We start from the raw sequence: 55,932 nt of genomic DNA on the forward strand, positions 1-55,932 counted from the left end.
GCCCGCTCACGCAGCTCGTCGCTGTACTTCTTCGGTGCCGGCATGCTCTGCATCCTCCCTGAGATCAGAGCCTGCACAGAACCCGGGGCGCATCAAGCTTCCGCGATGCGCATAGGCCACCGGTTCTGGTCCTGAAAGCCGGAGCTGACTCGGATGACTTCCTCGGACAGTTCGCGTGCGAGCCGGTCCTCGCCGATGTGGCGGTAGCAGTCCATCGCGTAGAAATCGTACTTGGACGGGTCGACGACGAAGTGGTTGTCGATGTTCGCCGGGTATTCGAGCTTGTCAAGGGCGACGCGCCCGCGCTCAAGCGTTGAGTTCATCTCGGCGGGCATACCCATTCGGGCGTACGCCTTCGCCTGCTGCGCGATCAGCGGGACCGAGACGCTGTGTGTCCCGGAGACTAGTGCCGTATCAAGCAACGTTGGGTAGGTAATCGGGGCGGCGGATTTTGGAGTTGATGGCGAAGTGGCGTTTGGGGTGGCTGTGGCGGTTGCGCCAGCGGAGGTAGCCCGCGATGGCGGCTTCTTGGGCGGCGTGGCTGGGGTAGTCGCTGCCGTCGAGGGTGAAGTAGCGGACCGCGGTGAACTCGCACTCGATCCAGTTCAGCCAGGACGCGTTGGTGGGTGTGTAGATCAGTTCGATGTCGTTGGCCGCGCACCAGTCCCGGACCTCGGCCTTGCCGTGTGGTCCGTAGTTGTCGCTGACCAGGTAGAGCTTCCCGGTCGGGAAGCGGCGGCGCAGTTGCTTGCAGAAGTCGAGGAACTGCTGCCAGCGTTTGCGGTCGCGGAACCGGTAGAACATCTGCCCGGAGGCCAGGTCGAGCGCAGCGAACATCTGCCGGACACCCTTGGTGCGGGTGTAGGTCGCGCGCAGCCGGGCCGGGCGGCTGCGGGGAAACCAGCCGCGGCCGGGGCGGGGTTGCAGGTTCAGCGGCCCGAACTCATCGACACAGATCACTCGCCCGTCGGCGGGTGGGTGATCGTAGAGGTCGAGGATGCGGTTCTTCTTGGCCTTGTGGCTCGCCGCGGAGCAGCTGTACGAGCGTGAGCCGCTGTCGTGGGCGCGCTTCGGTGTGGTGCAGACGTGCCGGTGGTTGGCTACGGCGACGGTGCGGCCGGCCAACGGTAAGTGGCACATGGCGGACGCCCCGGTGACGCAGCGGTTCGGGTCGGCGATCGAGGAAACGATCCTGGAGGAGTCGCTGGCGGCGGCGAAGCTGCTCGGTCGTCGGCCGGTGCCGTACTGGCTGACGATGCGCCCGGGCTGGCTGGAGCAGGTGTACTGGACGTTCGAGTGGGCGTGGTGGGGCAACGGGAACCCTCCGATCAAGGTCCCCGCCCCACCATGGCCAAGCATCGCGAGCTGACCGGTCACGACGCCACCGCCGCATCGGCGTCGACCGCCGCTGCCTCGGCGGTGTCCACGGTGTGGCGGCGGTACATCTCCGCGGCCTGTGCTTCCTCGGCAGCGCGCTGAGCGTCAGCGGCTTCGCGCGCCTGAACCTCGCGCAGGGCTCGCTGTGCACGGTCGATCGTGTCGGCGGCCTCGGCCGCTGGCGGCACCCGCACCTCCTCCGAGTGCGTCGCCTTGTCTTCGCTTGCCGCGACGTCCCGCAGGTCCGGTGCGTCGGTCTCCGTCGAGTGCTCCTCGGCCGCGCTGGCGGTCGCCTCCGGGCCGCTCGCCTCCACTTCAGCCAGGTCGGCGGCGCGCTGCTCGGCGACGTCGGCGAGGTCGTGCTCGTCGGTGGCTTCTCGGTGGGCGTCCTCGATGGCCATGTGCTCGTTGTGGGCGGCGAGCCATTCAACCGTCGTGACCCGCGGTACTTCGTCGGCGGCGACGTTGCGAGAGTTCAGCTCCGACTGTGCCCGGTCGGCGGCAGCGCGAGTCTCCGCGGTGTGGGCGTACCGCATCGCCCGCGTCTCGTCCGCAGTCTCCAGTTCGGCCGCACGCCGGTCGAGCACGGTCGCGAGCGCGTCAGCCTCGGCCGCTTCCTGGAGTAGCTGGGTCCTTTTCGGCTCGTCCGCGGCGGTCTCGGCCTCGGCGCGGCGCATTGCGGCATCGCGGCGTCGGGATTCGGCGGCCTGATGAGGCACTAGCTCGCCAGCTTGCCCAGCCGCCAGCACGCCGCGATAGTCGCCGGCAGTGAGGGCGAACCACGCCGTCATCTCGTGCGCCCAGCCCATGATGCCGGCGCTGCCCACCTCCTTGCCTAGGCTCAGTGCGGCCTGTCGAGTCGCCTCAGCGGCTCGACGGTCGCCGAGGTCGTACTCAAGACAGCCGACGAGGAGGGCGAGCCAGCCGGCGAGTTCGAGGGTGTCGCGGCGCTGGCGTTTGGGGACAACGCCGCGAACCCGGACTCGTTGAACGCGTGGATCACCTCCCGCACATAGCCTTCGGTCGCGGCGAACATCGCCGCGATCTCCTTCGCGGACCGGCCTTGCGACGAGGCCAGCACAATCCCGGATCGTCGCAGCCGCACCCGATCCCGGGCGGACCTCGTGATCTTGACCAGCCGCTGGGCCTCCTCCGGCTCCAGCGACCGCGCGAACACCTCCGGCTACCGCGCGAACTCCACCTTCGATACCCCGCGCACGTTCCCCGGCGGGATCTTGTCGAAATCGCTTCCCGTCAACTCCATACCGCCGATGGTGACACCCAGCACCGACAAGAACTGCCACCGAGCAGGGGAGATGTGGACCGAAAGGGTGATGCCCTGCGGGCCGGAGAGGCGAAAAGAAAAAGATATGTCCTCGCCGGACGGGCAGGTCTCCAGGATGGTCGAGAAGAGCAGAACGGTTGCGTTCGTGTGTGCCTGTCGTCCATCCCGCCGACCTCCACAAGGGCTATCAGGCCTGTCAAGGGGGCAGACCGCAGGCACGCTCACCACAGCAGGAAGGTGCCCCCTTGACAGACCTGATCGGGCTGGCGCCAGGTCGACGGGATGGACGAAGAGGCCCCCACTTGTAGGTGGTCATAAACCACGCTCGGCGCTGATGAAATTGAGCGAGAGTAGCCGAGCTTCACGCTGACTCCGAATTTGCTGCGGACGAAACCGAAAACGTCCAGGGAACTTTGCTGACCAAAAAATGATTCGAAAGGTCTCTTTTCTATGCCTACGAATGACCGGTCCAGCGTGATGCTGACGCTTGAAGAAGTGTGCGCCGAGCTGCGAATCAACCGATCAACATTCAACGACTGGCGTGCGAAGAAGTGCGCACCGCCATGCCTGAAACTGCCCAACGGGAAGTTGCGGTTCCGGCGATCCGAGCTGGATCGCTGGCTGCACTCACGCGCGGAGGTGACTGCGTGATGGAAACAACGTTCGATGTCCGTATCTGGGACGTGCGCGTGAAAACCGGTCGCGCGCACAAGGACGGGAAGCCGGGAAAGAAGTCCTATGTCGTGCGCTGGGTTGTCGCCGGCCAGGAGTTCCCGAAGACGTACGCGACTTCAGCGCTGGCGGAGAGCTTCCGCTCCAAGCTGGTTGTGGCTCAGCGCAACGGAGAGGCGTTCCGGGTTGTCGATGGACTTCCTGTGTCGATGGCACGAGCTGAGAACGACCAGCCGTGGTTCACGTTCGCGCAAGAGTACGTGGACATGAAGTGGTCTCGCGCCGCCGCGAAGTCCCGTGCGGGCAATGCTGATGCGCTCGCGACGGCGACGTTGGCCCTCCTCGCGAGCTCACGCGGCAAGCCGGAGGACAAGGTGCTGCGCCGGGCGATGACCGGCTGGGCCTACAACTCCCACAGACGGGATACGAGCAACCCTGCCGACATTGAGGCCGCGCTCATGTGGCTGGGTTCGAACACCGTCAAGGTGTCACGGCTCGACGACCTCACGATGCTTCGGAGAGTGCTCGATCAGCTCGCGCTGAAGATGGACGGCAAGGCCGCAGCGGCGAAAACCGTCTACCGGAAGCGCGCTGTCCTGTTCAACGCACTGGAGTTCGCTGTGGAGAAGAGGCTGCTCCTGAAGAACCGGTTGCCCGAGGTGAAGTGGACCGCACCCAAACGAGTGCGGGCGATCGATACGCGCGTGGTCGTCAACACGCGGCAAGGGCCGCAGCTGCTGGCGGCGGTTGCCGAGCAGACGGTGATGCGGGTGCCGGCTGGGTCCTCCGAGCCGGTGATCGTGGCGCGGCAATCGTCGGGGCCGCGACTGGTTGCGTGCTTCGGGACGATGTACTACTCGGCGCTCCGCCCAGAGGAGGCGGCCATGCTGCGAGACGTCGACCTCAAACTGCCGCGGAAGGGCCGGGGCGAGCTGCTGCTATCCGAGACTGCGCCGATCGCGGGTGCGGCGTGGACGGACAACGGCGAGCGCCGCGACCGCCGTCAGCTCAAGCAGCGCGCGAAGGGTGAGGTGCGACCAGTGCCGTGTCCACCGCCGCTGACTGCGATGTTGCACCGCCACGTCGAGCAGTACGGCGTCGCGGAGGACGGTCGCCTGTTCCGGGGCCTCGGCGGCGGTGACATCGCGGAGTCGACGCTGGCTCGGGTCTGGGACAAGGCCCGCAAGGCGGCGCTATCCGAGGAGGAGTACCGATCGCCGCTGGCGCGTCGGCCGTACGACCTGCGGCACGCGTGTGTGTCGACATGGCTGGCGGCCGGCGTACAGTCCGCGCAGGTGGCTGCCTGGGCCGGGCACTCAGTTGCTGTACTGCACGAGGTGTACGCCAAGGTGCTGTCAGGGTTGGAAGAGGTTTCGCTGGCGAAGATCGCCACAATGCTCGGTCTGGCCGAGGACGAGTAGGGCACCATTCGTTTCCGCCGTGATAAACGTGGACCTTGAATACACCGCGCACAGTCGCACTTTGCCGATCGGTCCGCGCTACTGGACGACACAAGATCTGGCCCCTGACCGGGTACCGCCTGGTCAGGGGCCGTCTTCTGTTGGTGACGCCTGGTACCCCGGTGAGATTCGCAATCTCACCGGACGGGTTTCGGGTGTCAGCGGTCAGTGGATCTGGTCCGCGGCCGCTCGGGCGAAGCGGTCGGTGGCGGCGATAATCGCAGCGGTCATGCTGCCGCCGCGGTGACCGGTGTCGTCGAGAACGACGAGTTCGCTTTCGGGCCAGGCCCGGTGCAGTGCCCAGGCTGTGTCGAGCGGGCTGCTGACGTCGTAACGCCCGTGGATCAGGACGGCCGGAATGCCGTGGAGCCGTTCGATGTCGCGTAGGAGCTGCCCTTCGTCGAGAAAGCAGCCGTGGGACCAGTAGTGGGTCACGATGCGGGCGAAGGCCAGCTGAAATGCCGGGTGGGCGACGGACAAGGACGGTGCGGCGTCGGGGGCCAGCGACATGTGCGCGTCCTCCCACTCGCACCACCCGTGTGCGGCCTTGGCGCGGAGCTCGGGGTCGGGATCGTGGAGCAGTCGGCTGTAGGCGGCGGACAGGTCGCCGTCGCGTTCGGCGGCCGGCACGCCGTCGCGGAACCGTTCCCACTCGCGCGGGAAAACGCGGCCCACGTCACGAGTGATCCAGTCGCGCCGAGCGCCGTTGGTCACGGCTTTAAGCACCATTTCGGTCACCCGCTCCGGCTGGGCCTGCGCGTAGGCGAGGGCGAGGGTGACGCCCCACGAGCCACCCCACACCAGCCAGCGCTCGATTCCCAGGTGGACTCGTAGCGCCTCGATGTCGGCGATGAGGTGCTGGGTGGTGTTCGCCGACAGGTCGACGACCGGGTCGGTCGCCGAAGGGGTGCTGCGCCCGGAGTTGCGCTGGTCGAACAGGACCACGCGGTAGCGGTTCGGGTCGAACAGGCTCCGCGTTCCCGGAGAGCTCCCCGAGCCGGGACCACCGTGCAGCGCGACGGCCGGCTTGCCGTCGGGGCTGCCCGACACCTCCCAATACAGCGAATGGCCGCCGCCGACCTCCAGCATGCCTGACTCGTGCGGCTCGATCGATGGATATCGCCCGTCGTCGGATGTACTCGCCATACAGGCATGATCGCGCGCCGGTGCCCGAAGCGTGAAGCACCGTTCGTCGTCACGCACGGGCTACCCCCGCACGCGCGGCGTCCCGTCGGCGGCTGGTTCACAGTTCGTACGGGTCGAACCGCGCCGCCCACTTCGTTGCCTGTGCTGGCGGATCGTGAGGCCGTCTTCCACCAGCGGCGACGGGACTACGGACCGCCCCTCCGGTCGTCGCGGTTGGCGGATTAGGTCAGCGCGCACCGCAGGACGATCTCGCCGTCGTCGATCTCGCCGGTCGGCTGGAAGCCGAAGCCCCGGTAGAACGGCCACGGTTCGCCCTTTCCCGGTTGGTAACTGGTGAACAGTTCGGTGCCGCCGTCCGCCCTGACCAGTTTGATGACCTGGGCCAGCGCGGCGCGCCCGTAGCCGCGGCGTTGGAACTGCGCTCCGACGAGCAGCCGCCACAGGACGTATGAGCCGAGCACGCCGCGCGTACCTGGCGGCACCGCCCAGTTCAGCATGACGAAACCGACAGGCACGTCGTCCGCGTACACAGCGCGATACCAGGGCGACAACTGTGGTTTCTTGCGCGCTTCCTTCAGCGATTTCTTCACCGATGCGACGAACTTCTTCTGGTCCGGCCGGACACGCACGGCGCATACCGCGTCGCGGTTGTCGTCGGTGATCTCACGCAGTTCGACATGTCCGGTCACCTGGCCATTATCGGCCCGGGGCCCGCCAGTCCTGCCACCCGACATTCCCCATGCGAGGAAGGGTGAACGTACGACGTATCGGTTGCACATCGAGGTCGTTCGTCTTCGCGCTGCCGACGGCGACGGCGACGGCGACGGCGATGGCGATGGTGGCGGCGATGGTGGCGGTGGCGAGCACGGCCGAGCCGATGGTGATGACCAGAATGGCCGTGTCGCCGTCGAGGTGCCAGCAGGCGAGCGCGGCGATACTGACGAGTGCGGGGACGGTGAGGTACCCCGAGAGCGCCTGTCAGCGCCTTCCAGCAGGGGCCCGGGCGCGGACCGCGCTTCCTGGGCCTGCCGGCCGAGGAGGATGTAGACCGCGAATAGACCGCGCGTAGCCGTACTTTGCCGGTTCCCGTCGCGCGCCACCGGTTGACACAAGATCGGCCCCGGACCAGATTGCGCCTAGTCAGGGGCCGATTTGTGCTGGTGGGCCGTGGTGCCCCCGGAGAGATTCGAACTCTCACTGGACGGGTTTTGAATCCGTTGCCTCTGCCAGTTGGGCTACGGGGGCGAGCGCGAGGGACTTTACGCGATCACCGGTGACGCGCGTGTGGCGGGGGCGGGGTGTCGCGCCCGCCACTTCGTGGTGAACGCCATCTTGGGAACTGGATCGTTCCCGGTAGGCTGACCTTTCGCGGGTCACCGCGAGTCAACCGTCCCGCCGAGCCTTCAGGAGGACCCCGGTGACCGAACAGGCTACCGAGGCCAACGGTGCCGCCACCGTGCCGCAGCGTCGTGTGCTCGTCGCCGAGGACGAGGCGCTCATCAGGCTCGACCTGGTCGAGATGCTGCGTGAGGAGGGCTACGAGGTGGTCGGCGAGGCCGGCGATGGTGAAGAAGCCATCAACCTGGCCACCGACCTCAAGCCCGACCTCGTCATCCTCGACGTCAAGATGCCGAAACTCGACGGCATCGAGGCGGCTGCCAAGATCACGAGCGACCGCATCGCGCCGGTCGTCATCCTCACCGCGTTCAGCCAGCGCGACCTCGTCGAGCGGGCCCGCGACGCGGGCACGATGGCGTACCTGGTCAAGCCGTTCGCGAAGCGTGACCTCGTGCCGGCCATCGAGCTGGCCGTGAGCCGCTTCTCCGAGCTGCAGGCGCTGGAAGCGGAAGTCGCGGGCCTCACCGACCGGCTCGAGACCCGGAAGGTCATCGACCGCGCGAAGGGCCTGCTGATGAGCCGCCAGGGCCTCACGGAGCCGGACGCGTTCCGGTGGATACAGCGCACGGCGATGGACCGCCGCACGACGATGAAGGCCGTGGCCGAGGCCGTGGTGGAGAGCATCGGCTAGGCCTCACCCATCCGAGTGGCAAGACGGGCGTGACCAGGGGGTCGCGCCCGTTTTGGTGTGGTCTTCCGTCGCTCTGCGCGGTGCAAGAGGGCAAGTTTGCTACCTTCGAGTCTGCTCATGGCCCGTTGCTTCTTCACCTGCTGAGCGGAGTCTCTAGACTGCCAACATCGATCTGGCCGCACGTCAAGTGGTCCGATTGAGGTGCCATCCGAGTACTCAGTGTCACTACCCGGTTGTCAGATTGCGACAATCGGGTGGAGAACGTCCATTACTGCCGGTGACGACCGTCACGATGTGGATACAAGACAGTGGGTAACTCTGTGCAACACCTCACGGGGCGGCTACTTTCAGCGGCCAGTCAGTTCCCACATAGGGACGAGCCGTTCGCTTCGAACGGTTGGTTGGCATTTGGAGGAAGAGTGCAGAGAGCACGACTCACGAAGATCATCGTGCTGGCGGCTGCGGGGGCCATCTCCCTGAGCGCGTGCGCGGCGCGTACCGACAGCGGTTCTGGCGGAAACGACAGCGGAGCCCCGCAGGCGGCAGCGCCTTCGGCCGCCGCGGACGCCGCCGACCCCGCGGGCGACGGCAAGGCGCAGTGTTCGCCGACCTCCATCGCCTACGCCGGCACCATCAACGGCAACAACGCGGCCCTCGGCATCAACATCCTGAACGGTGCCAAGCTCGCCGTCGACCAGCACAACAAGGCGAACCCGGGCTGCCAGGTCAAGCTGGAGCAGTACGACACGGAGGGCACGCCCGACAAGGCGCCCGGCATCGTGACCCAGATCGTGAACACCCCGGCGATCATCGGCGTCGTCGGCCTCCCGTTCTCGGGTGAGTCCAAGGCCGCGGGCAACATCTTCAACACCGCCGGCCTGGTCACGGTCACCCCGTCGGCCACCGCCCCCACGCTGGCCGACAACGGCTGGAAGACCTTCTTCCGCGGCCTCGGCAACGACAACAGCCAGGGCCCGGCCGCCGCGAAGTTCATGACCGGTGAGCTCGGCGCCAAGAAGGTCTGTGTCATCGAGGACGACTCCGAGTACGGCACCGGTCTCGCCGCGACGACCAAGCAGGGCCTCGGCAGCGCCCTGGCGTGCGAGGACAAGGTCAAGAGCAAGCAGACCGACTTCTCGGCCGTGGTCAACAAGGTCAAGGCCGCCGCCCCGGACGCGGTGTTCTACTCCGGCTACTACCAGGAAGCCGCTCCGTTCGCGCAGCAGCTGAACGACGCCGGTGTCACGGCGAAGTTCGTGGGTCCGGACGGCGTGAAGGACGACGAGTTCGTGAAGGGCGCCGGCGACGCCGCCAAGAACGCGTACTTCACCTGCCCGTGCGTGCCGGCGGACCAGTTCACCAAGTTCACCGACGCCTACAAGGCCGCGACCGGCAAGGACCCGGGCACCTACTCGCCCGAGGCCTACGACCTCGCCACGATCCTGCTGAAGGGCATCGACTCGGGCAAGACCACGCGCCCGGCCCTGCTCGACTTCGTCAAGACCTACGACGGCCAGGGCCTCACGAAGCACTTCAAGTGGAACGACAAGGGTGAGCTGTCGGCGACCACCGTGTGGACCTACAAGGTCGAGAACGGGAAGATCGTCCGCAACACCGAGATCAAGTAATCCCGGCTTCCGTTCCAGTTACCGGGGTGCGTGTCCGGCGGCTCGATCCCGCCGGACCCGCACCCCGGACCCACATGGAGAACTAGTGTGTCGATGACCCATGACCTGAGCTCGCTCGTCCTCGCGCAGGGCGACAGCTGGATCACCTTCGACGTGAAAGGCTTTGTTGACCAGTTCTGGGCCAACACGATCGACGGTCTTGCCTACGGCAGCATCTACGCGCTCGTGGCGCTGGGCTACACCCTCGTCTACGGCGTCCTGAAGCTGATCAACTTCGCCCACTCCGAGGTGTTCATCTACGGTGCCTACGCGGTGTGGTTCACCTTGTTCGGCCTCGGCTTCCGGCCCGGCGACACTCCTGAGCTGTCGGTCGCCGAGCTGATCGGGTTCCTGCTGCTGGCCTTGCTGGCGGCGATGGCCGTCTCGGGAGGCACCGCGGTGCTCCTCGAACGCGTGGCCTACCGTCCACTGAGGAAACGCGGAGCGCCGAAGCTGGTCTTCCTGATCACCGCGATCGGCGCTTCCTTCGTGCTGCAGCAGATCCTCTTCATCTGGCGCGGCGGCAACGCCGAGCAGGGCATCCGCCTGTTGCGCAACGAGCCGGTGTTCCAGATCTTCGGCGCCGACGTCACCAACGTCACGATCATCACGATCGTCGCGTCGGTCGTGCTGATGCTCGCCGCCAACATGTTCGTGAACCGCACCAAGTTCGGCCGCGGCATCCGCGCGGTGGCGCAGGACCCGGACACCGCCACGCTCATGGGCGTGAACAAGGAACGCGTCATCACGCTCACGTTCCTCATCGGCGGCCTGCTCGCCGGTGCAGCGGCCCTGTTCTACATGATGAAGATCCCGCAGGGTGCTTCGTACCAGGGCGGGTTCATCCTCGGCATCAAGGCGTTCACCGCCGCGGTGCTGGGTGGTATCGGCAACCTGCGCGGCGCACTGCTCGGCGGCCTGCTGCTGGGTGTCGTCGAGAACTACGGCCAGACGCTGTTCGGCGGGGAGTGGCGCGACGTCGTCGCGTTCGTGCTCCTCGTGCTGATCCTGATGGTCCGCCCGACCGGCATCCTCGGCGAATCGCTCGGAAAGGCACGGGTATGACGGTGACTTCGACGCCGCCCACCGCGGCCGCGCCGGCGAAGCGCAAGCGGCCGATTTCGGACTGGTGGAACAACCTTCCGCGCGTTCAGCAGTGGCTCGTGCTCGTGCCCCTCGTGGCCGTGATCTACCTGCTGCCCGTGCTCAACCCGCCGATCATCACCACGCAGCCGGGTTACGACTTCCCCATCGCGATGTTCGAGGTGTCCCGCTACGCGCTGGTCGCCATCGGGCTCAACATCGTGGTCGGCCAGGCCGGTCTGCTGGATCTCGGCTACGTGGGCTTCTTCGCGGTCGGCGCGTACGTGATGGCGCTGTTCACGAGTCCCGACTCGACGCTGCACAAGCTGCCGTTCCTCGTCGTGCTCCCGATTGCCATGGTGGTCACGATGATCTTCGGCGTGATCCTCGGGACACCGACGCTGCGACTACGCGGGGACTACCTCGCCATCGTCACGCTCGGGTTCGGTGAGATCGTGCGCCTGCTGGCGGACAACGTCGACCCGCTGCGCGGAAACCGTGGGTTCCAGTCGGTGGGGCACCCGCCGGGCACCAACGCCGACGGAAGCGCGCTGTTCAACAACTCCGACGGCACGCCGTGGTACTGGCTGTGCGTCACGCTCATCATCCTGGTGCTGTTCCTCGTCGGGAACCTGGAGCGCAGCCGCGTCGGCCGGGCCTGGGTCGCGATCCGCGACGACGAGGACGCCGCCGAGATCATGGGCCTGCCGACGTACAAGTTCAAAATCTGGGCGTTCGTGTCCGGCGCGGCGGTCGGCGGCCTGTCCGGCGCGCTCTACGCCGGCCAGCTGGGCTTCGTGAACAACCAGAAGTTCGACGTGGTCACCTCCATGCTGTTCCTCGCCGCGGTGATCCTCGGTGGCGCGGGCAACAAGGTCGGGGTGCTGCTGGGCGCGATCGTGGTGGCGTACATCCCGCTGCGGTTCCAGGCGATCGCCGAGTACAAGTACCTGATCTTCGGCCTGGCGCTGATCATCCTGATGATCTTTCGCCCGCAGGGCCTGCTCGGTGCGCGGCAGCGGCTGCTCACGTACGGCAGGCAGGCGTATCAGCGGCTGCTCGGCCGTGGCGAGCAGGTCAGCAGTGACGGCTCATTGGCCTCCGACACCCCGGGAGAGAAGGTATGACGGCCCCTGGCAACGGCATGGGCCCCGAGGTCCCGGCCGAGGGCGGCCTCGTGGCGGAGGTCGCCCAGATGAGCGCGGAGCAGCTCGCCGAGCACGAGGCGGCGGTCGCCGAGGTCGTCGCACCGGACCGTGAGATCGACGTCGCGGTCGGGCAGACGCTGCTGAAGGTCGACGACGTCACCGTGCGCTTCGGCGGTCTCGTGGCGCTCGACGGCGTGTCGTTCGACATCCGCCGCGGCGAGATCCTGGGCCTGATCGGGCCCAACGGCGCGGGCAAGACCACGTGCTTCAACGCGATGACCGGCGTGTACCGCCCGACCTCGGGCCAGGTGCTGCTGGAGGACAAGCCGCTCGGCAAGGCCTCGCGCCACGCCATCACGCAGCTCGGCATCGCGCGCACGTTTCAGAACATTCGGCTCTTCTCCGAGATGACGGCGCTGGAGAACGTGGTGGTCGGCACCGACGCCCGCCACAAGACCAGCCTCGTCGGCGCCCTGCTGCGCACGCCTCGCCACCACCGCGAGGAGAAGCAGGCGATCGAGAAGGGCATGGCGCTGCTGGAGTTCGTCGGCATCGCCGACCGGGCGGCCGACCGCGCGAAGAACCTGCCCTACGGTTACCAGCGGCGCCTGGAGATCGCGCGGGCGCTCGCGACCGAGCCGAAGCTGCTGTGCCTCGACGAGCCGGCCGCCGGGTTCAACCCGGCGGAGAAGGAAGAGCTCATGGGGCTGATCCGGACGATCCGCGATGACGGCTTCACCGTCCTGCTGATCGAACACGACATGAAGCTGGTCATGGGCGTGACCGACCGGATCGTGGTGCTGGAGTTCGGCAAGAAGATCGCCGAAGGGGTGCCTGCCGAGATCCGGGCGAACCCCGCCGTGATCGCCGCCTACCTGGGGGTGCCCGACGATGACGTTGCTTGAGCTGTCCGAGGTCTCCGTCCACTACGGCCGGATCCAGGCCGTGTCGGACCTGTCCATCACGGTCGACGAGGGCGAGATCGTCACGCTGATCGGGGCCAACGGCGCGGGCAAGTCCACCACGATGCGGGCCATCTCCGGGATCCGGCCGATCTCGGCCGGCACGATCCGCTTCGACGGCGAGGACATCTCGCGGCTGCGCGGTGACCTGCGCGTGGTCCGCGGGATCTCGCAGTCACCCGAAGGCCGGGGCATCTTCCCCGGCATGACGGTGCTCGAGAACCTCGACATGGGCGCGTATGCGCGCAAGGACCGGAAAAACCTGCAGCCGGACTTCGACCGCGTCTTCGAGCTGTTCCCGCGGCTCGCGGAACGCAAGACCCAGATGGGCGGCACGATGTCCGGCGGCGAGCAGCAGATGCTGGCCATCGGGCGTGCCCTGATGGCGAAGCCGCGGCTGCTGCTGCTCGACGAGCCGTCGATGGGGCTCGCGCCGCAGTTCATCCAGCAGATCTTCCGGATCATCACAGAGATCAACCGCCAGGGCACCACGGTGCTGCTGGTGGAGCAGAACGCGCAGCAAGCCCTTTCGCGGGCGCACCGCGCGTACGTGCTGGAGACCGGGCGGATCACGAAGTCCGGCACCGGTAAGGAATTGCTGGCCGACACCAGCATCAAGGAGGCCTACCTCGGCGTCGGCTGAGGTCGGAGACCCTGTGCGACGGCCCCTCGCCCTGGTGGGTGAGGGGCCGTTGTCACGGCAGCGGGTGCGTCAGGCACCTGGCGGCTTGTCCCGGACGACGCACGTGAGACGAGCCGTGCAGGTGCGCCGGCCCTGGTCGTCCGTGAGCACGATCTCCGCGGTGATCGTGCCGCGCCCGACGTGCAGCGGGGTCGCGACGCCGGTGACCGTGCCGGAGCGGACGGCGCGGTGGTGTGTGCAGGACAGCTCGAGGCCCATCGCGGCGCGGTCGGTGCCCGCGTTTAGCGCGGCGACGTACGAGCCGAGCGCTTCGGCAACGGTGGCGTTGGCTCCGCCGTGCAGCAGGCCGTACGGCTGGAGGTTGCCCTCGACGGGGATCGTGCCGACCACGCGCTCGGGGGTGGCCTCGAGAATCTTCAGCCCGATCTTGTCGTTCAGCTGCTGGTCGGCGGCGGGGTCGATCCCCGCGCGGGTTTCCAGCGCCAAATCGCCGGCCTGCTCGGTCACGCAATGCTCCTCAACCTATGCGACACGTAAGAGTGTCGGGCCCTCACCTTAGACTCGCTCCCGTGAGCCCGAGTGAGAACCGAACCGTAGCGAACGCCACAGCAGCCACGACCACGGCCGAGCGGCCCCGCCTGCTGCTCATCGACGGTCATTCGATGGCCTACCGCGCCTTCTTCGCACTGCCCGCGGAGAACTTCAAGACGAAGACCGGTCAGGTCACCAACGCGGTGTTCGGCTTCACCTCGATGCTCATCAACCTGCTGCGCGACGAGGCGCCCACGCACCTCGCGGTGGCGTTCGACCTGTCGCGCAAGACGTTCCGGTCGGAGACGTTCGCCGACTACAAGGCCAACCGCAGCACCACGCCCGACGAGTTCCGCGGCCAGGTCGACCTGGTCAAAGAGGTGCTCGACGTGCTGGGCATCCCGTCGCTGGTCAAGGAGAACTTCGAGGCCGACGACATCATCGCCACCCTCACCACGCAGGCCGGCGCCGAGAACTTCGACGTGCTGATCTGTACCGGCGACCGCGATGCGCTGCAGCTGGTCAACGAGCACGTCACCGTGCTCTACCCGAAGCGCGGCGTGTCCGACCTGGTCCGCTTCACGCCTGACGCGGTGGAGGAGAAGTACGGCCTCACGCCGACCCAGTACCCCGACTTCGCGGCGCTGCGGGGCGACCCGTCGGACAACCTGCCGGGCATCCCCGGGGTGGGGGAGAAGACGGCGGCGAAGTGGATCCGGCAGTTCGGCACGCTGGCCGACCTGATCGACCGCGTCGACGAGGTCAAGGGCAAGGTCGGCGACGCGCTGCGCGAGAACCTGACGGCGGTCACCCTCAATCGCCAGCTCACGGAGCTGGTGCGCGACGTGCCGCTGGACATGGTCCCCGACCAGCTGGAGCTGCGGCCGTGGGACCGCGACGCGGTGCACCGCCTGTTCGACGAGCTGGAGTTCCGCGTGCTGCGCGACCGGCTCTTCGCCACGCTCAGCAGCGCCGAGCCGGAGGCCGAGGAGGGCTTCGACGTCTCGGGCGAGGCGCTCGCGCCCGGCGCGCTCGGAGCCTGGCTCGCCGCGCACACCGGCGAGGGCGAGCCGGTGGCGCTCGCGTTCCGTGCCACGGGCACGTCGATCCGCTCCGACCTGCGGGCGCTGGCGTTCGCGTGCGCCGACGGCGAAGGCGCGTACGTCGACGTCACGGCGATGGACGAGGCCGACGACACCGCGCTGGCCGCGTGGCTGGCCGACGAGAAGATCCGCAAGATCGGCCACGACCTCAAGGTGGCGCTGCACGCGGTGCGCGCCCGCGGCTGGACGCTCGCGGGGCTGGTGCTCGACACCGCGCTCGCGGCCTACCTCGTGCGGCCCGGCCAGCGGACCTTCGAGCTCGACGACCTGGCGCTGCGCTACCTGCACCGCGAGCTGCGCTCGGAGGCCGCCGAGGGCGACGGCCAGCTGTCGTTGCTCGACGGCGGCGCCGAAAGCCTGGAGCAGAAGGAGATCTCCGACGAGCTGGTGAAAGCCCGCGCGATCTTCGAGCTCGCCGGCGCGCTCGGCAAGGAGCTGGAGGACCTCGGCGGGGCCAAGCTGCTCGCCGAGCTGGAGCTGCCGCTGCTCGAGGTCATCACCGAGCTGGAGGCTGCGGGCATCGCGGTGGACGTGGAGCAGCTCACCGAGCTGGAGGCCCACTACCTCACCCGCGTCACGCAGGCCGCCGAAGAGGCGTACAAGGTGATCGGCAAGCAGATCAACCTCGGTTCGCCGAAGCAGCTGCAGGTCGTGCTGTTCGAAGAGCTCGGCATGCCGAAGACCAAGCGCACCAAGACCGGCTATACCACCGACGCCGAGGCGCTGCAGAGCCTGTTCGAGAAGACCGAGCACCCGTTCCTGCAGCACATGCTCGAACACCGCGACGCCACGCGGCTGCGCACCACCGTCGAGGGGCTGATCAAGTCGGTCGCCGACGACGGGCGCATCCACACCACGCTGCAGCAGACCATCGCCGCGACCGGGCGGCTGTCGTCGGTCGACCCGAACCTGCAGAACATCCCGGTGCGCACGGAAGAAGGCCGGCGCATCCGCGACGCGTTCGTGGTCGGCGAAGGTTACGTCGAGCTGATGACCGCGGACTACAGCCAGATCGAGATGCGGATCATGGCGCACCTGTCGACGGACGAGGGCCTGATCGAGGCCTTCAACAGCGGCGAGGACCTGCACACGTTCGTCGCTTCGCGCGCGTTCTCCGTGCCCGCCGAGGAGATCACGGCGGAGCAGCGCTACCGCGTCAAGGCGATGTCCTACGGCCTGGCCTACGGGTTGTCGGCCTACGGGCTTTCGCAGCAGCTGCGCATTTCGACCGAGGACGCGAAGTCGCAGATGGAGGCATACTTCAACCGCTTCGGCGGCGTGCGCGACTACCTGCAGTCCGTGGTCGGCGAAGCCGGGAAGACCGGCTACACCGAGACGATCTTCGGCCGCCGCCGCTACCTGCCCGACCTCACCAGCGACAACCGCCAGCGCCGCGAAATGGCGGAGCGCATGGCGCTCAACGCGCCGATCCAGGGCAGCGCGGCCGACATCATCAAGGTCGCGATGCTCAACGTGCACCGCGAGCTGGTCAAGGCGAAGCTGCGCAGCCGCGTGTTGTTGCAGGTGCACGACGAGCTCGTGCTGGAGGTCGCCGAGGGCGAGCGGGCCGAGGTCGAGAAGCTCGTGCGCGAGGGCATGGGGTCGGCCTACCACCTGGCCGTGCCGCTGGAGGTTTCGGTCGGCTACGGCCGTTCGTGGAACGAAGCCGCGCACTAGAACTCCGAACGGACCAGAAAGGCTCCTTCCCCGCGGGGAAGGAGCCTCTTCGGTTACTTCGCGTCACTAACGAAATCACCGGGTCGGGCCGGGGGAGAACCCGGGTGCCGGTGCAGGTGATCTTGAGTCGCGACAACGCTGAGCTTCGCCCACGGGGTCCCCGGCCAAGGGGGATCGGAGAAAGGACCGCGAACGATGGCGAGTGAACTGCAGAGACGCAAGATCTCCACGGTGTTCGGGGCGATGGACGTCGACGGCGACGGATTCCTCACCGAGGCCGACTTCCAGGCGCTCACCGACCGTTGGACGAAGGCGCGCGGCCTCGCTCCCGACTCGCCCCAGGCGGCGCGGCTGAGCGAGATCATGATGGGCTGGTGGACCACGCTGCTCGCCGCGTCCGACATCGACCGCGACGAGAAGGTGACGCTCGACGAGGTCCTGCTCGTGGTGGACCAGCTGGGGGACATGCCCGACTCGGTGCGCGGCACGGCGGCCGCGATGTTCGAGGCCATCGACGAGAACGGCGACGAGCGCATCTCGCGCGAGGAGTACCGCCGGCTCATCGAGACGTGGAACGGCACGGCCACCGATACCGACGCGGTCTTCCCGGTGCTGGACCTCAACGGCGACGGCTACCTCACGGCCGACGAGTTCACCGAGCACTGGCTCGAGTTCTGGGCCGGCGACAACGCCGACGCCCCGGGCACCTGGGTGTTCGGCCGGTTCGACGTGCCCCTGGGCGCCCGCTGACGAGCCGCGTGCCGCGGCCGCACCTCCGGCGGCCGCGGCACGCGCACGGGGAGACATGATGTACGAGATCTCCGATCTCACGGAGAACGGCGCCACTTCGGGTGCCGGCTTCTGGCTCCACCAGGCGGCGCTGGTCTGGCGCGCCGCGCTCGACGTCCGGCTGCGCCCGCTGGGCCTCACGCCCACGCAGTTCCTCCTGCTGTCCGCGGCCGCCCGCCTCGAGCGCACCGCCGGCCCCGCCACCCAGCAGGAGGTGGCCGAACACGCCGGTGCCGACCGCATGATGACGTCGAAAGTCCTGCGGGCGCTGGAAGTCCGCGGCCTGCTCACCCGCACCGCCCACGAACGCGACGCCCGCGCCGTCCGCGTCTCCCTCACCCGCGCGGGCCGTGACCTGGCCGCCGAAGCCGCGGCCATCGCCACCGAGTTCGACCGCGCTTTCTTCGGCCCCGCCGCGGAACGCCTCGCCCGCGAGCTCCGGTCCGTCGCGGAAAGCCGCGGAAGGTCCTGACCACTGACGGCGGAGGAAGCATCGCCGACGGCGCCGAACGGGTAAGTGCACTGGTCCGGGATTCCCACGCGACGCAACCCCGCACCCCCTCCCCGGCACCCCGATCCGAAGCCTCCGTCAACACAATCCAGCTTCGGGGTGCACCCCCAACGCAACACGCCCTGCGAGGAGGGTCGCCCGGGTGGATTTCCAAGCCGCGCGAAGACCTCGGCGGGTGCGGCTGCGCGACCAGAGCGCCAGGTCCGGGGCAGGACGCGCTGATCGCCAAGACCGGCGTCGAGAGCAAGCTCGACTGGCGCCGCGACGGTGACCGCGTGGCGTGCCACCGAGGGTCCGATGTGGACTGTCCCAGCTCAGAACAGCGTCGGCGGTCCCACCGGCATCGGCTCGGCGAGGGGCTCCAGTTCGGGTACGCGCGCCCGCACGTCGTCGTGGAAGCGGCGGGCCAGAAGCAGCGCGTCGGCGTTGTCCGGGGTGTGGAGGAAGACCGTGGGAGAGCGGCCTTCGCGCAGCCAGTGCACCACGGCGTCGGCCCAGGCGCGCCAGCCGGCGGCCGTCTGGTCGGGGTCGTCGCGGCCGATGTAGCGGACGACGGGGTCGGCGGTCAGGGCGCGGATCCGCCGGGGCATGCGGGGCTTCTTGAGCCACGCTTCCTGTTCGGCTTCCGATGTCGGCCGCTGAGAGAACAACACCGTGGTGTCGAAGGTGATCCATTCGGCGCCGGCGCCGGCGAGGACGCGTTCCAGGGCCTGGGCGGCGCGCGCGTCTTCGAAGAACGCGCGGTCGCGGACCTCGACGGCGTAGCGGTACTCGCGCGGCAAACGCCGCAGGAAACCCGCGAGGGCGCCGAGGGCCTCCGGTGAGAACGACGGCGGGAGCTGGATCCACAGGGTGTGGGCGCGCTCGCCCAGCGGCTCGATCGCCGCGAGGAACGGGCCCAGCACTGCGTCGACGTCGCCGAGACCGCGTTCGTGCGTGATCGGCTTCGGCAGCTTGAGCACGTAGCGGAAATCGGGCGAGGTCTGCTCGGCCCAGGTCTCGACCGTGGCGCGGGACGGTGTGGCGTAGAACGTCGTGTTGCCCTCGACCGCGTTGCACCACGTCGAGTACGCGCGGAGGCGCTCTCGGGGTGCCAGGGGGTGCGGCAGGAGCCGGCCCTGCCAGGGCGCGTGCGTCCACATCGCGCAGCCGACGTGGAGTTTCACGCGGGCGAGCTTAGCGGGCGCGCCGGCGGCGTCCGTGAGGTGATTCACCCGGGTCACCCGCCCGGTCAGCGGTACCCGCGTCACGGCCGCCTCACTTAGCGTGACATGCGCAGGTGTCGATCGATAGCGGAGGACCGAGAGATGATCAAGCGGCTCTTCAAGTTCGTCATGCGCCACGGTTGCTGCGCCGCGTGCACCGGCAAGGGCTGCGGCTGCTGCGCCAACTGCGGCTGACCCGGCGCGCGAAAGAACAGTCCGGGGTCTCAGCCTCGGCCGAGGCCCCGGATCAGCACCATCACCGAGTCGCGCACGTCGGCCCGGGTGCGGGCGGGCTGGAAGACCTGCCAGTCGAGCGCGACGACCAGCATCGTCCCGAACAGGCCCGCCGCCGCGGTCTCGATGGCGACGCCCGCGGGCAGCCGGCCGGCCTCGTCGAGGCGGTGCAGCTGCCCCTTCACGATCGAGATGATCTCTTCGCGCAGCAGCGCCAGCGTGTCGTGCCACTGGCCCGGCGTGCGCCACAGCTCGCTCACCACGATTTGCGAGAACCCCGGGTACTCGGCGATGAACTGCAGCGTCGTGTCGACCTGCGCCTCGATGACGTCGAGCGGCTCGCCGTCGGTCACGGCCGCGCGCAGGCGCCCGGCCAGCAGGTCGACGCCGAAGCGGAGCAGGCTGTCGACCAGCCCGTCCTTGGACCCGAAGTTGTAGTACACCGTGCCCTTGGCGACGCCGGCCTCGGTCGCGATCTCGTCCACCGTCAGCCCCACGAGGCCCCTGCTGGCCGAAAGCCGCAGGGTCGCCTCGAAGAGCTTCCGCTTGGTCGTCTCCCTCATAGGCTCAGCTCGGGCTTCAGCGCGGACACCGTCCAGACGCGGTGCTTGCGGGCCGCCAGCGTCGACAGCACGATCCCGCCGACGAGGTAGGCCAGCAGCACCCCGACGTCACCGAGGATCTGCAGCGACGCGCCGGAGTAGAGCAGGTGCCGGAAGCCGTCGATGGCGTAGCCCATCGGCAGCACGACGTGCAGCGGGTAGAGCGCGTCGGGGATCGTCTGCCACGGGAACGTGCCGCCCGCGCTCACCAGCTGCAGCACCAGCAGCACCAGGCCGAGGAACTTGCCGACGGCGCCGAAGAACGCGTTGAGCGCGTGCACCACCGACGTGAACGCCAGCGAGACGAGGATCGCGAACCCGATCGCGCCCAACGGGTGCGCGATGTGGATGCCGACCAGCCACGTCACCGCGGCGAACAGCACGATCACCTGCGCGATGCCGAGCACGGCCGACGACAGCCAGCCGCCCAGCGCCACCCGCAGCGGCGCGGCGCCCCCGGTCAGCGCCCGCGTGGACAGCGGGCGGATGAGCAGGAACAGCACGAAGGCGCCGATCCACGTGGCCAGCGAGATGAAGAACGGGGCCAAGCCCGCGCCGTACGTGCCCGCCGAGGCGACGCCGTTGGCCGTGACCGCGACCGGGTCGGCGATGGTGTTCGCCGTGGCGGTGCGCGTCGGGTCGTCCGGGTTCGGGATCTGCGATAGGCCCGAGGACAGCCCGTCGCGCAGCTGGTTCGCGCCGCTCGCGAGCTGGTCGGTGCCCGTGACGGCGGTCTTCTCCCCGTCGTCGAGCTTCGCCGCGCCGTCGCGCAGCTGGTTGGCGCCATCGGACGCCTGCGCGATCCCGCTGGTCAGCTGCGGCGTGGCCGAAGCGAGCTGGTGGGCACCGTCCGACACCTGACGGGCGCCGCTCGCCAGCTTGGCGAGGTCGCCGTTGGCCGACTGGATCTTGGTGTTCGCTTGATCGACGGGCGAGCGCAGCTGGTCGAGCTGCGCCAGGATGCCGTTGACCTGGGTGTCGGACAGGCCCGCATTGTGCAGGTCGGAGTCGAGCTGGGCGCGGTAGCCGTCGAGCTTGCCCTGGATGTCGGCCGACGCGGACGCGGCGAGCGAGGCGGCGTCGGCCACTTGCTGGTTGCCGTCGGCGACCTGGCCGGCACCGGTCGCGAGCTGCTGGGTCTGGCTCGGCAGCTGCGCGGTGCTCGTCTTCAGCGTGTTCAGCCCGGTCGCGAGCGTGCCGGAGCCGGTGGCGAGCTGACTCGCCCCGTCGGCGAGCTGGTGCTGGCCGGTCTGCAGCTGCGCGGCGCCGTCGGCGAGCTGCTTGGCGCCGTTGGCGGCGTCGGAGATCTTGCCGTAGATCGTGGAGAAGCCCACGAGGAACCGGTCGGCCGCCTCGCCGCCCACCTTCTCGGCGATGGTCTTGCGCACCTGGTCGGCCACCTGCTTCGCGATGGTGCCCGCGAGGTAGTTGTTGGCGTCGTTGGTGGTGAGTGTGATCGTGGCCTGCTGCGGCGTGAAGTTGCCCGACGACAGCAGTGCGGTGGAGAAGTCGCGCGGGATGCCGATGGCGAAGGAGTACTTGTCGTCGCGCACGCCGTCACGGGCGTCCTTTTCGGACACGTCGTGCCACTGGAAGGTGCCGGACTTCACGAGTTCGTCGGTCACCTCACGTCCGACGTTGCGGGTGGCACCCGTCGAGTCCTTCGCGCCGGCGTCGCTGGTGAACACGGCGGCGGGCAGCTTGTCGAGACGGCCGTACGGGTCGTAGTTCGCGTACAGGTAGAAGGACGCGTAGAGCAGCGGCACCAGCACGAGCGCGGCCATCGCCAGCTTCGGCAGCGTGCCGGCCGAGAGCCGGCGCAGTTCGTTGAGGGCGATGCGGAAGGCGTTCAGGCCGCCGGCCCGCTTGTCGGGGGCGGTCATGCCGGTTCTCCTTCAGCGCTGACGTTTTCAGCGACGGGCTCTTCGGCGACAGGCTCTTCGGCATTGGGCTTTTCGACGGTGGGCTCCTCGATGCGGGGGAGCAGGCGCACCGGCCCGGGCTGGTCGGTCGACCCGATGCGGGCCGGGGGATACGGGAGGGCGGACGCGGGTGTCGTCGCGGTGAGCACGGCGACGGCGAGGCCGCGCCTGGCGTGCTCCTCGGCGACCGCGGTCCACGTCTCGACGAGACTCGTGTGCCGGTCGGGGGTGTCGAGCACGAGCACACGCACGCCGGTGCGTTCCGCGGCCAGCTCGGCGAGCAGCCGCGTGCGCAGCGCGGGCTCGAGGTTCTCGAAGCGGGTGCCGGCGAAGGGGGCGGCGTCGTGCTCGGTGAGCCAGCGCGCCACGTCCTCCTTGCCCGCGGGCCGGTGCGCCAGGGCGAGCTCCTCGCCCGCGACCACACGCAGCGGCAGCGCCTCGTCGGGCTCGCTCACGCCCGGGGCGTCGACCACGGCGACGAGGTCGCGCAGCAGGCCGGGGACGTCGGCGGTGACCGTGCCGGTGCTCGGCTTGACGCGGCCGGCCAGCGCGAGGCCGAGCGCGGTGATCCCGACGCCGGGCTCGCCGTGGACCAGCGTCACGCAGCCGTCCTCGACGGTCAGCGAGGTGGGTGGCAACAGTGTGCCGTGGGGGCCCTCCAGGGACACCCGGTCGGCTCGTACCTGCACGGGGACACTCCAATTTCTCCACTGACCGGACTTTTGAACTGACCGGTCAGTGCAAAAACTTAGCGCACATGATCAACGAGCGGCAAGGCGGGTGGTCGCACGTCACACGACCGGGGTGGCGGTGTCCGGTGAGCGGTCCTGGTCAGCGCAGCGCGGTCGCCGGGTGGGCTTCCCACGACGTCCACAGTGGACGATAGCCCTGCCGGTGCCAGAACACCGAGGACAGCGGGTTCATCGGGTTGTAGTAGAGGTACGCGCCGACCGTGCCGGGACGCAGCAGCTCACGATGCACTCGGTCCATGAGGACACGTCCGATCCCGCCGCCGCGGTGGCCGGGCGCGGTCACGACGTTGTTCACGTACGCCCACAGCCCGGGCGGCAGGAGCTCGGCCGCCTCGGTGCCCGGAGCCGAGTCCACCCACGCGCACTGGGCCAGCGCCACCGGACGGCCGCCGGCTTCCGCGAGCCAGGTGGCCGGTTCGTCGAGTGAGCGGCGCAACGCGGGCGCCAGCAACTCCGCCGTCTGGTCCCGACGGCGATGCGCCACCAGTCCGGTGTAGTCGAACGTGGCCGCGCACAGCCGGAGCACGGTGTCGAAGTCGCCCGGCCCGGCCAGACGCACGGCGATCCCGTCGGCGTCGGCGGCACCCGGTTCAGGCGGTGGCGGGTCCGTCCGCACGGCGAGCGCGGACATCGGGGCGAGCCCGTGGTCGAGGAACGCCCGGATCGCCTCCGCGTCGCGGCTCGGCCAGTTCACCACGCACGCGGAGTCGGCTTCGGCCGGCTCGGTGTCCACGAGGGACCGCAGCTCGCCCAGCAGGAGATCGAACCCCTCGGTGCCGGCGGTGTCCGCGTCGGGGAACAGCTGCCACACCTGCGCGGCCGACCACAGCAGGGGAGTGTCGCCGGGGCCGTGGCGGTGGCGCTGCACGACCCCGGACACGCGCGCGCCCGCGCCCGTCACCGCGCCGACCCGCTCGCCGGCAGCGTCGCTGATCGACGGCGCGGGCGGCGGCAGCAGCGGGTCGAGCGCGGCGAACCGCGCGGCGGGTTCGGTGGTGGCCACGAAGGCGCAGCGTAGCCGCTCAGGAGCGGCGCGTGCGGAAGATCGCCGTGCCGGGGAAGAGCTTGCCGCGCAGCGGGCTCCACTGACCCCACGTGCGCGTGTGGCCCTCGGGCCACTCGGGCTCCAGCAGGTCCTCGAGCGCGAAGCCGCCGGCGGCCAGCGCGCGCACGTAGTCGCCGAGCGTGCGGTGGTACTCGACGTAGGTGGCCTCGCCGTCGTCGTCGACCTCCACGTACGGCGTGCGGTCGAAGTACGGCTGCGTGACGGTGAGCCCCAGCGGGCCCGGGTCGTCGGGGAAGATCCACCGCATCGGGTGGGTCACCGAGAACACCCACGGCGCACCTGGGCGCAGCACGCGGTGCACCTCGACGAAAACCCTCGCGAGCGAGGGAACGAACGGCAGCGCGCCGAACGCGGAGCACGCGGCGTCGAAGCTGCCCGAGGCGAACGGCAGGTACTCGGCGTTGGCCTGGACCAGGGGCACGGTGACGCCGGTGCGCTCGTTGCCCTCGCGCGCGTGGCGCAGCATCCCGCCGGACAGGTCGGTCGCCACGGCGTCGGCGCCCGCCGAGGAGAGCCAGCGCGAGCACGCCGCCTGGCCGCAGCCGACCTCCAGCACCCGTCGGCCGCGGACTTCGCCGAGCAGCCGCACGTCCTCCTCGCGCACGCCCTCCGGGCACCAGACGAAGTCGGTGTCGCCCAGGAACTCGCCGTGGGTGGCCTGGTAGTCGTCGGCGTCGGCGTCCCACCAGGCGAGGTTCGCCGCGGCCGCCTCGCCGCCGCTGACCGCGCGGTACGCGACGCCGGCCGTGCCGAGCTGCAGCTCGGCGTGGGCGTGGCGGTCGGCTGTGTCCGCTGCGGGGGCTGCCGAGTGGTCGGACATGCTGGGTCCTTCCGGGAATGACGGGGAATGCCGGCGCCGGCCGAAACGCTGCCGGAAGGGTACCGGGAGCTGTGGGGACCCTGATTGTGTGCCCTACCGGGGCCCGCGTACGATACGTGTTAGCGCAGTGGGTTCGCGCTGCCTGGGTCTTCACTTGCCGGGGGAGCGCACCGTTTGCGGGTCATGCCGCGGTCGTTCACTGGTGGACGTTGCTCGTGGGATCGTCGCATGTCCCGTATTCACGCCCGGACGCGCTGCCAACCAAACACCCTACGATCCCATCCACCGGAGCAACCCGCCTAATGACCACCGACACCGCCACCGCCCCGACCGCCCCCATCGGGGCCCCACAGGTCGCCATCAACGACATCGGGTCGGAGGAAGACTTCCTCGCGGCTATCGACAAGACCATCAAGTACTTCAACGATGGCGACATCGTCGAGGGCACGATCGTCAAGGTCGACCGCGACGAGGTCCTGCTCGACATCGGCTACAAGACCGAGGGCGTCATCCCCTCGCGCGAGCTTTCCATCAAGCACGATGTCGACCCGGCTGAGGTTGTCTCCGTCGGCGATGAGGTCGAAGCTCTCGTTCTCCAGAAGGAGGACAAGGAAGGCCGCCTGATCCTGTCCAAGAAGCGCGCTCAGTACGAGCGCGCCTGGGGCACGATCGAAGAGCTCAAGGAGAAGGACGAGCCCGTCAAGGGCACCGTCATCGAGGTCGTCAAGGGTGGTCTCATCCTGGACATCGGCCTCCGCGGCTTCCTTCCCGCCTCGCTGGTCGAGATGCGCCGCGTGCGCGACTTGCAGCCGTACGTCGGCCGTGAGCTCGAGGCGAAGATCATCGAGCTCGACAAGAACCGCAACAACGTGGTCCTGTCCCGCCGCGCCTACCTCGAGCAGACGCAGTCCGAGGTCCGCAGCGAGTTCCTCAACAACCTCGCCAAGGGCCAGGTCCGCAAGGGCGTCGTGTCCTCCATCGTCAACTTCGGTGCCTTCGTGGACCTGGGTGGCGTCGACGGCCTGGTGCACGTCTCCGAGCTGTCCTGGAAGCACATCGACCACCCGTCCGAGGTTGTCGAGGTCGGCCAGGAGGTCACGGTCGAGGTTCTGGACGTCGACATGGACCGCGAGCGCGTCTCGCTGTCGCTGAAGGCGACCCAGGAAGACCCGTGGCGCCAGTTCGCCCGCACCCACGCGATCGGCCAGATCGTGCCGGGCAAGGTCACCAAGCTCGTCCCGTTCGGTGCGTTCGTGCGCGTCGAGGAGGGCATCGAGGGCCTGGTGCACATCTCCGAGCTGGCCGAGCGCCACGTGGAGATCCCGGAGCAGGTCGTCCAGGTCAACGGCGACGTCATGGTCAAGGTCATCGACATCGACCTCGAGCGTCGTCGCATCTCACTGTCGCTGAAGCAGGCCAACGAGGGCGTCACGCCGGACACCGAGTTCGACCCGACCCAGTACGGCATGGCCGCCGAGTACGACGCCGAGGGCAACTACATCTACCCCGAAGGCTTCGACCCGGACACCCAGGAGTGGCAGGACGGCTTCGACAAGCAGCGCGAGGAGTGGGAGCGGCAGTACGCCGAGGCCCTCACGCGCTACGAGGCCCACATGGCGCAGGTCAAGAAGGCTGCCGAGGCCGACGCCGAAGCCGCTGCCGACGCCGCCACCGGCATCGAGGGTGGCAGCGGGGGCGGCGACCAGACCTACACCTCCGCTCCGGCCGAGGCCAAGAGCGGCGGCACACTGGCCAGCGACGAGCAGCTCGCGGCTCTGCGCGAGAAGCTGTCGGGCGGCCAGGGCTGAGTCACGCCTGACGCTGAGCACCACTGAGCTCTGACACCGCGGCCCCGGTCCAGTTCGGACCGGGGCCGCGGTGTTTTTCGTCTGTGCTCAAGGTGTTCGAAGTGGACGACGCCGAGGCCGGGGTGGAGGAAGGTCGGCCGAACCCGGCCTGCGCGGTGGCGTGGGCCGGTGTCAGTTGCGGAGGCCGAGCCCGGTGATCATCGACAGCACGCCGGTGCGGTACATGACCTCGTTGGCTTCGTCGGTCGGCTCGATGAACCAGTCGCTCAGCGGCGTCTGCGAGCGGATCGTGAGCTCCACACTGACCAGGCCGTGCATCGACGTCCACAGCAGATAGCCGTAGTCGCGCGAGTCCCTGCCGGGATCGCCGATGCGGCGGATCTTGCCGACGAACATCGCGAACGTCGTGCGCAGCACCGCCGTGCGCAGCTCCGGGTCCGGGTCGTAGCCGTGGACCGATCGTTCGAACATCATCGCGTAGCGAGCCGGGCTTTCCAGCGCGAAGCGGCGGTAGGCCAGTGCGACCTCGAGCAGGTCCGCGACGCCGTCGTCGGTCTCCGGTGGCACGTCGAGCAGTTCGTCGCGCAGGAGGTCGAATGCGCGCTCGTACAGCGCGTCGAGCAGGCCGGTGCGGCCGCCGAAGCGCGTGTAGACGGTGATGGTCGACGCCCCGGCCGCCTCAGCCACGCCACGCACGGTGAGGCCGGCGACGCCGCGGTCGGTGAGCACGTTGAGGGCGGCGTCGAGGAACCGGCTCCGGTTGTGCTGGTCGGCGGGCTGCGTCGACAGATGGCGGGTGGCCACGACCGTTACCCCCTTCGCCCGTGCCGCGCAGGACAGGTCCGCGTCTCGCCTGCCGAAGATACGATATTCGCGCTCGCTTGGGAACTTCGCCATGCGGCCGGATCTGTGGGATCTTCGTCCTGTGGACCTCGCCACGGCGTGGCACCACTTCGTCCACAAGCGACGTTGGGTTAGCTGCAGCGGTGCAGCGGCACCGTCGAGTACCCCGACCAGGAGGCGAACCGGATGACTGAGCCGGAACCGGGCACTGTTGTCGTCAGTGAAACAGGCGAAGGCCGCTTCACCCAGCACGTGACCGCGGGCAGTTTCGAGCTCGTCGTGGACGAGCCCAAGTCGGTCGGCGGCGACGGCAGCGGCCCGACTCCGTACGACCTGCTGCTCGGTGCGCTGGGTTCCTGCACGGCGATCACGCTGCGGATGTACGCAGACCGCAAGAACATCCCGCTGGCGAACGTGAGCGTCCGGCTGCGCCACGACCGCATCCACGCGCGCGACTGCGAGCGCTGCGAGACCGAGGTCGGCATGATCAGCCGCATCACCCGTGAGATCGAGCTCGAGGGCGACCTCGACGACGAGCAGCGCGCGCGGCTGCTGGAGATCGCGGAGAAGTGCCCCGTGCACCGCACGCTGGAGCACGAGATCGACGTCCGGACGAAGCTGGTCTGAGGAAACGGGGTGCGCGCCATGGAGCGGAGCGAGCGGGTTGTCGTGGTCGTCTACGACGCGGTGCGGCTCCTGGACGTGACCGGGCCGCTCGAGGTGTTCGGGATGGCCAACGAGCACGGCGCGCACTACGAGCTGCTCACCGCGTCGCCGGGCGGCACCGACGTGCGCACCACCACTGGTACGCGCCTGGGTGCGGATGTGGCGCTGGAGGACGTCGACGTCGAGGGCGGCACGCTCGTGGTGCCGGGCAGCCCGAACTGGCAGATCACCGTGACCGACGAGCACCTGCTCGACGAGGTCCGCCGCCTTTCCCGCCAGGCGCGGCGCACGGCGTCGGTGTGCGCGGGCGCCTTCACGCTCGCGGCCGCCGGACTGCTGGAGGGCCGTCGAGCGGCCACGCACTGGGAGCTCGCCGACCAGCTCGCGCGCCGCTACCCGGGCGTCGAGGTGGACTGCGAAGCGATCTTCGTGCGCGACGGTTCGGTGATCTCCTCGGCCGGCGTCACCTCCGGCATCGACCTGTCGCTGGCCCTCGTGGAGGAGGACCTCGGCTCCGAGGCCGCGCGGCTCGTCGCGAAGCACCTCGTGGTGTTCCTGCAGCGGCCCGGCGGGCAGTCGCAGTTCAGCGTGCGCCTGGCCGCTCAGCCGGCGCGCAACGACTTGCTGCGCGGGATCATGGACCGCATCACCGCCGACCCCTCGGCCGACCACAGCCTGTCTTTGCTCGCCAACGACGCGGGCGTCAGCGTCCGCCACCTCACGCGGCTGTTCCGCGACCAGATGGGCACCTCGGTCGCCCGGTTCGTGGAGAGCACGCGCCTGGAGGCGGCGCGGCAGCTGCTGGAGACGGGCACGGACCCGCTCGACGTGGTCGCGCGCCGCACGGGGTTCGGCTCGGCGGAGACGCTGCGCCGGGTGTTCACGCGGGAGCTGGGTGTGCCGCCGAGCGCCTACCGGGCGCGCTTCCGGACCACGGGCACACCCGCGTTGGCCGGTGCGGGCCGCTAGGGCGTTCAGGCCGCGGTCGTTCAGGCCGCGGTCGTTCAGGAAGCAGCGGCTCAGGAAGGCGAGACGACCGGAACCCAGATGCGTTCCAGCGCCGCGGCGCGGGCGCGGCGGCGGAGGCCGGCGAAGCTGTGCTGGGCGGGTACGAGGAGGGCGCTGAGCCACGTGCGCCGGTATTCGGCGAGGGCTTCCGCCACCGGGCGGTAGCCGACGCAGTGCACCAGTCCCGGCGTTCCGAGCCGGTGCTTGCCGACGTGCTTTTCCGCCATCGTTCCTCCGTGTGGGCGACCCTTCCGCCGCGCACGGTACGCAATCGCACCGGTAAATCCGGGTAGCCGCCCGGCGTGTCACCCGGATCAGTCAGCCAGTTCCGGACAATGTCCTTGATTTTCGACTTGGGGTGTGCCTTTACCCGTGCGAGTGCACGTGCAGGGCTCTGACGTCCCCTGATCGGGTGGCGCACGGGTCTGGCTAGGGTGAGGTCATGCTGCGAGTGGGCCTGACGGGCGGGATCGGCGCGGGGAAATCGACGGTGGCGAACCGGTTCGCCGAGCACGGTGCCGTGCTCGTGGACTCCGACCGGATCGCGCGTGAGGTCGTGGAGCCGGGCACACCCGGGCTGGCGGCCTTGGTCGAGGCGTTCGGCGAGGACATCCTGTCCGCCGACGGGTCGCTCGACCGTCCGGCGCTGGCCGCGAAGGCGTTCGCCGACGACGCGTCGCGCAAGCGCCTCAACGGGATCGTGCACCCGCTCGTGGGGGCGCGCACGGCCGAGCTGATGGCCGAGGCGGCCGACGACGCGGTGATCGTCCACGACATCCCGCTGCTCGTTGAGGGCAACCTGGCGCCGGCATACCACCTCGTGGTGATCGTCGACGCGCCCGTGGAGGTCCGCGTGCGCCGGCTCGTGGAGGCGCGCGGCATGGCGGAAGCCGACGCGCGGGCGCGGATCCGCGCGCAGGCCAGCGACGAGCAGCGCCGCGCGGTCGCCGACGTCTGGCTCGACAACGGCGGCGCGCAGGACGGGGTGCTCGCCGAGGTCGACGCGCTGTGGGCCGACCGGCTCGTGCCGTTCGAGGCCAACCTGCGGCTGCGCAAGCCGCGCCCGCCGATGTCGCCGGTGATCGTGCCCTCCGACCCGACGTGGCCGCTGCAGGCCGAACGCCGGCTCGCGCGGCTGCGGCAGATCGCGGGGAAGCGGCTGCTGCGCGCCGACCACATCGGGTCCACCGCCGTCCCCGGGCTGCCCGCCAAGGACGTCCTCGACCTGCAGCTCACCGTTCCCACGTCGGCCGACGCCGACGCGCTCGCCGAACCGCTGGCCGACGCCGGTTTCCCCCGGCTGGAGGGCGACTGGTGGGACGACCCGCAGGACGGCTCCGCCGCGCCGTGGCCGAAGCGCCTTCACGTGGGTGCCGACCCGAAGCGCCCGGTGAACCTGCACGTCCGCACCCCCGAGACCCCGGCGTGGCGCCTCGCGCTGCTGTTCCGCGACTGGATCCGCGCGAACCCAGGCGAGCGTGACGCGTACGCGGCGGTGAAGGAGCAGCTCGCGCGCGAGCACTCGGCCGACGGCACCGTCGCGGACTACGCCGACGCCAAGCAGGGCTGGGTCAACGACGCGTTCACCCGCGCCGAGATCTGGGCCGAGCAGACGTCGTGGCAGCCGTGAAAACCGGGTGCGCGACCGGCGGTGACGCTGTTAGCGTCGCCGGCATGCAGCGCTCGGCCAGCACGACGACGCCGGACACCGTCCCGGCGCGCTGAAACCTGAGCGAACCAAGCCCCGGGGTGGCCGCCCCGGGGCTTCGTCGTGTCCCCAGGGTTTCCGCCTCGGCCGTCCACGAGGAGACCCCGATGCCCGACCACCGCAGGATCGGCCGTGAGCTCGGCCTGTTCGGCACCGACCCGCTGCTCGGCGCCGGCCTGCCCTACCTGCTGCCCGACGGTGCCGTGATCCGGCACGAGCTGGAGGAGTACGTCCACGATGTCGAGCGCCGCGCGGGCTACCGCCACGTGTACTCGCCGGTGCTCGGCAAACGCGAGCTGTACGAGATTTCGGGGCACTGGGCGCACTACCGCGACGACATGTTTCCGCCGCTCGACGTCGGCGGCGAGCAGCTCGTGCTGCGGCCCAGCCTGTGCCCGCACCACGCGCTGATCTACCGCTCCCGGGCGCGCAGCTACCGCGAGCTGCCGCTGCGGATCGCCGAGCTGGGCGGGATGTACCGCGCGGAGCTGTCCGGGGTGCTCGGCGGGCTCGGCCGGGTGCGTGCGATCCAGCTCAACGACGCCCACCTGTTCTGCCGCCTCGACCAGGTCGCCGACGAGGCCCGCGGTGCGCTGGAGCTCATCCGCCGCGTCCATGCCGACCTCGGGCTGCGCCCGGCGCGCTACCGGCTCTCGCTCGCCGGCGGCTCGGGGGACTACGTGGGCTCCGCCGAGCACTGGGCGCGCGCCGAAGCCCTGCTCGTCGAGGCGCTGGAGGGCTTCGACTACGACGTGGCGCCGGGCGAAGCGGCGTTCTACGGCCCGAAGGTCGACGTCCAGGTCACCGACAGCGCCGGGCGCTCGGCCACCCTCTCCACCGTCCAGGTGGACTTCCACCAGCCCGAGCGGTTCGACCTCGGGTACGTCGGCCCCGACGGGGCCGTGCACCGGCCGATGCTGGTGCACCGCAGCCTGCTCGGCAGCCTGGAACGCGCGATGGCGCAGCTTCTCGAAGAGCACGGCGGGGCCTTGCCACCGTGGCTCGCGCCGGTGCAGATGGTGGTGCTGCCGGTCTCGGAAGCTGAGCTGCCGCGGGCTTGCGCGCTCGTGCGCTGCGGTCAGGAAGCCGGTCTGCGGGTGGTGCTCTCCTCGCCTGACCAGGGGAGCCTGAGCGCGCGGATCCGAGACCACCGGCTCGTGCCGTACCAGGCGGTGATCGGCGCCCGGGAGGCCGAGGCGGGCCTCGTCGCACCCCGGCTGCGCGACGCACAGCGCCTGGATCCGTTGCCGGCGGCGGATTTCGTGGCCGCGGTCGCCGAACGCGTCGCGGCGCGCGGGGCGGTGTTGTGGCAGTGAACGTCAGCCGAGCGGGTTCACGGCGAGCCGGTCCGCGATCCCGCTCGCGACGGCGCCGCCCGCCGCGCTGTCGGGCTTGCGCGCCGCCTGGTCCTCGAAGCACGCCAGGAATTCCGCGCCGAAGTCCAGCCGCGGGTAATGCGTGAGGATCGTCGTCCGCACCTCGGCCGGGAACTCCTCCGGCCGCCGGCCGGAGACGTCCCAGCTCGTGGCGACCTGGAGCAGGTGGGATTCGGGGTCGGTGCTCGCGGGGACGTCCTCGCGCATGTGCGCGACGATGATCTCTTCGACATGGGCGGCGCGGTCCGCCGGCCAGCCGGCTGCGGCCCCGAACACCCACGCCAGGTGCCCGCCCGCGTCCTCGAACGGGAGGCGGTGGTTGTCGAACTCGGCGGTGAGGCCGAGGTCGTGCAGCAGCGCCGACACGTAGTAGAGCTCGTCGTCGAACGCGATCCCGTGGGCCGCCGCATAGTGCGTGCCCCAGAGATACGAGCGGACGGAGTGGTTCAACAGCGCGGCCGAGTAGAACCGCGTGGCCACGGCCAGCGCGGCCGCGGCGGCGGGCGCTTCCGGGAACATCGGCTCAGCTTCGCACAGGAATCACGAGCCGAGCAGGCCTCGTTCGAACGCCACGGCCACCGCGGCGGCCCGATCTTTCACGCCGAGCTTCGCGTACGCGTGGATCAGGTGCGTCTTCACCGTGGCCTCGCTGATGAAGAGCTTCTTCGCCGCGTCCTTGTTCGTGGAGCCGCGCGCGACGAGCGTGAGCACCTCGATCTCGCGCTGCGACAACGGTTCCTTCGTCGGCGCGCGCATCTGGCCCATGAGCCGGCTCGCGACGGCGGGGGAGAGCACAGCCTCGCCGCGGGCCGCCGCGCGCACGGCGCGGAACAACTCCTCGCGCGGCGCGTCCTTGAGGAGATACCCCGTGGCGCCGGCCTCGATGGCGGGCAGGACGTCGGAGTCGGTGTCGTACGTGGTCAGGACCAGCACGCGCGCCGGGTTGCCGAGGCGGGCGAGCTCGGTGATGGCCGAGACGCCGTCGGTGCCCGGCATGCGCAGGTCCATCAGCACCACGTCGGGCTTGAGCGACACCGCGAGCGTCACGGCTTCGGCGCCGTTCGCGGCTTCGCCGAGCACCTCGAAGCCGTGCTCGCCGGTGAAGATGCCGCGCAGGCCGTCGCGGACGATCGGGTGGTCGTCGGCGATGAGCAGCGTGACGGTCATGCTGACGCCCCCTGGTGGTCGATCCCGCCGTCTTTCAGCTCGCCCAGTGTGGCAGCCGGGACGGCGAGCAGGTTCACCGAGATCGCCGTGCCGCCACCGGGTTCCGACTCCACGTGCAGCGTGCCCGCGAGCCGCTGCACGCGGCTTCGCATCCCGGGCAGCCCGAAGCCGCCTTCGCTCGGGGGCGGGTTTTCGGGATCGAAGCCGACGCCGTCGTCGACCACGTCGAGCGTGACCTCGTCGCCCATGTAGGACAGCGTGAGCCCCACCCGGCCGGCCTGTGCATGTTTGGCCACATTGGACAGTGCTTCCTGCGCCCCAACAAGCCCGCAGCCGGGAGTCCCTGCAGAAGGTGCTGGCCGCGGCCGAGCACGTGCTCGCCGACGGGGGCATCGAGGAGTTCACCGTCGGCGCGGTCGCCGACCGGGCGGGGCTGTCGGTGGGAGCGATCTACCGCCGGTTCTCGGGCGTGATCCGCAGCAGCGTCGCCTCGATCTCCGGGTGCAGCGCCTCGGCCGTGCCCGTGGTCGAGAACGCGGCGGGCACGGTGGTGCGCTCGCTCCACAACCGCGCCACCTCGGCGAGCGCGTCGGGCAGCGTCGCCGACTCCAGCGGCTCCGGCCGCAAGGCGTGCACGGACCGCCGCGCCGCGGTCAGGTTCTCGCGCGCGAGCGCCTTCGCGGTGTCGAGGTGCCGCTGCCACTCGGCGGGGTTCTCCCGGGCCTGGGCGGCGGCTTCGAGCTGCGTGATGATCCCGGTGAAGCCCTGGGCGAGCGTGTCGTGGATCTCCTGGCTCAGCCGCTGCCGCTCGTCGAGCACGCCGGCTTCGCGAGCCTGGGTGAGCAGTTGCCGTTGCAGGCCCCGGTTTTCGGCCTCGGCGGCGGCGAGCTTGTCGAGCGCCCGTTTGCGTTCGGCGCTCTGCCTGCCGACAGCCGCGAACACCGCGCCGCCTCCGCCGATCGCGGCCGTCTGCACGATCACCAGCGTCACCCAGATCGCCGGGGCCGTGGCCAGCGCCTCGATCGGGCCGCCGTTGGCGACGGTGTTGATCAGCAGCGACGTGACGGCCACGCCGAGGATCGACATCACCAACGGCCGCATCCGCATGGCGGCGAAGAAGCCGTGGACCATGAAGATCAGGAAGTAGGTCTCGCGCGCTTCGAGCGCGGAGCCGAAACTCACGACGCCCACAAAGCTCAGCGCCGCGAAGGCGGCGTTCTCGCGCACCCGGGCACTGGGCAGTTTTTGGGTCAGCACAAGCCAGACCGCGGCGCCGACGGCGATCGCGAGCGTGGTGAGCCGGTGGGCGCTCGTCTGGTCGGCCCGCACCAGGCTGAGCACGGTCGGAATCGCCAGCAGCACGAACGGGGCGTTCGTCTCGGCGCGGTTGAACCACGAGTGCCAGCGCAGCGGGGGTTCCCCTTCGTGCAGCGACAGCGGTGCGAGAAGCGAGCCGCGCCAGTCGAGCTTCACGTCCCGCGCGTCTTCGGACTTCATGCCTTCAGATCTTTCACCTGGGGCCAGATCACCGGCCAGCTTTCGGTGCGACCGGTGAGCAGCCAGATCGGCAGGTGCTCGCTGGCATTGAGCACACCCAGGCGGTTCTGGACCGAGCCGACGACCCGCGCGTCGCGGAAGTGCGGCGCGAGCTTCGCGGGGTCGGCGCCCACGAACAGCACGGTGTCGACGTCGTCGGCCGGCCTGCCGAAGTACCAGAAGCCGCGGCTGCCGCTGTAGGCCTCGGGGAGACCGGCCTCCGGGCCGTACCGGTCGAGTGCGCCCGCCTGCCAGTAGCCCGCGGTGACGAGTGCGGTGTGCGAGCGCTGCTCGGGTGGCAGCGCCCGGTAGACGTCCGCGACGGAGGCGGCCAGGTCCGGCCAGCCGACCTCTTCGGTCGCGTACGCGGGATGCGGCGCGTCGGGGTGCTCCACGAGCCACTGCGCCGGCCACACCGGCAGCGCGTACGGGAGGCTGAAGAGCGCGGACAGCACGAAGACCGGCCACGTCGGCACCCACCGCCACCACAGCGCGGGCCGGCGGTCCTGCAGGTGCACGGCCGCCGCGGCCCACAGGATTCCGAACATGCCGGCGGCGTAGTAGAAGCGGCCGCCCGCGACGAGGAACACCGCGACCACGCCGATCGCCGTCCAGCCGAGAAACCGGTACGGCCGCAGGCTTCGCGCGGAGAGCAGCACACCGAGGCCGTAGCAGACGCCGAGCGCGCCGATCACGAGTCCGGCGCCGGCAAGCAGGCCCGGCAGGAACTCCGCGCGTCCGCCTGCTTCGGCGACCTCGTGCGAAACCGCGTCGCCCATGCCCAGCTGCGGCCAGCCGTTGAGCGACTGCCACAGCAGCGTCGGCACGCACGCGAGCGCGGCGATTCCCGCGCCGGCCCAGAGCTTGGGCCGGCGCAGCAACTCGCGCGGGCCGAAGACGAGCACCGTCACAGCGGTGATGGCCCAGAACGCGCCGATCAGGAACTTCACGTTGAGTGCCACGGCGGTGACCAGGCCCAGCCACAGCAGGAGATTGTCGTCGCGGGTGCGCAGCCACCGCACGAGCAGCCAGAGAACCAGCGTCCACAGCAGCGGGTCCACGGTCGAGGTGGCGAGGTAGTGGCCGCTGCCCACGAACTGGCCGCAGATCGCGTACGCGGCGGCTGCTCGCGTCTGGGCCTTCCGGCCGCCGCCGAGCTCACGCGCGATCAGCGCGGTCACCACGACCCCGGCGGCGGTGGCGAGGATGGCCGGCAGCCGGAAGACCACCAGCGAGCCCGGCGCGATCGCGTCCATCAGCGCGGCGAGCAGCGGCAGCACCGGCGGCTGGTCGGCGTATCCGAACGACAGGTGCTTGCCGGCGGCGAGGAAGTACAGCTCGTCGCCGAAGTAGCCGTACCGGCCGGCCGTGGCCAGCAGGACCGCCGCGGTCCCGGCCGCGAGCAGCGCCACCGGACGCCGCGCGAACTCGGTGACGGCCGCGCCGTGCCTGGTCGGTGTGGTGGCCGTGGTCACGGCGTCCATCGTGCTCCCTGCTGCTGTCCGGGCCCGCTGCGCGGCACCCTACGGGCGGGGCCCGGCACCACCGGCTGGTGTGTGGCGCCGGGCACACCCGGTCAGCTGTGCGTGTTCACCAGTTCCGGCCAGATCTCCTGCCACGGCTGCCGTCGCCCGGTGGCGAGCCACAGCGGCGTGTCGTCGGCGACGCTCGGCAGGGCCGCACCGGTGTCGACCTTTCCGACCTGGCGCAGGTCGGTGAAGTGGCCGAGCAGCGGCCGCGGGTCGGCGCCGACGTAGAGCACGCTGGTGTCTGAGTCCGGCGGCACGACCAGCGTCGCGTAGCCGCGGTTCGGGCTCGCGGGCTCGGGCAGGCCCAGCGGGCGGCCGTACTCCTCGAGCGCGCTCGCCGACCAGTAGGACTCGCCGACCAGGGCCGTGTGCGCCGGGTCGGGCAGCTTCGCGAACTGGTCCGCCACCGAGCGCGCGGCCTGCGGCCAGCCGATCTCGACGAACGCGAACGTCGGTGACGGCAGCGCGGGGTTCGCGGCGAGCCACGGCTGCGGCCACACCGGCAGCGAGATCGGCAGAGCCAGCAGCACCGCGACGACGTACACCGGCCAGGTCGCGAGCCAGCGCCACCAGCGCGAGGCCCGGCCGGTCTCCAGCGCCACGGCGGCCGCCGCCCAGCACGGCGCGAACATGCCGGCGATGTAGTACGACCGGCCGTTGACCACCACGAACACCAGGGCCAGGCCGAGCGTGGTCCACGCCAGGAAGCGGTATGGCCGCAGCTGCCGCGAGCGCAGCAGGCGCCACAGGCCGTAGCACAGGAGCACGATCCCGATCGGGAACCCGGCGGTGAGCAGCGCCGAAGGCAGCCACAGCAGGCGCCCGCCCCACGTCTGGTCCACCTCGGCCGAGATCGCCTCGCCCATGCCGAGCTGCGGCCAGCCGTGCGTCGCCTGCCAGATAAGCGTCGGGACGAGCGCGGCCACCGCGATGGCCGCGCCGACCCACAGCTTCGGCCGCCGCAGCAGCTCCCGCGGCCCGAAGACCAGCAGCGCGATGATCGCGACGGCCCAGAGGCCGCCGATCAGGAACTTCACGTACAGCGCGACGGCGGTGACCACCCCGGCCCACAGCAGCAGGTTGTCGCCGCGGGTGCGGATCCAGCGGACCAGCAGCCAGATCACCACGGTCCACAGGAACGGGTCCAGCGTCGAGGTGGCCAGATAGTGACCGGAGGCGATGAACTGCGTGCTGACCGCGCACGTGGCCGCGGTCAGCGCCTGGGCATTCGCGCGACCGCCGAGCTCGCGGGCGATCAGGGCGGCGAACACCACCGACGCGACCATCGCGAGCATCGCCGGGAGCCGCAGCGCGAAGACCGAGCCGGGTGCGATCGTGTCCATGGCCCGCGCCAGCAGGGGCAGCATCGGCGGCTGGTCCACGTAGCCCCACGCCAGGTGCTTGCCGGCGGCGAGGAAATAGAGCTCGTCGCCCATGTAGCCGTAGCGGCCGGCGGTGAGCAGCAGCGCCACGCCGAGCAGGCCGGCCAGCACGAACACCGGGACGCGGGCGAACGGGGCGGCCACGCGCCGGGCGGCCGGCAGCGTCGTCACGGACATGCTCACTCCCACCGGAAGGTGCGGGCCGCGATCGCCGAGCAGACCACGGCGAAGGCGACGAGCGAACCGAGCTGCAGCAGCTCGGGCGAGTTCCCGGCGGCCGCTTCGCGCAGGCCGTTGATGGTCGCGCCCAGCGGCAGGACGTCGGCCACGTGCTGCAGCACCGGCGGGAGCTGCTCCTTGGGCACCCAGACGCTGCCGAGCGCGAGCATCGGGAAGAATGCCGCGGCGCCGATACCGCTGGCCGCGCGGTTGGTGGGCGCGAGCGCCGCGATCAGCGTGCCGACGGAGAACAGCGCCAGCGCGCCGAGCACCATCACCAGGAGGAACCCGCCGAGGTTCTCCGGCAGCGCCATGCCGAGCGCGATCCTGCCCACCCCCAGGACGAGCAGGATCGCGACCGCGGCGGCGGCGAGGTTCACGAGCAGCTGAGCGGCGAGCAGCCGTCCGGGTGGCACGGGGCTGGCCGAAAGGCGCTTGAGCACGCCCTTCTCGCGGTACGTGGCCACGGCGGCCGGGAACAGCATCACCGCGAGCATCGCGAGGAGGATCGCCACGGCCATCGGCGCGATCAGGGTCGGCAGCGGCGCGTAGCCGCCGAACTCGGCGCTGGGCTTGCTCGAACCCGGCATCAGGCCGAACACGAGCAGCAGCGCCAGCGGGATGCCGACCATGGTGACGGGTGCCCCCGGGTCGCGCAGGAACAGCTTCGCCTCGACGGCGGTCATTCTCGTGAGCATTTCGTTGAGTCCCCTCAGGCCAGTTTCCGGCCGGTCAGCGCGACGAAGGCGTCGTCGAGGTTTGCCTGGTCCACGCGCAGGTCGCCCGCGAGCACCTGGTTGCGGGCAAGGAACGACGTCACGGTCTGCAGCGCGGTGGCGCGCCCCGTGACCACGAGCTGCGAGCCGTGGCGTTCAACCTCGAGCACGTCGGGCAGCGCTTCGAGCTGTGCGAGGTCGACCGGTGCCGACGGGCGGAACCGGATGCGCTGCTCGTCGCCGACCTGACGGACCAGCCCGGCCGGCGTGTCGATGGCGACGACGCGGCCCGAGTCGATCACGGCGATGCGGTCGCAGAGGCGCTCGGCCTCCTCCATGAAGTGGGTGACGAGCACGACCGTCACCCCCTCGTCGCGCACCGACTCGACCAGGTCCCACGTGTCGCGGCGGGCCTGCGGGTCGAGGCCCGTGGTGAGCTCGTCGAGCACCGCGATCTCGGGGCTGCCGACGAGCGCGAGCGCGATCGACAGGCGATGCTGCTGCCCGCCCGAGAGCTTCTTGTAGGCGGTGTCGCGCTGGTGCGTGAGCCCGAGCAGGCCGAGCAGCCGCTCGGTGTCCGCCGGCTTGCGGTAGAAGGACGAGTACAGCTCCAGCGCCTCGCCCACCCGCAACCGGTCGGGCAGCCGGCTCTCCTGCAGCTGCACGCCGACGCGTTGGCGCAGCTCGTGCCGGTCACGCCGCGGGTCGAGCCCGAGCACCGACAATGTGCCGCCGTCGGGCGTGCGCAGGCCTTCCATGCACTCGACCGTGGTGGTCTTGCCCGCACCGTTCGCGCCGAGGATCCCGAAGATCTCGCCCCGCTCGACGGTGAACGACACGTCGTCCACCGCCACCTTGTCCCCGTAGGTCTTGTGGAGGTGCTGGACCTCGATCACCGGCATGTCCGCCGTCCCCTCTCGAGCTCTTCGTCTGTCCCGAAGAAGAGTCCCGTGGGGAAAGGGTGCGGCGGATCGCCGGAACGGCCAGAACCGGCATCCACCGCCAGGCGGCGGGCATCCACCGATCGGTGGACCCGAGGTCTCCTAGGGGTGCCGGCGCCAGGTCGCGGTGATGTCCTTTGTGGACAGCCAGGCCGCGAGGTCGTAGCCGTGCGCGGCCAGCCCTTCCACGGTGGCGTAGGCGGTTTCGAGCGCGTACTCGCCTTCGGCCTGAGGCAGCAGGCCCGCCGAGACGGCGGCGAGCAGCTCGTCGGAGTCGATCACCCGCACGGAGACCTTGTCCTTGAGCACGAGGTCGAGGTAGAGGTCGGTGGAGAACCACCGGGTGCCTTCGCGGCGCACGCGCACCACGTCGAGATAGAAGGTCTGGTCGCGTTCGTGGCCGGGGTTGAACCAGAAGTCGGTGATGCGCAGGCCGAGGCCCGGCAGCAGCCACGACTCGAGGTAGCGGAACTGCTCGCGCCCCGGCGTCGGGCGCGCGAGGTACAGCCCGAACGGCTCGGTCCGGAACTCCTCGACCTCCCGTTCGATGCCCTTGGGGTCCACGTTGACGCCGGCGGCCGGGTCGAAGCTCTCCGCCTTCGGCGGGTGCACGTCGGTCATCCGCCCATCCTGCCGGGCGCGGGGCGTCCGGAGCGGTCCGTGCGGCCGGGTGCCCGCGAAATCCACCCGGTTGCCGGGGTGGTCACGGCTCGGCCACTTTCGCATCGGATGTCCTGTTCGCCGGTTAGGTTGGCCCGGACCTGGGGAGGGATCATGTTCGGGATCATCCGGCCGTGCCGGCACCGGCTGTCCGCGCGGCTGCACGCCGACTGGCTCGCGCACCTGTGCGGGCTGTGCCTCGCGTTGCGCGACGAGCACGGGCACCTCGCGCGGGTCGTGACGAACTACGACTCTCTGGTGATCTCCGCTCTCGTGGAGGCCCAGGCCGCGGGCCGGCGCCGGAACGCGGGGCCGTGCGCGTTGCGCGGGATGCGTTCGGCGTCCGTCGCGCGAGGAGAAGGGGCGCAGCTCGCCGCGGCCGTGTCGCTGGTGCTCGCGTCGGCCAAGGTCGGTGACCACGTCGCCGACGGCGATGGTGCGCTCGGCCGGGCGGCGCTGCGAACACCGGCGAAGAAGCTCGCGGCCCGGTGGTCCGCGCAGGGCGCGCGCACCGGCGCGCGCATCGGCTTCGACACCGCGGTGCTGGTGGACGCGGTGGCGCGGCAGGGCACGCTGGAGCACGAGGTGACCGCGGGGGACTCACTGCTGCTGGTGACCGAGCCGGCCGAGGTGGCCGCGTCGGCGGCGTTCGCGCAGACGGCGGTGCTGGCGGGACGACCCGGCAACGTCGCGCCGCTCGCCGAGGCCGGGCGGCTGTTCGGGCGGGTCGCGCACCTGCTCGACGCGGTGGAGGACCAGCCCGCGGACGACGCGGCGGGCAGCTGGAACCCGATGACGGTCACCGGCACCGGGCTCGCCGAGGCGCGGCGGCTCGCCGAGGACGCGGTGCTCGGGGTCGAGCTCACGGTGCGGGAGGCGTCGTTCGCGCAGCCGGCGCTGGTCCACGCGCTCCTGGTGCATGAGCTGCGCCACGCCGTGACCCGGGCGTTCGGGCACTGGCAGGAGCCGCCGCCCGGGTGGCTCGGGCCGGGACCGCTGCCGCCCGTGGTGCCGCCTGCGCCGGGAGGTGCCTAGGCCGGTGGTCGGCCCGGGTGGGGGCCGCCCGCTTCGCCGTCTCAGCCGCCGCCCCCACCTCCGCCTCCGCCGAAGCCGCCGAAGTAGAAGCGCAAACCCGGGGACGGGCCCGAGGACGGCGACGGCGGTGGGTGCTGGGTGCCGAAGTTCGCCGTGCCGCCACGACCGCGCGGGTTCTTCGCGGGGTGCGCGGTGGCGACGTACATGTGCTGCAGCTGCCAGTTCTGCTGCCGCGACCCGTTCCCGGGCCCGTGGAGCGGGAAGGTGCGGCAGAACCACTGCGATTGCGACCCGTGTGCACTGCTCTGCGCCTGCGGTGACGGCTGCTGAACAGGGTCCCGACGCAGGTCAGCAGGCCTGTGGCGGCGCCTCGGCTGAAAACTGTCGGAGGGTCGGCCTACTCTGGTGGACGTGGCTTTCGCAACCGAACACCCCGTCCTCGCGCAGTCCGACTTCCGGCCGGTTTCCGACGTCCCCCGTTCCGGCGGCCGGTTCGAAGTGATCAGCGAGTACAAGCCCGCCGGCGACCAGCCGGCGGCCATCGACGAGCTCGAACGCCGGGTCAAGGCGGGCGAGAAGGACGTCGTGCTGCTGGGCGCCACGGGCACGGGCAAGTCGGCCACCACCGCGTGGCTGATCGAGCGCGTGCAGCGGCCCACGCTGGTCATGGCGCCGAACAAGACCCTGGCCGCGCAGCTGGCCAACGAGCTGCGGGAACTCTTCCCGAACAACGCGGTCGAGTACTTCGTCAGCTACTACGACTACTACCAGCCCGAGGCGTACATCGCGCAGACGGACACCTACATCGAGAAGGACTCGTCGATCAACGACGACGTCGAGCGGCTGCGCCACTCGGCCACGATGAACCTGCTCTCGCGCCGCGACGTGATCGTGGTGGCCAGTGTGTCCTGCATCTACGGCCTCGGCACCCCGCAGTCCTACCTCGACCGGTCTTCGATGCTGAAGGTCGGCGAGCGGCTCGACCGTGACGTGTTCCTGCGCGCGCTGGTCGACGTCCAGTACACGCGCAACGACATCGCGTTCGCCCGCGGCACGTTCCGCGCGCGCGGCGACACGGTGGAGATCATCCCGGCGTACGAGGAGCTGGCGATCCGCGTCGAGTTCTTCGGTGACGAGATCGAAAAGCTGTACTACCTGCACCCGCTGACCGGCGACATCGTGCGTGAGGTCGACGAGGTGCGGATCTTCCCGGCCACGCACTACGTCGCGGGGCCGGAGCGCATGGAGAAGGCGATCAAGGGCATCGAGGCGGAGCTCGAGCAGCGCCTGGCGGAGCTGGAGAAGCAGGGCAAGCTGCTGGAGGCGCAGCGGCTGCGCATGCGCACGGCGTACGACATCGAGATGATGCGCCAGGTCGGGTTCTGCTCCGGCATCGAGAACTACTCGCGCCACATCGACGGCCGCGAGGCCGGGTCCGCGCCCGCCACGCTGATCGACTACTTCCCGGACGACTTCCTGCTCGTGATCGACGAGTCGCACCAGACCGTGCCGCAGATCGGCGGCATGTTCGAGGGCGACATGTCGCGCAAGCGCAACCTCGTCGACTACGGGTTCCGGCTGCCGAGCGCGGTCGACAACCGGCCGCTGACGTGGGAGGAGTTCTCCGACCGCATCGGGCAGACGGTGTACCTGTCGGCCACGCCGGGTCCGTACGAGATGGGTCAGACGGGCGGCGAGTTCGTCGAGCAGGTCATCCGGCCGACCGGCCTGGTCGACCCGAAGGTGGTCGTGAAGCCCACCGAGGGTCAGATCGACGACCTGGTGCACGAGATCCGCGAGCGCGCCGAGAAGGACGAGCGGGTGCTGGTCACCACGCTCACCAAGAAGATGGCCGAGGACCTCACCGACTACCTGCTGGAGCTCGGCATCCGCGTGCGCTACCTGCACTCGGAGGTCGACACGCTGCGCCGCGTCGAGCTGCTGCGCCAGCTGCGCTCGGGCGATTTCGACGTGCTGGTCGGCATCAACCTGCTGCGCGAGGGCCTCGACCTGCCGGAGGTGTCGTTGGTGGCGATCCTCGACGCGGACAAGGAAGGCTTCCTGCGCAGCGGCACGTCGCTGATCCAGACGATCGGCCGCGCGGCGCGAAACGTGTCCGGTGAGGTCCACATGTACGCGGACAAGATCACCGACTCGATGCAGCACGCCATCGACGAGACGGACCGCCGCCGCGCGAAGCAGGTTGCCTACAACGAGGAACGCGGCGTCGACCCGCAGCCGCTGCGCAAGAAGATCGCCGACATCCTCGACCGCGTCTACAGCGAAGCCGACGACTCCGACCAGGCGGTCGCCGTCGGCGGCTCGGGCCGCAACACCTCGCGCGGCAAGAAACCCGAACAGGGCGACCGCGTGCGCAGCTCCGGCATGCTCGTGGACAAGGACGTGGCGGGCATGCCGCGCGCCGAGCTGGCCGACCTCATCCAGCAGATGACCGACCAGATGATGCAAGCCGCCCGCGACCTGCAGTTCGAGCTCGCCGCCCGCCTGCGCGACGAGGTGTCGGACCTGAAGAAGGAACTGCGCGGCATGGACGCGGCCGGCATTCGCTGATGCCCTCCCACGGCCCGCTGCCCTCTGGGTGCGGCGGGCTGGGGGCCGCCAGACCTCCGGTCGGCGGGACGGAACCCGTCGGTTGTGGTCGAGCCGGTTCAGGTGCGCTCGGGAGCTCCGGCGGTTTGGCGCCCGAGCGCAGCCGAGGAACGACAGGCGAGTGGAGTGAGCGGCGGTGCGGCCGTGAGGGCTTGGCCGGTGGGTGACGACGACGGCATGAGGCGAGGGTTGGCCGCTGCGCCGCTGCGGTTTGGTCGCCGGCGGATGCGGCGAGCGGAGCTGACCGGCGGCCCGGTCGCGCACTGCCTGGCCTGCGGCCGGCGCAAGCTTCGACGGCAAAACCGCCGGCGCGCGTCGGCGTTGCCGGTGGCGGCGCGGGCGACCCTGGTGGCGCGGCGCTGGGGCAGTGGGCAGCCGCCGCGATCTTGCCGTGAAGCGGCGGCAGCGGTGGCAGCGTCGGCGTGCGGCAGGCGAGTGGAGGTGAGCGGCGGTGCGGCTCGACGAGGTGATCGAGCACTGCCTGGGCAAGCCCGGGGCCGTGGAGACTTACCCGTTCGGGGAGCACGTGCTCGTGGTGAAGGTCGCGGGCAAGGCGTTCGCGTTCATCGGGCTGGAGCGGCCCGGGTCGGTGGGGCTCAAGTGCGGCGCGAGCCGTGAGGAGGCGGCCGAGCTGCGGGAGCGGTATCCGGAGTCGGTGGGTGTGCTGGACTACCTCGGGCGCTACGGGTGGAACCGCATGGATCTGGGCGCGAGCCCGGCCGCCGCGGTGCCGGGTGACGAGCTGCGGGAGTTGATCGACGCGTCCTACGCGGCCGTGCGAGCGAAGCTGCCCCCAGCGCGACGGCCCTGACCTGGCTGGGGCGGAGCGGTTACCGGCGCACACGCGACAGAGTAGTCACCACCGCGTAGTCACCACTGCGCACGCGCGACGGAGCAGCCACCACGGAGCAGTCACGCCGGCGCGATCAGGGCCGGTGAAGCGGCGACGGCACCGGTCAGGGGCGGGACGGAGCGGGTGCGTTCTCGTCCGGCTGGAGCACGCCGAAGATGTTGCCCTCGGTGTCCTTGCAGTACGCGAGCCAGCCGACGCCCGGGACGGGGTCCTTCGCCAGCGCCATGGTGCCGCCGGCTTTGGCCACGGCGTCGATGGTGGCGTCGACGTCGGTGACCTCGATCGTGTTGATGAAGCCGGAAACCGGGGCGTCCTCGGCGGGGGCGGGGCCGCGGCGGGGGAGGAGGCCGCCGTCGATGCCTTCGCCGTCGCCGGTGGAGACGACCCAGTACGGGACCTCGCCCCACTGTTCGATCTTCCAGCCGAACACGGCGGTGTAGAAGGCGACCGCGCGCTGCGGGTCGCCGGCGTGGATTTCGAAGTGGACGGGCCGGGGCATGGCTGCCTCCTCAGACCGGGCCGACAGGGCGCGCCCGAGACTACGCCCTCGCGCCCGCCGTCACCCGGACAGCCATTCGGCCAAGATCCACAAAGGACTCACCGCACCCGCCTCACAAGCGCGGGCGGTCCGCCATGACCTGGTTCGCGTCGAAGTCCGGGAACCCGGCCGGAGCCGCAACCGAAGCCAGTGACCGCGAAGAAGCAGCCGGCAGACCGGCCCAGCGGCGGATCGTCGCGGTCGCCTCCGCGGCCTGCGCGGCCGGCAGCTGCGCGATCGTCGAGCCGTGGTTGCCGCCCGGCACGAAGTAGCGGTAGGAATCGCGCGAGCCGTACCCGAGCTCGAACGGTTCGGCGCCCCACGGGTCGTTCGAGCCGTACACGAACAGCAGCTGCCGGCCGTGCGCCTTCACCCAGAAGTCGACGTCCGGCATCGCCAGGTAATCGAAGCGCGGCAGCTTCACCGACGCGGGCACGAACGTCGACGGCACGTCGGTGCCCGGGTAGCGCAGCAGGTCGCGCAGGTAGCTGTCGTACGCCTCGGGCGAGCCGAGCTGCACCGCGGCTTGGTAGTAGTACGGCACGAACGGCTCGAGCTCCTGGTCGGAATACGTGTTGAGGCTCTCCACCTGCTCGAACCACGCCCACACGTCGGCCCCCGGTGCGCCCGGCTTCGGGATCGATGCGCAGGCCGAGGCCGGCTGGTACTGCCAGAACGCGAAATACGAGTCGATCACCGAGATCTCCAGCGACTCGTCGATCGAGCCCACCGTGGTGAACGTGTACGCCTTGTGCGCGGCGTCGGCCTTCGCCAGCTCGCCGAGCTGGTCGCGCCGCTTCAGCGCGTCTCGCTGGATCGCCTTGAGCGAAGCGCGGCACGCGGGGTCGCCGACATTCGCGAGGAAGCGGTTGTACTTGTCGATCGGGTCGATCACGTCGTTGGGCGCGACGTAGGGGATCGTGCCGTTCACGTCGTCCGGGAAGAACCGCCGGAAGTACGTGGCGGTCATCCCGCCCTTGCTCCCGCCCGTCGCGAGCCACTTGCCCGGGTAGATCTTCTTGAACGCCTGCGCGGCGGCGTGCTCGTCGGCCGCGGCCTGCCAGATCGTGAGGTCGCGCGACCAATTCGCCGGCTGCGGCCGGGAAGGCGTGAAATAGCGGTACTCCATCGAAAGCTGGTTGCCGTCGACGATCCGCGTCGGCTCCGAGCGGTTCGGGGCCAGGGACACGTTGTACCCGCTGGTGAACGCGACCGTCGGCGCGGAGAAGTCGCGGTGCAGGAGCGTGTACCGCTGGTCGAACTTCGGCCCGTCCGGGTGGCGGTGGTCGGCCGGCTGTGTGAACGTCAGCTCGAAGAACCGGTAGCCCGTCGGCGCTGGGTCCTCCTTCACGACCGTGAGGCCCGGAATCGTGGCCAGCGCGGCCGTGATGTCGTCGTCGCCGGCCGCGCTCGCGACCGGCGTGAGCCCCACGGCAGCCAGCACAGCGGTGGACAAGACGGTGAGCAGCCTGCGCACGTGGTTCCCCCTCGACGGCCCCGAGATCAACTTCCGGATCCTCACAGACCCGGCCGCGCCCGGCAAGGCGCGCCATCCGGTCGGGCGCCGACTTCCGTAGGGTCGGAACTAGCGCTTCAGCACACGGTCCACATAGGACTTGACGTTCGCCAGCGACCGCTCCGACCGCCACATCCGGTCCACGTGCACGTCGTCGGCGGCGCGGTTCTCGGCGATCCGCTCGTGGTAGGGCTGGCGCAGCTGCGCCTTGGTGTGAGCGAACGCCTCGGCCGGCAGTTCGCCGAGGCGGGCGGCGAGCTCACGCGCGCGGCCGAGCACCTCTTCCGGGGCCGCCACCTCGTCGACCAGGCCGCGGGCGAGGGCGTCGTCGATGGTCAGCGTGGCGCCGCTGTACATGAGCGCGGCGAGCGGGTTCGTGCCGTACGCGCAGCGCAGGATCTCCGTCGCGGCCAGCGGGAAAGGCACGCCCACGAGCAGTTCGGTCACGCCGATGCGCCCGGGGCCGGCGGCGGCCACGCGGTGGTCGCACCCCGCGGCCAGCACCATCCCGCCCGCGATCGCGTGGCCGTTGACCGCGGCCACGAGCGGGTGCGGGAAGCCGAAGACCGCCAGCAGCGCGTCGGAGAGCTCGGGCAGGAACTCGCCGACGTAGCTCGCGCCGCCGGCGTCGATGCTGAGCAAGTCGACGCCCGCGGAGAAGATGTCGCCCGATCCGGTCAGCACCGCGGCCTTCGCGCCGTCGGCCGCCTCCTCGAGTTGGAGCACGAGCTCCCGGCAGGTGGCGGTGTCGAGGGTGTTGCCGCGGCCGTGCTCGAGCGTGAGCACGGCGACGCCGTCTTCGACTGCGAGGTGGATGGTCACGCGAGGAGACGTTACCGGCGTCCGGCCGCCCGCGCGGGGCGGCCGGACGCCGGCCGTCAGCTCGTGATATCCCTCGTCGCGAACCGGCGACCGGCCAGCAGCAGGAAGATCGTGGTGTAGATGAGCGACGACAGCACGCCGCTCGCCATGTCCGACCAGTCGATGTCGGTCGAGATCAGGTCGATCCAGGCGAACGAGAAGTGCGTGGGCAGGTAGTTGCGCAGCCCCTCGAGCGCGGTGATCTGGTCGAGGATCTGCGACAGGATCGCCACCAGCACCGTGCCGCCCACCGCGCCCAGCGGGGCGTCGGTGGAGACGCTCAGCAGCAGCGCCAGCCCGGCCACCCACGCCAGCTGCACGATGATGTACACAGTGGACAGCACGAGCGCGATCATGCTGTCGCCGAAGGTGACCGCGTCGCCCGTAGGGCTGATCGCGTCACCCGCGCCGTACCAGATCACGCCCACCAGCAGCGACACCAGCGGCAGCAGCACCAGCGCCGCGGCGGACAGCAGGCCCGACACGATCGCCTTCTGCCGCAGCAGGCGGTGCCGCGGCACCGGGATCGCCAGCAGGTACTTCAGGCTCGACCACGACGACTCGCTCGCGATCGTGTCGCCGAAGAACAGCGCCACGATCATCGGCAGCAGGAACGTGCCGGACACGAACAGCGCGAGCACCACGAAGTTCGGGGCGCTCGCCGTCGCGAGGTCCACGAACCCGCCCGAGCGGCGGTTCGGGTTCGACTGCCCGACCTCGAACGCGATCACGAGGATGAACGGCAGGATCGCCACGAACCCCAGCACCAGCTGGGTGCGCCGCCGCTTGAACTGCCGCTTCAGCTCCACGCGCAGGCGCAGCGTGCGCTCGGCGCGGTAGCCGGCGACGGCACCGTCCGGGCCGACCTCCGTCTGCTCGGCCGTCGCCAGCTCGCTCAGCTCCCGCAGGGCGGCGGGGTCGGTGTGGACCCCGCCCGAACCGTTGGTGTTGCTCATGAGTTGTCTCCGACCAGCTGCAGGAACGCGTCTTCCAGCCGGCGCCGAGGCCCGGCCTGCTCCACCGCGACACCCGCGCGCACGAGTGCCGCCACGGCCTCGGCGCGCGGCATCCCGTCGAGGTTCACGTGCACGAGGTCACCCTCGACGTCGATGTCGGTGACGCCGCCGATGCCCTTGAGCGCCGCCGCGGCCGCCGCCGGGTCGCCGACGCGGAACGTCGCCTCGCCGCTCGCGGCCGCCAGCTCGCCGACCTCGCCCGAGGCCACGAGCGTCCCGCGGTGCATCACGACCACGTGCGAACACGTCTGCTCGACCTCGGCCAGCAGATGGCTCGAGACGACGACCGTGCGCCCGGTGGCGGCGTAGCGCTGCAGGACCTCGCGCATCTGGTGGATCTGGGGCGGGTCGAGCCCGTTGGTGGGTTCGTCGAGCACCATGAGTTCCGGCAGGCCGAGCATCGCCTGCGCGATGGCGAGGCGCTGGCGCATGCCCTGGCTGTAGTTCTTCACGCGGCGGTTCACCGCGTCGCCCAGGCCTGCGATCTCGAGCGCTTCCGAGAAGTGGGCCTTCTCGGCGGGCCGGCCAGTCGCCGCCCAGTACAGCTCGAGGTTCGCCTTGCCCGACAGGTGCGGCAGGAACCCGGATCCCTCCACGAAGGATCCGATGCGCGACAGCACGGGCGCGCCGGGCGAGATCTTGTGGCCGAAGACGCGGATCTCGCCCGCGGTCGGCGTGATCAGGCCCATCAGCATGCGCAGCGTCGTCGTCTTGCCGGCGCCGTTCGGGCCGAGCAGACCGAGCACCTGGCCCGGTTCCACGCGGAAGGACAGGTCCTTCACGGCCACGAACCCGCCCGCGTACTGCTTGCGCAGCCCCGTGATCACGAGCGGCGTGCCGGCCAGGTCGGGGTCGACGTCGTGCGCGCGCCGGCGGCGGATCGCGGCGAACACCATCGCGACGATGCCCACGAGCAGAGTCACGCCGATGCCGATCAGCTGGCCCTTCGGCGCCGGCGTGCCCACCGACGTCCCGGGCACGACCGGCACGGCGAGCGACGAACCCGACGCCAGCGCGATGCGGAACACGCCCGGCGCGGTCGGCGTCGAGAACGACTGGTCCGTGGTGCCGACCACGAGACGCAGCGAGTGCGCGGCCTCGATCGGGCGCACGATGCCCGGCAGCGTCACCGTCACGTCCACCGGGGTGCCGTTCGCGGGCAGATTCGCCACGCGGAACGGCGCGACGGCGTTGGCCGGCAGCACGCGGGTGCCGTCGGGGCCGACGTCGTAGAGCTTGGCGAACAGCACCGCCTCCGGCAGCGGGTGTGCCGGGTCGGTCGCGACCCGCAGCCGCACGGTGCTGGAACCCGCGATCAGGACCTGGCTGTCGAACGGCGCGCTGCGGAACTGCGCGGCCTGACCCGGCGGGTCGGTGCTGAACAACGGTGCGAGCCGCGACGAACCCGCCGCCAGCCCGTTGAGACCGGGGATGCCGCTCACGGCAGCGGGGTTGGCGCCCGCGGGCCGCACGGCGGGCTGCGGCGGACCGGCGAGCGCGACCTGGCGGCGTTCGGTGCCCGTGCCGGCGAGGCCCGGGTACGCGTCGGCGCTGACCGTCCGCACGGACGGCGCGCCGTTGGCCCGCAGCGTGCCCTGCACGTCGTAGCTGAAGCCGGTGCCCGGGTCGCCGTCGCCCGTCAGCGCCGACCACAGGAAGTCGCCGATCTTCGCCCGCAGCTGCGGGCCGGGGACGCCGCCGTCGTGGCCGCCGGTGTACCAGATGGTGCGGACCTTGCCGCCCGCCGCGGCGATCTGCCGCGCGGTGGCGTCGGACTGGTCCAGACCGAACAGCGTGTCGCTCTCACCCTGCACGAGCAGCGTCGGCACGGTGATCTTGTCCGTCACGGACACGGGCGAGACGCGGTGCAGCAGCGCGACGGTCTGCGCGCTCACCTTCCCGGTGGTCGCCAGCTCCGTGTACGCCTGGCAGACCTGGGCGGTGAACCGGCCGCACGGGTCCGCGGCCGGCGCCTGACGCGGCTGGGCCTGTCCGGCGACCGGGGCGGTGGCCGCCTGCGGATCGGTGCCGCCGCCGGTGCCTCCGGTGCCGCCGACCGAGCCGCCGTTGTCGTCGGTCTCCTGCCCGGCCTCGGGAGCCTCGGCCGAGGAGGACGCACCCGCACTCGGCGCGCCCGAACCGGAGGAGAAGAAGATGCCCGCCCAGCTCTTCTTGAACACGCCGTCGGGCGCGAACTCGCCCGCCGCCGGGGTCTTCGCCGCGGGCGGCGCGGTGGCGCCGGCGTTGGGGATCAGGCCCTGGGCCAGGTCGTTGTAGGTGATCACCGGGGCGACGGCGGCCACGCGCTTGTCGGTGCCGGCGAGCAACAGCGACAGCGCGCCGCCGTAGGACGCGCCGGTGACGGCGATCTCCGGCGCGCCGCCCGCGCGGGTGGCGACGTCGTGGGTCGCGACGAGGTGGTCGATGAGCCGGCTCGCGTCGGCGACCTCCGCGTCGGGGTCGTTGAGGCCGATCTTGCCGGTGCTGCGGCCGAAACCGCGCGCCGACCAGGTCAGCACGACGAACCCGCGCTCGGCCAGCTCGCGGGCCTGGGGGTCCACGCTGGACTTGTCGCCGCCGAAACCGTGGGCCAGGAGCACGGCGGGGGCGGGCGTCTTCTCGGGGTAGTAGGTGGTGGTGTCGATGCGGACCTGCTCGGCCGAGCCGGGCGCGGCCGGCATCTGCAGGAAGGCGTCCTGGGTCCGGACGGGCGAGGGCTGCGAGCCGCTCGTGGTCCAGACGGCCACGACGGCGGGGACGACCACCACGACCGCGGCCAGCGCGGTCAGCCGGGCACCGCGCGTGCGCGGCAACGGGATTCGGGGCACGTGCTGACGTTATTTGAGCTTCGCTGAGAGCCGCGCGCGGGGCTCACACGGATCAGACATCTTTTTCACGCGAGCACAGGTGATCTTCGGTTCGGTGACGGAGGTAACACCGCCGGTTCGGTGACGAGGGCAACCTCCGCTGGCGTTCGCGCGCCGTAACCGGCAAACTGGACGGGCTGTGAGGGGAGTATTCCTTCGCGGCGGTGTCGTCAGCACGGTCGCCTCGTCATACACAGTGGCGTGGCCCCCGGCACCGTCGGCCGGTAGAAAGGAACCGGCGGAAGAGACCTCCGGTTAGTTGCTGCTACGCGCTATCCGGAGGTATGTGTTGTGATGACTGTTCCCTTGTGGTTGTGGATCGCGACGGTCGGTGGCCTGCTGGCCCTGATCGCACTCGATCTGGTGATCGTCGACCACAAGCCCCACGCGATCAAACCGGCCGAGGCCGCGCGCTGGGTGATCTTCTACATCGCCTGTGCCGTCGTGTTCGGCATCGGGGTCTGGGTCTTCGCCGGGCACGACCCGGGCGTCGAATTCTTCACCGGGTACATCACCGAGTACTCGCTGAGCGTCGACAACCTGTTCATCTTCATGATCATCATGGCGTCGTTCAAGGTGCCGGCCATCCACCAGCACCGCGTGCTGCTCGTGGGCATCCTGCTCGCGCTCGCGATGCGCAGTGTGTTCATCGCGGTGGGCGCGGCGCTGATCGCGCAGTTCGTGTGGGTGTTCTTCCTCTTCGGCGCGGTGCTGATCTGGACCGCGATCAGCATGCTGCGCAAGAAGGACGAGGAAGAGGAGTACCACGAGAACGCCGTGACCCGCTGGGTCCGCAAGATCTTCCCGGTCACCGACGACTTCCACGGCCACAAGTACACGGTCAAGGTCGACGGCAAGCGGATGATCACGCCGATGCTCGTGGTGATCGTCGCCATCGGCTCGGCCGACCTGCTGTTCGCGGTGGACTCGATCCCGGCCATCTTCGGGATCACCCAGGAGGCGTTCCTGGTGTTCACCGCCAACGCGTTCGCGCTGATGGGCCTGCGTCAGCTGTACTTCCTGCTCGGCGGGCTCGTCGAGAAGCTGGTGTACCTGTCCTACGGCCTCGCAGTGATCCTCGCTTTCATCGGCGCGAAGCTCGTGGTGCACGCGCTGCACGAGTACCACGTGGCGCCCGACTGGCTGGACATCAACAACTGGATGTCCCTCGGCGTGATCGTGGTCGTGCTGGCGATCACCACCGTGGCGAGCCTCGCCAAGGCGAAGAAGGACGAACGGGCGCGCGTACCGACGGAATAAGTCTTTCGCTTTGCTAATGATCCGGTACGGTCGTCGGCATGCGACCAGCCGACATCGAAGCCCTCGTCGTCCCCGGCCGCCCCGTACTCCGGGGTGACCTGCTTCTGACCGCGGTCAAGCACCCCGACCTCGAGTCCAACGCCAACCACAGCGCGCTGCGGCGGGTGGGACTCGGGGGAGGGGATACCGCTTGGACCCAAGGCCCGCACGACGCGGCCCCGGCGATCTCGCCCGACGGGCGCTGGGTCGCGTTCCTGCGGGCCGGCGACGGCGAAGGCGCGGACGGCAGCGCGCAGGTGCACGTGATGCCGGCCGCGGGCGGCGAGGCCAAGCGGCTGACGTCGCTGCACCTGGGCGCCGACGCGCCGGTGTGGGCGCCGGACTCGCGGCGGCTCGCGTTCACCGCGCGCGTGCCGGAGGCGGGCCGCTACGGCACCGAGGACGCCGACGGCGAGAAGTCGGAGCCGCCCGCCGAGGCGCCGCGCCGGATCACGCGGTTCGACTACCGCATCGACGACATCGGGTTCCTGCGCGACCGCGCGAAGCGGCTGTTCGTGTTCGACGCCGTCGCCGCTCTGGACTCGACCGCGCCGCCCGAGCTCGAGCCGATCTCGCCGGTCACCTACGACGTCGACGGCCCCGCGTGGACGCCCGACGGCGAGCGCGTGGTCGTGGTGGTGCCGCAGGACTGGGACCGCGTGGAGACGCACTACAGCGACCTGGTGGCGTTCCCGGCCGCCGGCGGCGAGCCCGAGATCGTCGTGTCGTGCCACGGTTCCGCGGACCAGCCCGTGTTCGCGTCCGACGGCACGCTGTACTTCTACGGTCTGTCCTACGAGGACGGCCACCGCGAGGCCTGCAACACCGGCCTGTACGCCGCCACGATCGGCACCGGCGGTCCCGCGAAGGCGCGGCGGCTGACCGACATCGAGACCGTCGACGTGGAGAGCGGCTCCGGGCCCGCCATTCCCGTGAACGGCGAGGTGCTCGTGGCCGTGCGCAACCGCGGCGCCGTGGAGCTGCGCGCGGTCCCGGCTTCCGCCGAGGCGGCCGTGCTGGCCGACCTGCGCGTGCTGCACGACGGCCACGTGGTGGTCCGCGGGTTCGCGGCCGACGGAGACACGATCGTCGCCGTGGTCGCCACACCGGAGACCTCGGGCGATGTGGTCGTGCTCGACGCCGGCGGCCCGCGCGTACTCACCGACTACTCAAAGCCGTTGCGGGACAAGGGGTTGCGCCCCGTCGAGGAGCTCACCACGACCTCGCCCGACGGCCACCCCGTGCACGGCTGGCTCGTGCTGCCCGAGGGCGAGGGCCCGCACCCGGTGCTGCGGGTCGTGCACGGCGGGCCGTTCGCGCAGCAGGACTGGGCCGTGTTCGACGAGGCCCAGGTCTATGCCGCGGCCGGCTACGCCGTGGTGCTCGGCAACCCGCGCGGTTCGGCGGGCTACGGGCAGGGCCACGGCCGCGCGATCACCTTCGGGTTCGGCACGGTCGACGTCGACGACGTGCTCGCGCTGCTGGACAAGGCGCTGGAGCGGCCCGACCTCGACTCCTCACGCGTCGGCATCATGGGCGGTTCGTACGGCGGGTTCATGACCAGCTGGGTCGCCTCGCACCACCCGGAGCGGTTCAAGGCGGCGTGGAGCGAGCGCGCGGTGAACGCGTGGGACTCGATGGTCGGCAGCTCCGACATCGGCTACTTCTTCGTCGACTCCTACATCGGCACCGACCCGGAGGTGCTGCGCGACCGCAGCCCGCTGACCTACGCGGCCGACATCACCATCCCGTTCGCGGTCGTGCACTCCGAGCAGGACTGGCGTTGCCCGCTGGAGCAGGCGCAGCGCATGTTCGTGGCGCTGCGCCGCGCAGGTGCCGACGCGGAGTTCCTGCTGTTCCCGGGCGAAGGCCACGAGCTGTCGCGCGCGGGGCGCCCGCGCCACCGCGTGCAGCGCTTCGACGCGGTACTGGAGTGGTGGTCGCGCCACCTGGGCTGAGTGCTCAGTTGAGGAGCGTGTAGTTCAGCTCTTCGCAGACCCGGCCGAGCGGGACGTCGAGCCCCGGGTGGTCCAGCGGCAGCAGGACATCCGGGGCGATCGGCAGCGCGGCGCCCGCCGGCGGGTCCCACAGGCACACGGCCGGGTCGCCGGAGTCCATCGACGAGCGGTACCAGAGACCGTCGAGGTCGGGCAGCGCGCTGCGGATCGCGCGCGCCCAGGCCTGGGTGATCTTCTTCGGCCCGCTGGAGATCTCCTGCGACGCGCCCACGCGCGTGGGCCACAGCCCGGTGAGGTCGAGCAGTCGCAACGGGCGCATCGGGCGCACGACCACGAGCCGCGGCCCGCGCGTCTTGCGGTCGACCGTCGAGCTTGTCTGGAACACCTCGGCGACGCTCGTGCGCACGGTCAGGCCGAAGTACAGCACGCCGTTGCCGGGGTCGGTCACGGGCTGGCCGCCGCGGCCGGGTGGCTGCTGGTCGAACCGGCCGTGCGGGAGCGGGCCGGTGTAGCGGAACGAGTTCCACTGCTGCGGGTGGTTGCCGTGCGCGGTGAAGATGCGGACCAGCCTGGTCTCGGGCTGCACCGCCACCACGTCGTGGGCGCGGTCCAGCTCCTTGACCAGCACGGATCGCGCGGGCGGCAGAGGGAGCCGGGCCATGCGTCGGGGGTCGTCCGTCCTGTGTCGGTGATCTTGGGCGTCGGGTCAGCCTAGAACGGCGAGCCGAGCGTGGCGACGAGGCGCGCGACCTGCTCGGGATCACCACCCGAGAGGAGCCACTGGCGCGGGGTCGCGGGCCGGTCGCTGATCACCAGGTCGTCCTGCGGGGTGTTCATGAACGCGGCGACGACGAGCGCGGGCTGGTCCTCGGGGATCGCGCGCAGCACCGCCTCGAGGCCGGGCAGCACGCCGGAGCCGTTGAACTGCCACGACGGCAGCCGCCAGCCCTGGTCCTTCCAGCCCGTGAGCCGGCCTTCCTTGAGGCGGTGGCGGATGCGGCTGTCGTCGATCTTCAGCGCCTTCGCGGCCTGGGTGACGGTGAGCGCCGAGTCGGCGAGCACGGCGTGGGCGGCCACGGTGCGCGCGCGGAAATCGGGCTCGTCGTCGCCGTGGGGCGTGAGGTCGAGCCCCACGT

At 70.4% G+C, this 55,932-nt stretch carries 52 protein-coding genes, 1 tRNA gene and 2 pseudogenes (1 of these 55 only partly in view); 22 read left to right on the forward strand and 33 right to left on the reverse strand.

The genetic code is table 11. The features are described 5' to 3' along the window. Positions 1-92: 92 nt before the first annotated feature. Positions 93-323, reverse strand: a complete 231-nt coding sequence (locus tag AB0M56_RS38505) for a hypothetical protein (protein WP_364185561.1) — start codon at positions 321-323, stop codon at positions 93-95. Positions 324-414: 91 nt separating this feature from the next. Further along, complete coding sequence (locus tag AB0M56_RS38510) at positions 415-960, reverse strand: transposase (protein WP_364185563.1); 546 nt, start codon at positions 958-960, stop codon at positions 415-417. Between the two features lie 37 nt (positions 961-997). On the opposite strand from AB0M56_RS38510, the gene AB0M56_RS38515 reads away from it, so the two are divergent. Next, a complete protein-coding gene (locus AB0M56_RS38515) occupies positions 998-1,369 on the forward strand; it encodes a hypothetical protein (protein WP_364185565.1) in 372 nt (123 codons plus the stop codon). A gap of 4 nt (positions 1,370-1,373) precedes the next feature. Here the strand turns inward: AB0M56_RS38515 and AB0M56_RS38520 are convergent, their stop codons facing one another. Both AB0M56_RS38520 and AB0M56_RS38525 read right to left on the reverse strand, forming a co-directional pair. Next, on the reverse strand, positions 1,374-2,204 hold the full coding sequence (locus AB0M56_RS38520) for a hypothetical protein (RefSeq protein ID WP_364185567.1): 831 nt from the start codon (positions 2,202-2,204) through the stop codon (positions 1,374-1,376). 14 nt (positions 2,205-2,218) lie between these two features. Continuing rightward, positions 2,219-2,554, reverse strand: coding sequence for a helix-turn-helix domain-containing protein (locus AB0M56_RS38525; protein ID WP_364185569.1), 336 nt, complete (start codon positions 2,552-2,554; stop codon positions 2,219-2,221). A gap of 585 nt (positions 2,555-3,139) precedes the next feature. On the opposite strand from AB0M56_RS38525, the gene AB0M56_RS38530 reads away from it, so the two are divergent. Continuing rightward, positions 3,140-3,313, forward strand: a complete 174-nt coding sequence (locus AB0M56_RS38530; protein ID WP_364185761.1) for a helix-turn-helix domain-containing protein — start codon at positions 3,140-3,142, stop codon at positions 3,311-3,313. Next, positions 3,313-4,755, forward strand: a complete 1,443-nt coding sequence (locus AB0M56_RS38535; RefSeq protein WP_364185763.1) for an integrase — start codon at positions 3,313-3,315, stop codon at positions 4,753-4,755. The genes AB0M56_RS38530 and AB0M56_RS38535 overlap by 1 nt, the downstream gene beginning before the upstream one ends. Before the next feature lie 204 nt (positions 4,756-4,959). Here AB0M56_RS38535 and pip read toward each other — a convergent pair whose 3' ends face one another. The 4 genes from pip to AB0M56_RS38555 all read right to left on the reverse strand — a co-directional run bounded on the left by pip (position 4,960) and on the right by AB0M56_RS38555 (position 7,185). Further along, complete coding sequence (pip, locus tag AB0M56_RS38540) at positions 4,960-5,940, reverse strand: prolyl aminopeptidase (protein ID WP_364185571.1); 981 nt, start codon at positions 5,938-5,940, stop codon at positions 4,960-4,962. A gap of 221 nt (positions 5,941-6,161) precedes the next feature. Beyond that, positions 6,162-6,629 (reverse strand): GNAT family N-acetyltransferase, encoded by a 468-nt coding sequence (locus AB0M56_RS38545; protein WP_364185573.1) that lies wholly within the window; start codon positions 6,627-6,629, stop codon positions 6,162-6,164. A 7-nt stretch (positions 6,630-6,636) separates the two neighbouring features. After that, positions 6,637-6,807 (reverse strand): hypothetical protein, encoded by a 171-nt coding sequence (locus tag AB0M56_RS38550; RefSeq protein ID WP_364185574.1) that lies wholly within the window; start codon positions 6,805-6,807, stop codon positions 6,637-6,639. A 301-nt stretch (positions 6,808-7,108) separates the two neighbouring features. Then, positions 7,109-7,185: transfer RNA gene (locus AB0M56_RS38555), tRNA-Leu, on the reverse strand. Positions 7,186-7,357: 172 nt separating this feature from the next. On the opposite strand from AB0M56_RS38555, the gene AB0M56_RS38560 reads away from it, so the two are divergent. From AB0M56_RS38560 to AB0M56_RS38585, 6 genes are all read left to right on the forward strand, one after another. After that, a complete protein-coding gene (locus AB0M56_RS38560) occupies positions 7,358-7,969 on the forward strand; it encodes a response regulator (RefSeq protein WP_220242049.1) in 612 nt (203 codons plus the stop codon). Between the two features lie 449 nt (positions 7,970-8,418). Next, a complete protein-coding gene (locus AB0M56_RS38565; protein ID WP_364185765.1) occupies positions 8,419-9,597 on the forward strand; it encodes a branched-chain amino acid ABC transporter substrate-binding protein in 1,179 nt (392 codons plus the stop codon). Positions 9,598-9,690: 93 nt separating this feature from the next. After that, positions 9,691-10,701, forward strand: coding sequence for a branched-chain amino acid ABC transporter permease (locus AB0M56_RS38570; protein ID WP_364185576.1), 1,011 nt, complete (start codon positions 9,691-9,693; stop codon positions 10,699-10,701). Further along, positions 10,698-11,846 carry a branched-chain amino acid ABC transporter permease gene (locus tag AB0M56_RS38575; RefSeq protein ID WP_364185578.1) on the forward strand — a complete coding sequence of 383 codons (1,149 nt, stop codon included), beginning with the start codon at positions 10,698-10,700 and terminating at the stop codon, positions 11,844-11,846. Before AB0M56_RS38570 ends, AB0M56_RS38575 begins: the two co-directional genes overlap by 4 nt. Further along, positions 11,843-12,772 (forward strand): ABC transporter ATP-binding protein, encoded by a 930-nt coding sequence (locus AB0M56_RS38580; RefSeq protein ID WP_364185580.1) that lies wholly within the window; start codon positions 11,843-11,845, stop codon positions 12,770-12,772. Before AB0M56_RS38575 ends, AB0M56_RS38580 begins: the two co-directional genes overlap by 4 nt. Next, positions 12,759-13,472 carry an ABC transporter ATP-binding protein gene (locus AB0M56_RS38585; protein ID WP_364185582.1) on the forward strand — a complete coding sequence of 238 codons (714 nt, stop codon included), beginning with the start codon at positions 12,759-12,761 and terminating at the stop codon, positions 13,470-13,472. The genes AB0M56_RS38580 and AB0M56_RS38585 overlap by 14 nt, the downstream gene beginning before the upstream one ends. Positions 13,473-13,541: 69 nt before the next feature. Here AB0M56_RS38585 and AB0M56_RS38590 read toward each other — a convergent pair whose 3' ends face one another. Next, positions 13,542-13,979: a hotdog fold thioesterase gene (locus AB0M56_RS38590; protein WP_364185584.1), complete on the reverse strand. Its 438-nt coding sequence runs from the start codon at positions 13,977-13,979 to the stop codon at positions 13,542-13,544. A 62-nt stretch (positions 13,980-14,041) separates the two neighbouring features. On the opposite strand from AB0M56_RS38590, the gene polA reads away from it, so the two are divergent. The 3 genes from polA to AB0M56_RS38605 all read left to right on the forward strand — a co-directional run bounded on the left by polA (position 14,042) and on the right by AB0M56_RS38605 (position 18,044). Then, positions 14,042-16,783, forward strand: coding sequence for a DNA polymerase I (gene polA, locus AB0M56_RS38595; RefSeq protein WP_364185586.1), 2,742 nt, complete (start codon positions 14,042-14,044; stop codon positions 16,781-16,783). A gap of 195 nt (positions 16,784-16,978) precedes the next feature. Further along, positions 16,979-17,533, forward strand: a complete 555-nt coding sequence (locus AB0M56_RS38600; RefSeq protein ID WP_364185588.1) for an EF-hand domain-containing protein — start codon at positions 16,979-16,981, stop codon at positions 17,531-17,533. Between the two features lie 55 nt (positions 17,534-17,588). Further along, entirely contained in the window at positions 17,589-18,044 is a 456-nt protein-coding gene (locus AB0M56_RS38605; RefSeq protein ID WP_364185590.1) for a MarR family transcriptional regulator, read from the forward strand. Between the two features lie 353 nt (positions 18,045-18,397). On the opposite strand, the gene AB0M56_RS38610 is transcribed toward AB0M56_RS38605, so the two are convergent. From AB0M56_RS38610 to AB0M56_RS38635, 6 genes are all read right to left on the reverse strand, one after another. Beyond that, positions 18,398-19,225, reverse strand: a complete 828-nt coding sequence (locus AB0M56_RS38610; protein WP_364185767.1) for a DUF72 domain-containing protein — start codon at positions 19,223-19,225, stop codon at positions 18,398-18,400. A gap of 287 nt (positions 19,226-19,512) precedes the next feature. Then, positions 19,513-20,085, reverse strand: coding sequence for a TetR/AcrR family transcriptional regulator (locus tag AB0M56_RS38615; RefSeq protein WP_220242041.1), 573 nt, complete (start codon positions 20,083-20,085; stop codon positions 19,513-19,515). Then, positions 20,082-21,977 (reverse strand): YhgE/Pip domain-containing protein, encoded by a 1,896-nt coding sequence (locus AB0M56_RS38620; protein WP_364185769.1) that lies wholly within the window; start codon positions 21,975-21,977, stop codon positions 20,082-20,084. The genes AB0M56_RS38615 and AB0M56_RS38620 overlap by 4 nt, the downstream gene beginning before the upstream one ends. Before the next feature lie 26 nt (positions 21,978-22,003). Beyond that, positions 22,004-22,735: an ABC transporter ATP-binding protein gene (locus AB0M56_RS38625; protein WP_364185592.1), complete on the reverse strand. Its 732-nt coding sequence runs from the start codon at positions 22,733-22,735 to the stop codon at positions 22,004-22,006. Positions 22,736-22,877: 142 nt separating this feature from the next. Further along, complete coding sequence (locus AB0M56_RS38630) at positions 22,878-23,801, reverse strand: GNAT family N-acetyltransferase (RefSeq protein ID WP_364185594.1); 924 nt, start codon at positions 23,799-23,801, stop codon at positions 22,878-22,880. A gap of 19 nt (positions 23,802-23,820) precedes the next feature. Further along, positions 23,821-24,684 (reverse strand): class I SAM-dependent methyltransferase, encoded by an 864-nt coding sequence (locus AB0M56_RS38635; RefSeq protein ID WP_364185596.1) that lies wholly within the window; start codon positions 24,682-24,684, stop codon positions 23,821-23,823. A 302-nt stretch (positions 24,685-24,986) separates the two neighbouring features. Here AB0M56_RS38635 and rpsA point away from each other — a divergent pair, with 302 nt between their 5' ends. Further along, a complete protein-coding gene (gene rpsA / locus AB0M56_RS38640; protein WP_364185598.1) occupies positions 24,987-26,492 on the forward strand; it encodes a 30S ribosomal protein S1 in 1,506 nt (501 codons plus the stop codon). Positions 26,493-26,663: 171 nt separating this feature from the next. Here rpsA and AB0M56_RS38645 read toward each other — a convergent pair whose 3' ends face one another. Beyond that, positions 26,664-27,296 carry a TetR/AcrR family transcriptional regulator gene (locus tag AB0M56_RS38645; protein ID WP_364185600.1) on the reverse strand — a complete coding sequence of 211 codons (633 nt, stop codon included), beginning with the start codon at positions 27,294-27,296 and terminating at the stop codon, positions 26,664-26,666. Positions 27,297-27,521: 225 nt separating this feature from the next. Between AB0M56_RS38645 and AB0M56_RS38650 the strand changes: the two genes are divergently transcribed. Next, on the forward strand, positions 27,522-27,962 hold the full coding sequence (locus AB0M56_RS38650) for an OsmC family protein (RefSeq protein WP_364185602.1): 441 nt from the start codon (positions 27,522-27,524) through the stop codon (positions 27,960-27,962). 18 nt (positions 27,963-27,980) lie between these two features. Continuing rightward, on the forward strand, positions 27,981-28,970 hold the full coding sequence (locus tag AB0M56_RS38655; RefSeq protein ID WP_364185604.1) for a DJ-1/PfpI family protein: 990 nt from the start codon (positions 27,981-27,983) through the stop codon (positions 28,968-28,970). Between the two features lie 50 nt (positions 28,971-29,020). Here AB0M56_RS38655 and AB0M56_RS38660 read toward each other — a convergent pair whose 3' ends face one another. Beyond that, positions 29,021-29,236, reverse strand: coding sequence for a hypothetical protein (locus AB0M56_RS38660; RefSeq protein WP_285965965.1), 216 nt, complete (start codon positions 29,234-29,236; stop codon positions 29,021-29,023). Between the two features lie 215 nt (positions 29,237-29,451). Between AB0M56_RS38660 and coaE the strand changes: the two genes are divergently transcribed. Together coaE and thrS are read left to right on the forward strand one after the other, a co-directional pair. Continuing rightward, positions 29,452-30,639: a dephospho-CoA kinase gene (gene coaE, locus AB0M56_RS38665; protein ID WP_364185606.1), complete on the forward strand. Its 1,188-nt coding sequence runs from the start codon at positions 29,452-29,454 to the stop codon at positions 30,637-30,639. A 119-nt stretch (positions 30,640-30,758) separates the two neighbouring features. Continuing rightward, positions 30,759-32,033 (forward strand): threonine--tRNA ligase, encoded by a 1,275-nt coding sequence (gene thrS / locus AB0M56_RS38670; protein ID WP_364185608.1) that lies wholly within the window; start codon positions 30,759-30,761, stop codon positions 32,031-32,033. A gap of 3 nt (positions 32,034-32,036) precedes the next feature. Here thrS and AB0M56_RS38675 read toward each other — a convergent pair whose 3' ends face one another. From AB0M56_RS38675 to AB0M56_RS38715, 9 genes and pseudogenes are all read right to left on the reverse strand, one after another. Further along, positions 32,037-32,612: an HD domain-containing protein gene (locus AB0M56_RS38675; protein ID WP_364185610.1), complete on the reverse strand. Its 576-nt coding sequence runs from the start codon at positions 32,610-32,612 to the stop codon at positions 32,037-32,039. A gap of 21 nt (positions 32,613-32,633) precedes the next feature. Beyond that, the gene (locus AB0M56_RS38680) at positions 32,634-33,260 is read right to left on the reverse strand and encodes a response regulator transcription factor (protein ID WP_364185612.1); all 627 of its coding nucleotides are present in this window, start codon (positions 33,258-33,260) and stop codon (positions 32,634-32,636) included. Next, positions 33,257-33,577: pseudogene (locus AB0M56_RS38685) on the reverse strand (ATP-binding protein); the annotation flags it as partial. The gene AB0M56_RS38680 and the pseudogene AB0M56_RS38685, both read right to left, overlap by 4 nt. A gap of 133 nt (positions 33,578-33,710) precedes the next feature. Then, positions 33,711-34,757 (reverse strand): histidine kinase, encoded by a 1,047-nt coding sequence (locus AB0M56_RS38690; protein WP_364185614.1) that lies wholly within the window; start codon positions 34,755-34,757, stop codon positions 33,711-33,713. Then, the gene (locus AB0M56_RS38695; protein WP_364185616.1) at positions 34,754-36,280 is read right to left on the reverse strand and encodes a glycosyltransferase family 39 protein; all 1,527 of its coding nucleotides are present in this window, start codon (positions 36,278-36,280) and stop codon (positions 34,754-34,756) included. Before AB0M56_RS38695 ends, AB0M56_RS38690 begins: the two co-directional genes overlap by 4 nt. 92 nt (positions 36,281-36,372) lie before the next feature. Further along, entirely contained in the window at positions 36,373-37,884 is a 1,512-nt protein-coding gene (locus AB0M56_RS38700; protein WP_364185618.1) for a glycosyltransferase family 39 protein, read from the reverse strand. A gap of 2 nt (positions 37,885-37,886) precedes the next feature. Then, on the reverse strand, positions 37,887-38,612 hold the full coding sequence (locus AB0M56_RS38705) for an ABC transporter permease (protein ID WP_364185620.1): 726 nt from the start codon (positions 38,610-38,612) through the stop codon (positions 37,887-37,889). A gap of 26 nt (positions 38,613-38,638) precedes the next feature. Beyond that, positions 38,639-39,544, reverse strand: coding sequence for an ABC transporter ATP-binding protein (locus tag AB0M56_RS38710; protein WP_364185622.1), 906 nt, complete (start codon positions 39,542-39,544; stop codon positions 38,639-38,641). A gap of 141 nt (positions 39,545-39,685) precedes the next feature. Continuing rightward, positions 39,686-40,204 (reverse strand): DUF402 domain-containing protein, encoded by a 519-nt coding sequence (locus AB0M56_RS38715; RefSeq protein ID WP_364185624.1) that lies wholly within the window; start codon positions 40,202-40,204, stop codon positions 39,686-39,688. 153 nt (positions 40,205-40,357) lie between these two features. Here AB0M56_RS38715 and AB0M56_RS38720 point away from each other — a divergent pair. The 3 genes and pseudogenes from AB0M56_RS38720 to AB0M56_RS38730 all read left to right on the forward strand — a co-directional run bounded on the left by AB0M56_RS38720 (position 40,358) and on the right by AB0M56_RS38730 (position 44,699). Next, positions 40,358-41,608, forward strand: a pseudogene (locus tag AB0M56_RS38720) (DUF5685 family protein). An 81-nt stretch (positions 41,609-41,689) separates the two neighbouring features. Further along, positions 41,690-43,849 carry an excinuclease ABC subunit UvrB gene (uvrB, locus tag AB0M56_RS38725; protein WP_364185626.1) on the forward strand — a complete coding sequence of 720 codons (2,160 nt, stop codon included), beginning with the start codon at positions 41,690-41,692 and terminating at the stop codon, positions 43,847-43,849. 490 nt (positions 43,850-44,339) lie between these two features. Continuing rightward, positions 44,340-44,699, forward strand: a complete 360-nt coding sequence (locus AB0M56_RS38730; RefSeq protein WP_364185628.1) for an MmcQ/YjbR family DNA-binding protein — start codon at positions 44,340-44,342, stop codon at positions 44,697-44,699. Between the two features lie 145 nt (positions 44,700-44,844). Here AB0M56_RS38730 and AB0M56_RS38735 read toward each other — a convergent pair whose 3' ends face one another. The 5 genes from AB0M56_RS38735 to AB0M56_RS38755 all read right to left on the reverse strand — a co-directional run bounded on the left by AB0M56_RS38735 (position 44,845) and on the right by AB0M56_RS38755 (position 51,500). Beyond that, the gene (locus tag AB0M56_RS38735; protein ID WP_220242020.1) at positions 44,845-45,240 is read right to left on the reverse strand and encodes a VOC family protein; all 396 of its coding nucleotides are present in this window, start codon (positions 45,238-45,240) and stop codon (positions 44,845-44,847) included. Between the two features lie 112 nt (positions 45,241-45,352). Beyond that, positions 45,353-46,756, reverse strand: a complete 1,404-nt coding sequence (locus AB0M56_RS38740; RefSeq protein WP_364185630.1) for a S28 family serine protease — start codon at positions 46,754-46,756, stop codon at positions 45,353-45,355. A gap of 108 nt (positions 46,757-46,864) precedes the next feature. Next, positions 46,865-47,617: an enoyl-CoA hydratase/isomerase family protein gene (locus AB0M56_RS38745; RefSeq protein ID WP_364185632.1), complete on the reverse strand. Its 753-nt coding sequence runs from the start codon at positions 47,615-47,617 to the stop codon at positions 46,865-46,867. A gap of 56 nt (positions 47,618-47,673) precedes the next feature. Next, positions 47,674-48,612 carry an ABC transporter permease subunit gene (locus tag AB0M56_RS38750; RefSeq protein ID WP_364185634.1) on the reverse strand — a complete coding sequence of 313 codons (939 nt, stop codon included), beginning with the start codon at positions 48,610-48,612 and terminating at the stop codon, positions 47,674-47,676. After that, positions 48,609-51,500: an alpha/beta fold hydrolase gene (locus AB0M56_RS38755; RefSeq protein WP_364185636.1), complete on the reverse strand. Its 2,892-nt coding sequence runs from the start codon at positions 51,498-51,500 to the stop codon at positions 48,609-48,611. The genes AB0M56_RS38750 and AB0M56_RS38755 overlap by 4 nt, the downstream gene beginning before the upstream one ends. Positions 51,501-51,833: 333 nt before the next feature. Between AB0M56_RS38755 and AB0M56_RS38760 the strand changes: the two genes are divergently transcribed. Next, a complete protein-coding gene (locus AB0M56_RS38760; RefSeq protein WP_364185638.1) occupies positions 51,834-52,799 on the forward strand; it encodes a TerC family protein in 966 nt (321 codons plus the stop codon). 38 nt (positions 52,800-52,837) lie between these two features. Then, positions 52,838-54,796: a S9 family peptidase gene (locus AB0M56_RS38765; RefSeq protein ID WP_364185640.1), complete on the forward strand. Its 1,959-nt coding sequence runs from the start codon at positions 52,838-52,840 to the stop codon at positions 54,794-54,796. Between the two features lie 4 nt (positions 54,797-54,800). On the opposite strand, the gene AB0M56_RS38770 is transcribed toward AB0M56_RS38765, so the two are convergent. Then, entirely contained in the window at positions 54,801-55,457 is a 657-nt protein-coding gene (locus AB0M56_RS38770; RefSeq protein WP_220242013.1) for an RES family NAD+ phosphorylase, read from the reverse strand. Between the two features lie 50 nt (positions 55,458-55,507). Then, on the reverse strand, positions 55,508-55,932 hold the 3' portion of the coding sequence (locus tag AB0M56_RS38775; RefSeq protein WP_364185642.1) for a DNA-binding protein. 157 nt of this gene lie beyond the right edge of the window; 425 of the gene's 582 nt are visible here — the last part of the coding sequence; the start codon falls outside the window, past its right edge — the gene reads right to left on this strand; its stop codon occupies positions 55,508-55,510.

The organism is Amycolatopsis sp. NPDC051372 (assembly GCF_040682095.1).
In the GTDB taxonomy this organism is placed as follows: Bacteria; Actinomycetota; Actinomycetes; order Mycobacteriales; family Pseudonocardiaceae; genus Amycolatopsis.

What these genes read in the sequence shown, in the direction of transcription:
- AB0M56_RS38655 (WP_364185604.1), top strand. Translation starts at nt 27,981, where the DNA reads ATGGAGCGGAGCGAGCGGGTTGTCGTGGTCGTCTACGACGCGGTGCGG.
- AB0M56_RS38530 (WP_364185761.1), top strand. Translation starts at nt 3,140, where the DNA reads ATGCTGACGCTTGAAGAAGTGTGCGCCGAGCTGCGAATCAACCGATCA.
- AB0M56_RS38680 (WP_364185612.1), bottom strand. Translation starts at nt 33,260, where the DNA reads ATGACCGTCACGCTGCTCATCGCCGACGACCACCCGATCGTCCGCGAC.
- AB0M56_RS38585 (WP_364185582.1), top strand. Translation starts at nt 12,759, where the DNA reads ATGACGTTGCTTGAGCTGTCCGAGGTCTCCGTCCACTACGGCCGGATC.
- AB0M56_RS38580 (WP_364185580.1), top strand. Translation starts at nt 11,843, where the DNA reads ATGACGGCCCCTGGCAACGGCATGGGCCCCGAGGTCCCGGCCGAGGGC.
- AB0M56_RS38765 (WP_364185640.1), top strand. Translation starts at nt 52,838, where the DNA reads ATGCGACCAGCCGACATCGAAGCCCTCGTCGTCCCCGGCCGCCCCGTA.
- AB0M56_RS38610 (WP_364185767.1), bottom strand. Translation starts at nt 19,225, where the DNA reads ATGTGGACGCACGCGCCCTGGCAGGGCCGGCTCCTGCCGCACCCCCTG.
- coaE (WP_364185606.1), top strand. Translation starts at nt 29,452, where the DNA reads ATGCTGCGAGTGGGCCTGACGGGCGGGATCGGCGCGGGGAAATCGACG.
- AB0M56_RS38515 (WP_364185565.1), top strand. Translation starts at nt 998, where the DNA reads ATGCGGTTCTTCTTGGCCTTGTGGCTCGCCGCGGAGCAGCTGTACGAG.
- AB0M56_RS38760 (WP_364185638.1), top strand. Translation starts at nt 51,834, where the DNA reads ATGACTGTTCCCTTGTGGTTGTGGATCGCGACGGTCGGTGGCCTGCTG.
- AB0M56_RS38660 (WP_285965965.1), bottom strand. Translation starts at nt 29,236, where the DNA reads ATGGCGGAAAAGCACGTCGGCAAGCACCGGCTCGGAACGCCGGGACTG.
- AB0M56_RS38715 (WP_364185624.1), bottom strand. Translation starts at nt 40,204, where the DNA reads ATGACCGACGTGCACCCGCCGAAGGCGGAGAGCTTCGACCCGGCCGCC.
- AB0M56_RS38770 (WP_220242013.1), bottom strand. Translation starts at nt 55,457, where the DNA reads ATGGCCCGGCTCCCTCTGCCGCCCGCGCGATCCGTGCTGGTCAAGGAG.
- AB0M56_RS38575 (WP_364185578.1), top strand. Translation starts at nt 10,698, where the DNA reads ATGACGGTGACTTCGACGCCGCCCACCGCGGCCGCGCCGGCGAAGCGC.
- AB0M56_RS38615 (WP_220242041.1), bottom strand. Translation starts at nt 20,085, where the DNA reads ATGAGGGAGACGACCAAGCGGAAGCTCTTCGAGGCGACCCTGCGGCTT.
- AB0M56_RS38690 (WP_364185614.1), bottom strand. Translation starts at nt 34,757, where the DNA reads ATGAAGTCCGAAGACGCGCGGGACGTGAAGCTCGACTGGCGCGGCTCG.
- AB0M56_RS38700 (WP_364185618.1), bottom strand. Translation starts at nt 37,884, where the DNA reads ATGTCCGTGACGACGCTGCCGGCCGCCCGGCGCGTGGCCGCCCCGTTC.
- AB0M56_RS38695 (WP_364185616.1), bottom strand. Translation starts at nt 36,280, where the DNA reads ATGGACGCCGTGACCACGGCCACCACACCGACCAGGCACGGCGCGGCC.
- AB0M56_RS38605 (WP_364185590.1), top strand. Translation starts at nt 17,589, where the DNA reads ATGATGTACGAGATCTCCGATCTCACGGAGAACGGCGCCACTTCGGGT.
- pip (WP_364185571.1), bottom strand. Translation starts at nt 5,940, where the DNA reads ATGGCGAGTACATCCGACGACGGGCGATATCCATCGATCGAGCCGCAC.
- AB0M56_RS38570 (WP_364185576.1), top strand. Translation starts at nt 9,691, where the DNA reads ATGACCCATGACCTGAGCTCGCTCGTCCTCGCGCAGGGCGACAGCTGG.
- AB0M56_RS38710 (WP_364185622.1), bottom strand. Translation starts at nt 39,544, where the DNA reads ATGCCGGTGATCGAGGTCCAGCACCTCCACAAGACCTACGGGGACAAG.
- AB0M56_RS38735 (WP_220242020.1), bottom strand. Translation starts at nt 45,240, where the DNA reads ATGCCCCGGCCCGTCCACTTCGAAATCCACGCCGGCGACCCGCAGCGC.
- AB0M56_RS38505 (WP_364185561.1), bottom strand. Translation starts at nt 323, where the DNA reads ATGAACTCAACGCTTGAGCGCGGGCGCGTCGCCCTTGACAAGCTCGAA.
- AB0M56_RS38705 (WP_364185620.1), bottom strand. Translation starts at nt 38,612, where the DNA reads ATGACCGCCGTCGAGGCGAAGCTGTTCCTGCGCGACCCGGGGGCACCC.
- AB0M56_RS38750 (WP_364185634.1), bottom strand. Translation starts at nt 48,612, where the DNA reads ATGAGCAACACCAACGGTTCGGGCGGGGTCCACACCGACCCCGCCGCC.
- AB0M56_RS38650 (WP_364185602.1), top strand. Translation starts at nt 27,522, where the DNA reads ATGACTGAGCCGGAACCGGGCACTGTTGTCGTCAGTGAAACAGGCGAA.
- rpsA (WP_364185598.1), top strand. Translation starts at nt 24,987, where the DNA reads ATGACCACCGACACCGCCACCGCCCCGACCGCCCCCATCGGGGCCCCA.
- AB0M56_RS38535 (WP_364185763.1), top strand. Translation starts at nt 3,313, where the DNA reads ATGGAAACAACGTTCGATGTCCGTATCTGGGACGTGCGCGTGAAAACC.
- AB0M56_RS38675 (WP_364185610.1), bottom strand. Translation starts at nt 32,612, where the DNA reads ATGTTCCCGGAAGCGCCCGCCGCCGCGGCCGCGCTGGCCGTGGCCACG.
- AB0M56_RS38600 (WP_364185588.1), top strand. Translation starts at nt 16,979, where the DNA reads ATGGCGAGTGAACTGCAGAGACGCAAGATCTCCACGGTGTTCGGGGCG.
- AB0M56_RS38635 (WP_364185596.1), bottom strand. Translation starts at nt 24,684, where the DNA reads ATGTCCGACCACTCGGCAGCCCCCGCAGCGGACACAGCCGACCGCCAC.